Genomic DNA, 49,916 nt, shown 5'->3' on the forward strand with positions numbered 1-49,916 from the left:
TGGAAAGCTACTCTTTCTGATTTTAATAAAAATTTCGTGACTGTAAAAGGAAAACTTGCTGTTGATCATAGAATTGATAAAAAAGGAAAATTTGTATTTGCAAACTCCAGCAATGTCATGTGGATCAATAATAATAATTTTGAATTTTATCAGGCGGCAACTATTGGTGGCAATAATGGTATGAGGGCTTTCAGAAACGAAAGGTTCTCCGGAAGATCATACTTTATCAATAACTCGGAAATTCGCTGGGATTTCGGAAGGGTAAGAAATAATATTGCTCCGGCTAATATGGGAATCCTTATTGGGTATGATGTCGGCCGTGTATGGAATGACGGTGAAAATTCCAGAAAATGGCATCAATCTGCAGGTGCTGGGGTTTGGCTGAGTATCGTAGAAATGGTGTCTGCAAGGCTTAATTATTTCTATGGTTCAGATGGCGGAAGGGTGTCTGCAGGGGTAGGAATGAAATTTTAAATCCTACCGGGAAAGAAAAAATAAGTCTAATTTCCTCAGATCAAAATACCATTTAAAAACAATCACAAAATACTGATAAGCACAACATTAAATCAACAAAAATTGTATATCTAAAAAAATATCAATTTAAATTAAATTTAATAATTCCAATTTTCAGCTCACATTTCTCATCAATAAAACAAATATGGCCTTTATCTAAAGGCCATATTTTCAGCTATATAGTCAAAACCTACAAATAGCACAATATGTTTGTTAATTCCCTAAAAAACAGACATTTTAAAAACATTTTATATTTGTCCCAACTAAACAAAAAACCAACAATTGAATGAAAAACAAGCTATTATATATGGTGTTATTAGTCATGTCCATAGGCCTGAATGCACAGATAGGGATAAAGACATCCACACCACAGAATACTTTACATGTCAACGGTTCCCTTCAGGTAGTAAAAGACCTGAATGTGGGTGGAGATGATAGGACAAGGGGGAATTCAGGAAACAAAGGAGAGTTTTTAATGTCAAACGGAACAGGAAATACCCCAGTCTGGAAAACTATTGAATCTGAAAACTTCTTAAAGGTCGTTTATGTTGGAAATAAAACGGATATCAATCCAACAAGTGGCAGTTACACAGGAACTCACTCTACTCCCGTCAACACTCATGAAAGTTATTCACAAACCTATATCTTTAATGTAAGCAATAAAATTGACACTGCTTATTTGACTTATAACTCAACAACAGGTCTTTTTACGGTAGTAAAACCCGGGTTTTATAATATTGTTCCCTATGCGACCTATGACCTTAATCTGAATCCTTCAGGACAAACAGCAGGAACAGCTAATTCTTACATTCAGAAAGTTTCTCCGACCGTCACAACGCTAGCCGGAATCTCTACAGGACATGGAGAACGCACTACAGGATTGAATCATAATCTATCATCCATCAATTTCTTCAGTACAGGGGAGACATTCAGAATACGCTGCCGTTATACCCAGGATTTCCGATTATCCAGCGGCAATATTCACATATCATATCTTACGCCGTAATCAACATTTCAATCACTTCAATTACATTCATATATTTAAAAAATCCACAGATTTACTCTGTGGATTTTGTATTTAGTATAATATTATCTGCCCGTTTGTATCATATTTATAAGTCCATTTCTTTGTCCCTGTTTTTGGAGGAAGACCAGAATTTATAGTTACAGTACTCGATTCTCTTTTCCTGAAATTATTAGCAGATAAGCTTTTCTCAAAAAAAGTATCATTGATCAAATAAAGTTTTTTAAATGGATTTGCAGCATTATCAAAATCAGAATAGGTAACAGTACTAAATTTAGTATCTACTCCACTTACTTTTTCTAAAACTTCACACTTAGTAAGGTTATTATTGTTATCATAATAATATGTTGCAAAGTATTCATAGATTCCAGGACCGTCAAATTTCCAATAAGAATTTTTTAATTTATTCTGTTCATAGGTATACGTTTTGGTCTCAGTTACCGCATTAGGACCAGTTACATTATTTACATAATAATGCTCTTGTTTTACAGGCCTGTTATTATCCATTGTATAACGATATTCATGGTATCCTGAAGCAGCTCCTGGTTCCAATTCACTTACTGTTACAGTATTACCACTATAAGCTAATTTAGTAATTCGATCAGTAAAAAACATGTTAAACATTTGCATAAATACGGGATAAAACCTTCCTTTAACGTTTGTCAAGCTCCCGTTTTCGTAAGTAAATTCATAATACTCTTTAGAAGAAGGCCCTGTTCCTACTCCATCCGTACAATATGCATAAGCTTTTTCCGTCTGCACAATTGGAGACGGAGTATCTTCATCTTGTGTACTATCATCATTACTGGTGCATGAGAACAGACTCAGCACAAGTGAAATGTAAAATATTTTTTTCATGGTTAATTAGTTTCCATAAAAATATAAATTTTTACTTTAAAAAGAAAATGTATACACATTTCCACCCTCTTCTTTCCCTTTCTCATCAGCGATCATTAATGTTTTATCATCAAGAAAAACAATGGCTTCCTTCTGAGAATTATGGTGTAAAGGAATTTTCTGAATTTTTGCAGCACTGAAATTATCGGCAGTAAATCCGGTAAGAACATGTACATTTTTGTGCGTCAGTAAAACAATTTTATCTTTCGTACTATTGATGGTAGCTGATGTAATCGCTGCATCATTATAGCCGCCTTCAAGTTTTAAGGTTCCTATTAACTTTGCTTCAAAATTTCCTTCTTTATTGGGCACCTGGAATACCAGAAAAGTACCGTCAAAACCTTTGCTTCTGTTTTTGGTGAATAAGTAAAAGTTTCCATTCATTTCTACAAAAGCTTCACAGTCATACAACAGGTTTGATTTTTTAGGTGGAAACTCCGTCTGTCCCTGATAATGGAATTTTGTAGTCTGAACAACTTTTGTAACTGTTTGTTTACTATCTTTCAAATCTGTTTTTAAAATAGCAAGGTCCTGTCTGTCGTTATCATTATTCCCGAAATCTCCGATATAAACATTTCCTTCAGAATCAGATATAATATCTTCCCAATCTGTATTTTCAGCATTTTCTACCGGTATTTTTGCCAGCATCTCTCCTTTATCGTTCAGTCCGTATATTGCATTTTTATTCCCCCTATCTTCTATCATCCAAATAGTCTTCTTATCTTTTGACAAAGTAATTCCGGAAACTTCCTTCAACTTTTTGGGTAAGGAAAACTGTATTTTTAGTTCGTCTCCATTAGTAGGGGAATTCTGAGCTTTTGGATTGCAGCTCAATAAAAACAAAGCAGGTAGAATAAGCAAACGTAACATATTTTTTATTTTTTTTAACTGAACATATGAAGCATTAATTGTTCCAATCAGGAATTACGAAAGTTTCTTTGCCTTTTCCCAAAGGACATCCATTTCTTCCAAAGACATATCTGCAAGCTTTAAATCCTGCTCCTCAGCAAGTCCTTCCATCTTTTGAAATCTTGAAATAAACTTTAGATTGGTTCTCTCCAAGGCAGAATCCGGATTGATTCCTGAAATTCTTGCATAATTGATCAGCGAGAAAAACACATCACCCAATTCCTGCTCTTTCTTATCAAGATCGGTCTCCGCATGAAACTCCTGAATTTCTTCATCTACTTTTTTCCAGGCATCCTCCGCATCGTGAAATTCAAAACCGATACCTTTCACTTTATCCTGAATTCTATAGGCTTTCACCAGACTCGGTAAACTTTTGGGAACTCCTCCTAAGATAGATTTATTACCTTCTTTTAATTTTAATTTCTCCCAGTTCTGTTTCACCTCTTCTTCATCTTTCACGACAGTATCTCCGTAGATATGAGGGTGGCGGAAGATCAACTTTTCATTAAGAGAATTGATCACATCTGCTATGTCAAAACTTTCTTTTTCTGAACCGATTTTAGCATAAAAAACCAAATGAAGCAGCACATCACCCAGCTCTTTCTTTATTTCATGTAAATCATCCTGCAAAATAGCATCTGAAAGCTCATAGGTTTCTTCAAGGGTAAGATGGCGCAGTGACTGAAGCGTCTGTTTCTGATCCCATGGGCATTTTTCACGCAAATCATCCATGATGTCCAATAATCTGCTAAAAGCTTCTAGTTTCTCTTGTTTCGTATTCATAAGTAATGGAAAATTCAATCTTATACAAATGTAAGGGATATTTTGGCTCTGTGGTAGAGGTTGAGAGTGAAAGTTGGGAGTTTCGGAGTGTGGGATGCGAGATACGGGATACGGGGTTGATGAGATACGAAGTGCGAGGTTTAATATTTAATGATACAAACGAAAATTGAACTTAGCAGAAAATTCCCTAATCCCTGCAACCTAGTATTTGCCATCTAATCTCTGCTACCTTCTACCTAATAGAAAAACAAAAAGCCTTGTCCGGAACTTCCAGACAAGGCTTTATATTTTTAATTCAAATTGAATGAATTATCCTTGTTTTCTGTGTGTACTTTTAGGAGCTGATTTTGCAGCTGAAGTAGCTTTTACTTTCGGAGCAGCTGGTTTGTCTGCTTTTGGAGCAGCTTTCTTAGCTTCTTTTTCAATGCTTACTTCTTCAGCAGGTTCTCCATCCAAAGTTTCAGGTTCTGCTTTTACAAAGCTATCAGGAGTGATATATCCAGCTTTGTGAAGGATATTGTACCACTGAGCCAGTTTCTTAATATCAGAAGAGTATACTCTTTCTGTATCATAGTTTGGAAGGGATACCAACATAAAGTCTTTCAACTCTGCATCAGAAGATTTGTGAGAGATTGTTTCCTTATAATCGTTGTTTTTAGCAATATTTTCAAATACTTCAAACAAAGGAACTTCTTTCTCAAATGTAAACATGGCAATATTGTCCAATAAACTTACCTGGCTTGAGTTTCCAATGCTTACTTTTTTCTTGTTGGTAACATCTTCAATGATGAATCCGTTTCTTAATTGAGAAACTAATTTGAAAAGTCCTGGTTTTCCAGAAATTGAAATTATTTTTTCTAACAGCATAATTTTATTTTTTGTAAATTCTGCAATCAGCACTAGCTTTTTGCTTTATATTATTTTTTAATCCTTGTTTAAATTATTTTGGAAATCTCATTTTGTAACCGATGCTTACTTCACCTTGAGAGATTTTTGTCAGCTTACCTTTTACCAGTTTTTTCTTCAGAGCACTCAGGTGGTCGGTAAACAGAACGCCTTCAATATGGTCATATTCATGTTGAATTACGCGGGCTCTAATATCGGAAAAAGTTTCTGTATGTTTCACAAAATTTTCGTCATAATATTCGATAACGATTGTCCCTTTTCTTTTCACATCTTCTCTTACATCCGGAATAGAAAGACAACCTTCATTGAACTTCCATTCTTCACCTGATTCTTCAAGAATCTGTGCATTGATGAATACTTTTCTGAAGTCTGCCAACTCATCTTTAATATCTTCATAATCCTCATCATCTGCAAGAGGCGTCACATCTATTACAAACAGACGGAGATCCAAACCGATCTGAGGCGCTGCAAGACCTATGCCATTTGCGCTGTACATCGTTTCGAACATGTTATCTATCAATTCCTGTAATTCGGGATAATCTTTGTCTATATCTTTTCCCACTTTTCTCAAAACAGGATCCCCAAAAGCTCTTATCGGTAAAATCATCTTAATCTTTGTTCTAAAAAATTCTGCAATATGATCGTTGCACTTACTTTATCTATTAATCCTTTTTCCTGCCTCTTTTTTTTGCTTTTTCCACTTTGGGAAATAAAAAACGAAGCCATTTTGGATGTAAATCTTTCATCAAAACGGTGAACCGCAATATCCGAAAATTCTTTTTTAAATTCTTCTATGAATTTTAAAATATCAGTTTCTACTTCTGAAACATTTCCTTTCAAATCTATGGGAAGCCCAACCACTACTCCATCTACCTTGTTTTCATTGAAATATTTTTTCAAAAATTCCATTAAAGAACGGTTCTCTACAGTCTCCAGCCCACTGGCTATAATCTGCATATCATCTGTTGCAGCGATGCCACAACGAGCCTTTCCGTAATCTATTGCAAGGATTTGTCCCATAAGTCTGCAAATTTAGTAAAATTTACTGATTTTATTCATAACGCAGTTTTTTTATATAAATCATGTTTTATTCCATTATTTTTTTTATAATTTTAATCTTCCAAAAAACAATTATATGAAGAAACTCATCCTCGTAAGACATGCAAAAAGCGACTGGCCGGAGGAAACAGAGGACTTTGACAGACCTTTAGCAGACAAAGGTTTGGAGGATGCTATGCACATGTCCAGATTCCTGAAAAGCAATAGTATTTCCATTGATCATTTTGTGTCCAGCCCCGCGGTACGTGCACTGAATACCTGTAAAATTTTTAATCAAGCCTATCAGCTGAACTGTTCTACTGATGAAAAATTGTATAATCCTTCGGAAAGAAGCTTTGAATCTGTAATTTATGATCTGGATGACAACCTGAATTCGGTTGCTTTCTTCTCTCACAACAATGGAATTTCCAATTTTGCCAATTCCATCTCTGAAGATATTTTCCATTTTCCCACCTGTGGAGTGGCCGGTTTTGAAGTAGACTGTGAATCATGGTCCGAATTTGATGGCGCCAAAAAGAAACTGCTGTTCTTTTATGAGCCTGGGAAAATATAATTTTACTTCCTTATTTTTTTATATCACAATTATTATCCTTCTTTTCTCATGTCAGAAACAGAAGAAGACTTACTATGAGTCTATTGCACTGAATGACATAAAACTTCCTTCTATCAAACCTGGAAGCTGGCGGTACAATCATGATGAACATTTCCAGACGTTTGAAGATTTTCAGAAATTAAAAAAAATAAAACCCGAGCCTGGAAAAAATATCATTTATCTTCAGCCCATTGGAACATTTGACGAAATTCAGAAAAAAGAAATAGCACTCACAAAAGAATATTTAAAAACATATTTCCAGCTGGAAACAAAAATATTACCAGCTCTACCCAATACTATCTTTCCTGAAAAAGTGAAAAGAATTTCAAAAGAAGGACAGGAACAGATTCTTGCAGGATATGTACTGGACAGTATTCTGATCAAAAGAAAACCCAAAGATGCTATAGTACTGATGGGAATTACAGAGAAAGATCTTTTTCCAAGACCGGAATGGAATTATATTTTCGGACTGGCTTCTTATGAAGATGGTGTGGGAGTAACATCAATGTACAGGTTTGCAAATGGTCATTTAACAGATTCTAATTTCAATGAAAGCCTTTTAAGATTAATAAAAATAAGTTCACACGAAATTGGGCATATGTTTGGGATCAGCCATTGCCTGAATGCCAACTGCGTAATGAACGGAACCAATTCACTACCTGAAACAGATTATCACCTGGCCAGGGCCTGCTCATTGTGCCAAAGAAAACTAAATTCAAGCATTTATTTTGACAATAAAAAAAGACTTCTTGAACTAAAAAATTTCTTTGAAAAACAACACCTTAATACTGAGCTTACTTTAGCAAATCAGGATCTCAATCTTTTACAGTAAACCCTCATTTCTTTTACATACTTCACATTCCCCTCCTCTGGAGGGGTGGCAAAAAATATATTTTTTGACGGGGTGATTAAGTTTCGCCTAAAGCCATTACCTCTGTAAACATGAAAAAACAGGCGAAAGCCCGTTCCTATTGAATTATATCAGTTCTAATTTTCAATCATTATTAAAATTAGTGGTATTTGAATAAATTAGTGGCATTCGTGCTTAACAAACAAAAAAGAACGGACCAAAGCCCGCTCTTTTGAATATTTTTTTACAATTTTATCTTTTATTTTCTCTTCAAATCCAGATCATCAAAATCAAAACTGAAATCTGTCACATCAGAAATCGCTTTCAGCTTTGCAGATTCTGCTTTTCCGTTTTCATCATAGCTGAAAATAATGTAGGCATCTGCATCATAGCTTCTGTCGTCCCATTTGATAATGAAAGAATTGTTGGAATATGGAAGCAATTCTCCTTTTAATCTTGGAGAGTTTTTACATGAAATTCTATATGTATTTCCCTGTTGTGCAATTTCTACATCTCCAAACCAAACATCATTATATGTTCCTGTAAACTGTTCTGCCTTTGGCTGAAGAGATTTTTCTTTTTTAAATGCTTCAGATTTTGCAAAAGCATCTTTTTTCTGTTTGTCAAACTCAGTCTCCATTTTAGACATTCTGTCACCATATGTTTTCAGCCAGTTTCTGTCTGCTACTCCAAGGTAAGAATCTTTCACAGTATTGGTAATGGTATTGAAAGCCGCTCCAGACTGTTGGTTCGTCAATACAACAATTCCCAGTTTCATATCCGGAATTAAAGTAAACTGTGTAACCGTTCCGATCAATCCCCCTGTATGCTGTACCTGCTTGTGCCCTTTAACATCGCTTAGGAACCATCCTAAACCATATCCATAAAAACTTGTATCATATGGATTTTTCGCAGCTACCCTATCTGGAATCTGCAGGCTCCAAAGCTGTTGAACATTCTTATCTGAAACCAGCTTTTTACCATCTTTTGTGGTAAAATTATTTAAAAGACATTCTGCCCAGGTCGTCATATCTTTAATGTTACTCATAATTCCACCTGCAGCATTGGCTGTTTCGTTCCAATCGTGGGGAACAGCAATTGCTTTTCCATCTACAGGAGCATGTGCATCAATTTTGTTGGCTGTTGCTTTTGCTCTGTTGTAGCTTCCAAAGCTTGAAGTCATTCCTACCGGTTTCATAATTCTCTGCTCAATAAATTCTGCCCAGCTTAATCCTGAAACTCTGTGAATCACTTCTCCGGCAACAATAAACATAACATTGTTATAATCTAATTTTGTTCTGAACGGGTTTTCCGGTTTTAGGTATCGTACATTACGAACAATATCATTAACCGTTAAGTTTCCTCCTTCCGGAAAAAACATAAGATCTCCCTGTCCAAGGCCCAATCCAGCTCTGTGTGTGATAAGATCTTTTATCGTTACATTTTGGGAAACGTACGGATCGTACATTTGAAACTCAGGAATATATTTTGAAACCTTATCATCCCAGTTCAATTTTCCTTCATCTGCTAAGATTGCTAATGCCGTACATGTAAAACCTTTAGAATTGGAAGCAATCCCCACCAGCGTATTGTCATCCATAGGCTGTCTGGAGGTAAGGGAACGTACCCCAAAGCCTTTAGAATAGATCATTTTACCATCTTTTACAATTCCTACGGACATTCCTGGTACATCAAAGGTTTTCAGGGTATTTTGGATCAGTTCATCCAGCTTTTTTTCTTCAACCTGCGCATTGGCCAATCCTACGGTCAAGAGAAAAATGAAAAAAGAAAGTTTCTGTTTCATTGTTTATTTTAATTTTCTCAAATTTACTAAATATTAAGCGATGCTCATTTTTGCAGTGCTAAAACTTTACTTATTTTACCGATAAACCAGTTGTATTCATGAAAAAGCCTATTTGTATCTGTATTTTCTCTCTTTTCGCGTTCAGTGGTATCAAAGCCCAGGACAAAACTTCCAATCCTTTGCTTCTACAAACCTGGAATCTCAGTAAAATGGACACTTATATCTATACCTATGAAAAACAGGATGGTTTTGAAGCAAGAAGAGAAGGGATCAGGTTTCAGAAAAATGGAAAAATCGCAGGAAATCTGATTAAATCTACCTTAAGATATGATACTTTGGAGGAGCCTGTTAGCAAAAAAAATGAAAAACCAGACCGTTACATCGGGAACTGGAAAAAAGCTTCAGATTCTACTGTGACTTTAGTATTTCCTTCCAATACCAATATGACCGGTACTTTTGTGATTTCAAAGCTTACAGAAAATCAACTGAAATTAAAAAAGGTTTTCAGTGCAGCTATAGAAAAGAAACTGGACTCTATCAGGAAGACAAAAAATATTACTGACTAAGATCCCGACTCAGTTTATGAAAGCTTGTTTATATTTGCAGTCTTAAAAAAATAGTAAAAATGGCAGTAAACAGATTATTGGCTTTCTTCTTATTGATGATAAGCTGTAATTTATATTTTTCTCAGGACGTTACCATCAAAGACGATAAGGTTTTACTGGATGGAAAACAGATCCTGAAAGCTGAAAAGATCAATGTAGCCCAATATTCATTTTTCTCCATGAAAGATGACGAGGAAGTTCTTCTTTACCGATATATGGACAATGAAACGCCAAGGTATGTAAATGATGATTATTTTATTCTGAACTTTCTCACTGAAAAAACAAAAGTAGAATCTACTGATATAGCCAAAATTTCCAATTTTATGAATTCCAAAAAAGGAATGGAAAAACTGATAAAATGGTTATTGAAAGAAAGAGTGATCAATCATAACGGAGAAATTAATCCTGACCGTGTAGCGGTATTCAAAGACAAGTACCACGAAAATATTACTGAAAGAACTCTTAGATAATGACAAAAATTCTTCTCCTTTCCGATTCCCATTCTTATATTGATGACCGAATCTTAGAATATGCTTCTCAGGCTGATGAAGTCTGGCATTGTGGAGATTTCGGAAGTCTAGAGGTGATTGAACAGCTGGAAAAGATAAAGCCTCTGAAGGGAGTTTATGGAAACATCGATAATGCTCAAATTCAGGCTGAATTTCCGGAAGTGAACCGTTTCTTTTGTGAAAAACTGGAAGTATTGATGATTCATATCGGAGGCTATCCCGGAAAATACACTCCACTCACCAAGAAAGAAATAGCAGAGAAAGCTCCGAAATTATTTATTTCAGGGCATTCACACATTTTGAAAGCAATGTATGATCAGAAGAACAGTCTGCTGCACCTTAACCCCGGGGCTTGTGGAAAACAGGGCTGGCATAAGGTAAGAACCATGATGCGCTTTGTGGTGGACGGTGAAGAGATCAAAGATCTTGAAATTATAGAACTTGGACCGAGAGTGTGATGAGTGAGAGCGTACGAGGGTTTGTGAGCTTGAGGATTTGAGGATAAAGGAGTTTGTTTTCAATACATTTTACTTTTTACCTTTGCACAATAATAGATTCAGACAAGTCATAAAAAATTATGAAGATTGGCGATAAGGTTTCGGTGGTAGATGAAGATCTAAGCGGAGTTGTAACTTCCGTGAGGGGAAATATTGTGGTTTTTAAAGACGAATATGGCTTCACCCATCAGTATGCAAAAGAAAAGCTAGTTCCGAAAGATGCTGATCTTTATGAAAATATCAGAGTGGTGAAAAAACCTGAGCCCAAAAAGGTTATTTCTAAAAAACATCAGAAAAATCATTTGGTTTTAGACCTGCATTTTCATAATTTGGTAAAGAATCCAAATGACTATGACAGCTTTGAAAGACTGTTTATTCAAAAGGAAAAACTGATTGAAGTAATTCAGTTTTGCAGGAAAAATAATCTGAAGAGACTGGAAATTGTTCACGGCATAGGTGATGGGACTTTGCAGAGGATGGTTCGCGATGTATTGGAAAGCCAGGTCAATATTGATTTTTATAATAAGGAAATACTTCACCATCAATCGGGTGCGGTAATGGTAGAATTTCACTAAATTTGCAGGAATTGAAATATGAACGTACTTAATTTACTTTTTACCAAAGACGGATTGATCTGCCAGATTGTTAAAAACAAAAACATTCTGGAGGAAAAGTCTTATTTCGTTACTGAAGAGACACCAGCCAATCTTATTGAGCAAAAGCTGGACGAAGTTCTTATTAAGCAGCGCTATGACGAAATCCACATCATTTCGGCATTTAATCATTTTACGTTGATGCCGGAAGGTTTTTCCGAGCATGATGCAGGATTTGATCTGATTGCCTTCAACGCTCCTACAGACAGGGAGAAAGAAGAACTGATGCTTTCTATCAACAAAAAATTCAACATTCAGTTTTATTATACTTTCCCGAAAAACTATTATAAGAAAATAAAGGAGTTGGCAATACCTGTCCATTTCAATTTCTCCGGAGAAAAGTTCCTAAGTTCGATCAATAATAAAACCAATAAGGAAATCCACATTAACCTTTATCATAACCAATGTGAGTTTTTTGCCATTGACAATAAAAAGATCATTCTTTATAATAATCTGGATGTGAACTCAGAAGTAGATTTTCTTTACTTCATCATGTTTACATTAAGTAAAATAGGCTTCGGGATCAATGAAACCAGCTTTTATGCTTATGGAGAAACTACGGAAAATGAAACATTCATTTCCGAACTTCAGAAATTTGTTAAGAACCTGAAAATCGTTTTTGACAATATTCCAAACAAGAATTTTATACTTAATTAGGTTGCAGACAGCAGGTAACAATGATTAGAATACAATCACCTGCCACCTATGATCTATTACCTAAAACCTAAACAACAATATGTTCAGAATAATATCAGGAAAATGGAAAGCTAAAAAAATTGCAGCTCCTAAAAACTTTGACGTTAGGCCTACAACTGATTTTGCTAAAGAAGCTTTATTCAGTATCCTGGAAAATAAATATGACATGCAGTCTATTGCTGTCCTTGATCTTTTTGCAGGAATTGGCTCTATTACCTTCGAATTCGGTTCCAGAGGCTGCCAGAGTGTAACTTCCGTGGAAATGAATCCGAAACACACCTCTTTTATCAATTCTACTGCTTCTGAACTTGGTATGTCACTTCAGATCAATGTACAAAGAGATGATGTGTTTGACTGGCTTAAAAAATTCAGAAATAAAAAATCATTTGAGATTGTCTTCTCCGATGCTCCTTTTGAAATGGAAGAGAAAAAGTACTATGAGCTGATTTCTCTTGTTTTAAACAATAAATATTTAAAAGAAAACGGGGTTCTTATTGTAGAACATCAAAGCCGTATGAAAATGGAACATCCCAATTTAGTAGATACCCGAAAATACGGAAACGTGAGTTTCAGTTTTTTTGAACCTAATAAAGAAAATAATCAGGAACTTTAATTCCTGATTATTTTTTTTGAGATAACGGGAGCTTCTATGCCCCATTTCGTAATTGCTTCCAAAACAGGAAGTAGTGTTTTTCCAAAATCTGTCAATTCATATTCAACAACCAAAGGAGGTTTTTCTGTAAAAACCTTCCTGTCTACAATTCCATCTTCTTCCAACTGTTTTAGTTGTAAGCTTAACGTTCTTTCCGTAATGGTAGGAATAGACTTCCTTATTTCATTGTATCTTTTTGCGCCATCAATTAAATGGTGCAAAATTACCGCTTTCCACTTACCGCCTATGAACCTCATGGTAACACTGGTACAGCAAGGATAGGATTTATTATCTACTGTATACATTTATACTATCATTTTTTACCGTTATTGCAAAGTTAGTAAACTTAAATTACTTTTGTAACTATAAAAATGATAGTACAAAATTATGAATTTTTTAACCAAAATGAAAAACAGGTATACTGTAAAAAAGTATAACCCACAGGGAAAAGTAAGTGAGGAACAAATAGCAGCTTTGAAAGAGATTTTAAACCTCAGTCCTTCATCTATTAACAGCCAGCCATGGAACTTTATTTTTGTGAATGATCCGGAACTAAAGAAGCAGCTGGCAGACAAATCTTACTTTAATAAAGAAAAAATTCTGGACAGCAGTCACTTAATTGTTTTCCAGGCTCTTAAAAATCCGGAAGATTTTGAAAAACAGATTGAAGGAGTACTTCCTGAAGGATCTGTGGCCTATTACAAAAATTTTGTGAAGCCTAAAGGAGAAACCGAAATAAAATCCTGGCTAAAACATCAGGTATACTTATCATTGGGAGTCCTACTTTCTGCTTGTGCTGATATGGAAATAGATTCAACTCCGATGGAAGGAATTCAACCTGAAGAATATGACACTATTCTGAATAATGAAAAGTATGAAACTCTTTTTGCGGTAACTATTGGTGAAAGAGATGAAGCAGATTCCAATCAGCCAAAGTTCAATCCAAAGACAAGATTGAAAGCTGAAAAAGTGATTCTAGAAGCATAATTATTAATCTGCGAGAAACTATAGTTAAAAACACAAAAAAAGCTGTTTCAGATGAAACAGCTTTTTTATTTATAATACTTTCAATTCTAAATCGATTGTTTTTCCGAAAAACTTCTTGGAGATCTTTTCAAAGTTCTTGGTAAGATCTGAAAGGTAGAAATGATAATTCGGTTTGGGATTATTATCATTTAAAAGATGGTATTTATCCAGGATAATATTCAGATGATTGGCTACAATATTCGGGGAATCAATCACACGGACTCTATTTCCGTAATACTGTTTGATCTCATCGATCAAAAGAGGATAATGGGTACAGCCCAGAATGAGCGTTTCAATATTTTTTAATTTACTATTACTTAAATAATTATAAATAATAGCATGGGTAATCGGATGGTTCTTAAATCCTTCTTCAATAGCAGGAACAAGCAGTGGCGTAGCCAGCTCATCCACTTTGATCCATTTATTATGCTTTCGGATACTCTTTTTATACAGTCCGGAATTCACAGTAGCTTTGGTCGCAATAACCCCTACATTATTGTGGATTTCGTAAGATACCTTTTCAGCAACAGGATTGATAACATCTATCACAGGAACTTTCCCTGCAACGGACTGCATCACTTCATTCAAAGCATTAGCAGTCGCCGTATTACAGGCGATTACAATAGCTTTACAGTTCTGCGCCAGCAGAAAATTGGTGATTTTTGTAGAATATTCAATAATAGCTTCCTTGGATTTTTCTCCGTAAGGAAGGTGTTTTGTATCTCCAAAATAGATCAGATCTTCGTTAGGAAGAAGCCTTTTGATTTCTTTGGCAACGGTAAGACCTCCCACCCCGCTATCGAAAATACCGATAGGCTGGCTTGGTGAAAGATGTGAATAATCTTGTTTTTTAGTTTTCAAATGACCTGAAATTTTATACAAAAATAGTGAATTTTATGGCATATTGTACACCTGCAAGCATTATACAATAAACAAATCAGAAGCAATTCCGTCAGCCATAAACCAATGCTTTTCAGGAATTTTTAAATGGTCATTTTCAATGATTAAAATACCTTCTTCTATTTTCGGTTTCATTTCTCTCTGAAAATGCTCCAGCATCCTCTCTGAAAACTTGTTTTTTAAACTGATAAGATCAACTCCCCAGATGGTGCGCAGACCAATCATAATCATTTCATTGAACTGATCTTCCTGGGAAAGAAATTCTTCTTCTTTGGCCAGCAGTTTATCATTAAGCTTTTTAATATATTGCTGATTATTGGCTACATTCCAGCTTCTGACATCAAATCCGTTATAAGAGTGTGCCGAAGGCCCTATCCCCAAATATTCCTGATATTTCCAATAAGAAGAATTGTGACGGGAATAAAATCCTGGTTTTGCAAAATTAGATACTTCGTAATGTTCAAAACCGTTATCTTTTAAAAAGTCTGATAAGTAATAAAATTCTCTGTTTTGCTCTTCTTCTTTGGGGCTTTTTACTTTTCCTTTTGAAATCCAGTTTTCCAAAGCTGTTTTGGGCTCAACTGTCAAAGCATATGAAGAAATATGCGGAACTTCCAGCGCTATTGTTTTATGTAAGTTTTCTTTCCAGATCTCAAGGTTTGAAGTAGGCGAACCGTAGATCAGATCAATACTCAGATTTTCAAATCCAAAGTCCTGAGCACGTTTGATAGAACTCTCCGCCTCTGAAGCATTGTGAGCTCTATTCATTAATTTTAAATCCTCTTCAAAAAAACTTTGGGTACCAATAGAAAGTCTGTTCACAGGGGTTCCGGCTAATTGTTTTAAAAAACTTTTATCCAGATCATCCGGATTGGCTTCCAGCGTGATTTCTATATCTTTCTCAAAACTGAAATGCCGTAAGACTTCATCTATTAAAGAACTGATCTCGTCTACTGAAAGAATAGACGGAGTTCCCCCTCCAAAATACAGGGATTTCAGGTTTCTGTTCTGCAACTCATCTTTTCTCAGCAATATTTCAGTTTTCATCGCACGAAGCATCTCATCCTTGAAATTCAGGGATGTTGAAAAATGAAAATTACAATAGCTACATTTTTGTTTACAGAACGGAATGTGAATATATATCATAAAAAAAGCTCTGAAATTTTTCAGAGCTCAAATTTATTTAAATTAAATTGATTAGTATCTAAATCCTCTAACATTAATAAAGTTGTCAAAGTTATAACCCAGACCAATCATGAAACTGTTTCCACCATAGCTCTGGATATCAGATAATCCAAGGTTATAAGTAGCTCCAATCATGAATTTGTTGAATCTCACTTTTACAATGGGAGAGATACTCAGGTTCTGATTATCAAATCTGTTCTGAACCGTTCTGTAGCTTACCCCGAAAGAGAATGCGTTGATCTCGTTAGAGAACGTCGCCATAAGGTTCCAGTCGATCATTCTCGTTGAGTTTGTATTAAGGTTGATCAATGCTGACGGTGCTAGTGTAATGTTATCAGCAATGTTCCAGTTATATCCTAAGTTTAAGAAGAATTTAATTGGAGAAGGCTCGTAGTTGTTTACGATAGAAGCATCATTACTCAATGCAATATCATTTACGGAAACACCCCCGAATAGACCTCTATAGGTAGCAGCCAAACCAAAGTTGGCATACACCATAAAGATATTACTTTCTTCACCTCTCAATAATGGGTCACCTCCTTCTTCAGTATTGATTTTTGAATAATCAAAATTCATGTTATAGAAGTTAACACTTGTACCGAAAGAGAACTGGTCTTTTCTGTCTCCCTCGCTGCTCAGCGGAATAAAATATGAAGCACCAGCCGTGATACCACCAGCAGAAATAGGCCCGTTACTGTCTCTAAACACGGAAATACCAGCACCTACTCTATCAAAGATATTCGCATTAATCCCAATAGACTGAACATTCGGAGAATTACTAAATTTTGAAAATTGTTGTTGATAATTGGCGTTGAGCTGTACGTAATCTGTTTTTCCGTATTGAGCTGGGTTGAACAGGAACTCACCATCCAGAAGATATTGCTGATAGTATGGTAGTGATTCTTGTGCTTTGTATGCATTTGACAAAAGAGCTAAACATACGATAGCATATAGTTTTCTCATAACAAATCTTGATTTCAATTCAACAAATATAAAAAAATTCTCAATATATTTTTAGTTTTCCAAATAATTTCTCCATTTTTTTACAGCATCCGCCATATCTTTGGGCATTGGGCTCTCAAAATATAATTCCTTTTTAGTCGTTGGGTGTATAAATCCGAGGGTATGGGCATGAAGGGCATGTCTTGGCAAAATCTCAAAAACATTTTTAATAAATTGCTTGTATTTGGGAAGATTGACTCCTCTCAAAGGGGTATGACCTTCATATCTTTCATCATTAAACAAAGTATGACCTACATGTCTGAAATGCGCCCTGATCTGATGGGTTCTTCCCGTCTCAAGTTTACATTCCACCCAAGTCATATACTTGAACCTTTCCAGGACCTTATAGTGGGTTACTGCGTGTTTTCCATGACTGCCATCTTCATAGACAGACATCTGCATCCTGTTTTTAGGATGTCTTCCGATATGTCCTTTGATGGTGCCTTCCTCATCCTGAAGATTGCCCCACACAAAAGCCCAATACAATCTTTTCGTGGTTCTGTTAAAGAATTGTTTCGCCAGAAAGCTTAATGCATACTCATTTTTGGCGATTACCAGCAGTCCTGAGGTATCCTTATCAATTCTGTGAACAAGCCCTACTCTGTCCAGATCAGACTTTTGACCATTTTTTTCAAAGTGATATGCAAGCGCATTCACCAGCGTTCCGTCCCAGTTTCCGAATCCCGGGTGTACCACCATTCCCGGCTCCTTATCCACTACAACAAGATCATCATCTTCATAGATGATATTCACTGGGATATCCTGCGGAGTAATGACATTCTCCCTTGGAGGATGGGTAAGCAGTACCGAGATCTGATCTCCCGGCTTCACACGGTAATTCTGTTTTACCGGAGCACCGTTTACAATGACATTTCCGGCTCTGCAGGTTTGTGAAATTTTATTCCTTGAAGAATTCTGTCTGTGTATTAAAAGGAACTTATCAATTCTTAATGGCTCCTGTTTGTTGTCAACAGTGATATTAAGATGTTCATACAATCCTTTATTTTCCTCGTCAATATCGATGTTTTCAATACTGTTGGAATCTAATAATTCTTCATCTAAAAAATCTTCGTTATCTTCTGACATTGTTTTATATTTTTTACAGAAAAGGCTTCAACATTTTATAGTTGAAGCCTGTATTTTTGATATTAATCTGATCTTATTCTACGACTACCTTCTTAGCTTTCGGCTTTTGAGCAGGCTGTTGTGTAGTTGTTGAAGCAGCTGGTTTGGCTGTACTTCCTGCAGTATGAGTAACGTTTCCCACCGCCGTTTTAGGCTTTTCAGTTGCAGAAACAACAGGTTTAGAAGTTGTCGTCTGAGTCTTAGGAGTCTCAGTTTTCGGAGCTTCCGGTTTTGGAGTTTCTTTTTTAGGTGCCGGAGGAGGTACTACGGGAGCTTCATAGCTTGATTCGTTATGAACTTCTTCATATCGTACCGGAGGCAGTGATGTATCTACTTTCATACGATAGATAGAATTCAGCTGCTCTACTTTTGCTCTTAGCTCTGCCGGAGTTTTCTTACTTGCCCAAAGGTCAATCTGCATTCCCTGGTCACGAACATCTCCTGAAGCAGGATCCTGATAATAAATAATATCAGATTCGTCTTTGCTGCCATCTTCATGCTCTACCAATCCAACTTCAAACATACTTTTTGCGATAACTACTCTTGCTTCTTTTACAGAAAGTCCTACCACATTAGGAATAGAAATATTTCTCATAGGACCAGAGCCTACCACTACATCGATTACAGAGAATCTAGGTAAGCGTGCTCCCGGATTTACAGCATTTCCTTTATATAAAATACGTAAAAGAGCATCTTTCTGGATACTTGGTTCATAAATGGTATCTCCAATCTTAAGACCTACCTGATCTAACCTCTGGAATGCCAGCCCTGAATATTTATTGATAACATCCGGAACAGCAATCTGAGCCCAAGTTCTAGGATTCACTCTAAGACGTACCGTTCTTCCATCCTTTACACGGGAACCCGGTGCAGGATAGATCTGAAGAACCTGAAATGGCCTGTATTTAGGATCATACTTGGCACTATCTACGTCATACTCCAATCCTGTATCATCCAATATTTTAACAGCATCATGAATAGATTTATTAACAACATTGGGAACAGGTATTTCCTGACCGTGATTAGTATGGTATTCCAACCAGCGAAATGTGAGCCATATCAACCCTACAAAAATGCCGATGGCTATTACTAAATTCAGTAAAACTTTCCAATTGAAAAGTGATTTAAGCATACTTAAAAATACTTTAATTATAACCGCAAATATAGCTAATAATTTTAGAATGGACTTTTTATTTAACACAATTCATTTTTGATGGTAAAATTTGCCAATTTCCCATATTGCATTACAGAAAATGATTAAATTTGCCTTAATTGATACTATATGGTTATGAACAAAAAAAGTGTTGCCGTAGTAATGGGGGGCTATTCTGATGAATATGTCGTTTCTTTAAAAAGCGGACAATTGATTTATGATTCTTTAGACAGAAATCTCTATGACGTATATAAAGTAGTAGTCCTTAAAGATGAATGGTATTTTTTAGGAGAAAATGATAAGAAATACGAGATCAACAGAGGTGATTTTTCTGTAACTTTAGATAATGGTGAAACCTTAAAATTTGATGCCTGCTTCAATATTATCCATGGAACTCCTGGTGAGAACGGGATTCTTCAGGCATACTGGGATGCGATTGGTCAAAAATATACAGGTTGTGATTTTTACCAGAGCGCTCTTACTTTCAATAAAAAAGATACGCTTGCCGTATTATCAAAGTACGGAATTCCTTCCGCGAAAAGCATCTATTTAAGAAAAGGCGAAGACATCAATGTGGATAAGATCGTATCAGAATTAAATCTCCCCGTATTTGTAAAACCCAACCAGTCCGGATCTTCTCTGGGAATTTCTAAAGTAAAAGAAAAATCTGAACTGATTGCCGCTACTGAAATTGCATTCAAGGAAGATGATGAAATCCTGATTGAAAGTTTCCTGGACGGCATGGAAGTTTCCGTAGGAGTTATCGATTTTAAAGGAGAAACTATCGTTCTGGGAATTACAGAAATTGTTCCTACCAATGAGTTTTTCGATTATGAAGCAAAATACGAAGGGGCTTCTGAAGAAATTACCCCAGCAAGAATTGACGAAGAAACCACAAAAAGAGTAGAAGAAATTTCTAAAAGAGCCTACAACTCACTAGGAATGAGCGGTTTTTCAAGAAGTGAATTCATTCTGATGGACGGAATTCCTTATATGCTTGAAATGAATACCAATCCGGGATTCTCTCCGGCAAGTATTCTTCCACAACAGGCAAGACATTATGGAATTTCCATTATGGATCTTTGTGGAAATGAAGTTGAAAAAGCTTTAAATAAAAGAAAATAGATAACTGAAGTAAGAAATTATAACTCGTACAACATGAAAATTGCTGTTTTCCCTGGGTCATTTGACCCTATTACACTAGGACATTACGACATTATAGAAAGAGCGGCACCGCTATTTGATAAATTAATCATCGCCATTGGACAGAATTCTCAGAAGAAATATATGTTTCCTCTTGAAAAAAGAATGGAATTTATCCAGAATTCCGTAGCAGAATTCCCCAATGTGGAAGTAGATTCATTCGAAGGCTTAACGGTAGATTACTGTTTTGAAAAAAATGCTCAATACATTATCAGAGGATTGAGAAACCCTGCCGATTTTGAATTTGAAAAAGCGATTGCTCATACCAACAGAACTTTAGCCCACAAAAAACTGGAAACGGTATTCTTACTGACCTCTTCAGGAAAATCTTTTATCAGCAGCAGCATCGTAAGGGAAATCATCACCCACGGCGGCGAGTATGAACTGATGGTTCCGGACTCCGTGAGGGTGGAGAAATAAATATAAGTAATGAGCAATAAGTAATGAATAATTTTGATGGGGTAAATTTTAACCAAATTTTCAGGGAAAGGACCAAAATCTTTTCTATTGCTATCATTAGAACACTTTCTTCATTACCTTATTCAGATGATATTTCAATAATAAGAAAACAAATTATCAGATCTGCAACTTCTGTGGCAGCCAATTACCGGGCAGTATCCAGAGCAAGATCTGAAAAAGAAAAATTTGCTAAAATGTGCATAGTAGTCGAAGAAATTGATGAAACTCAACTTTGGCTTGAAATTATTGAAGAATTAGAATATTTAAATCCGGAAAAAATTCTACATTTAAGAACAGAATGTGAAGAACTTGTAAAGGTTATGACTACCTACAAGTTTAGACTTTCTCAAATTTAAATGGCATAATTTTTATTACTCATTGCTCATTACTTATTATTCATAATATATGCACGAACAGTTCAATTTTGCTATAGAAGTCCTGGGGACCATTGCCTTTTCCATGTCGGGAAGTTTTGCAGCCATGCAAAAACGGCTTGATCCGTTTGGGGTACTTATTATTGCATTTGTAACTTCCGTAGGAGGAGGAACTGTAAGAGATCTATTGCTTGATATTCCGGTATTCTGGATGCATGATCTTCTGATGTGTGCCCTGATCCTGGTGACCAGCATTTTTTCAATGGTATTCAAATCTCTTGAAAAGAATTTTAAAGTAACCTTATTTATCTTCGACAGCTTCGGTCTTGGATTATTCACCATTATCGGAGTTCAGAAAGGATTAAATGCAGGAATCCATCCTATGATCTGTATTGCATTGGGTACCATTACAGGTTGTTTCGGAGGTATTATCCGGGATATATTACTCAACAGAATTCCATTGATTTTCAGAAAGGAAATTTATGCTACAGCATGTATATTAGGAGGTTCAGCATTTTTATTGATGACCAGATATACTACACTTTCCTATACTTTTATACAAATATTCACTATTATACTGATTGTGGCGATTCGAACATTTGCTGTAAAATACCATTGGCAGATGCCTAAGTTTTATGGTTATGATCAGAATTCGGAAATGTAGCTTTGTGAAAAAAACACTTTTTATCATTTTTTCATTTTCTTTATTCTCCTGCAAGCATGAGAGTAAATTTGATTTGAATAAAGACCTTTATCATTTTTCAGAAAAGATGGAAAACGGAGATACGGTCAAAATAATGACTGATCTTTCAGCCTGTATGTTCTTTGCATTTGAAACATATACTTTTACCAAAAAGAATGACACTCTATTCCTTGAGAAATATTCTGAAGCAGCATCTCATGATAAAATAACTCAAATATTACCTAAAAGAATCTACAAAGTAAAATCAAGCGATCCTCTGTCTTTTGAAAATTATCTTAAATTCCTGAATAAAGAAGATAAACCGCATGAGAAAGGAGATTTCCCTTTGGTTACTGTAACCTATAAAAAGCAAAGTCGTAAATTTTATGATGATGGACTCCGGGATAAATTTATGAAGCATGATAGTTTGTTTCTCGTAAAGGAAAACATTTACCCAAAAGATACTTTTTTTAAACAGGAAGCACCTCCTCCTCCAACAATAAAAAACAAAAAGTCCTGAAAAATTCAGGACTTTTATTTTTATATAGATATCGGAGATTCCTTAGAATCTTCCTCTCTGTCTCATATTAGGATTATGCATGTGCTTCTGCATAGTCGGCATTTTCAACTGATCTTTCATCATTTTGATCTGATCGGTCATCATTCCTGCGCTGTCTAATCTTTTTGCTTCTTCCAGTAACTTCTGCCCTTCCTGTTTTCTTCCTTTGGAAATAGCTGCTGCTGCAAGATTTAAAGTAGCCATTGCTCTGTCATGCTTCATATTCAAACCATATTCCAATGCTTTTTTCATAAAAGGTTCTACTTTTGCAGGGTGATCCTGAGCTTGAGTCAGTCCTAATAAATAGTGAAAATATCCGTATTGAGTCTTGTGAAGTTGTCCTTTATAATCTGTTATTTTGGTTAGCCATTCACCCGCTTTTTCCATATTTTGTTTTCTCAATTGCCAGAATGCCAAAAGAATATATTCATTTTTAAAGAATAATAAGATCGGCAATGCAGCCAAAAGAAAAACAACAATACCCCATCCCATACTTCTTGTGAAAAATATCAAATAAAGTCCCGCCAGGATAAGAAGTGCTGCTATTACAATTTTTATGTATTTATTCATTATTAAATTTTAGAAGTGCAAAGATAAAAAATTTACAGGTTAGAAGCTAGAGGTTAGAGGTGAGAATTCTGTAATTACTCGCTCTTGATTTTTTCAAAGGTCTGGAAACAGAAATCATAAGCATTTTTCTCATCCTTCTCATGGCAGATCTCTGCAGTTTTTTTCCAGATCTTCTCATCAATTTTAGGGAAGAATGTATCTGCTTTAAGATCTGCTTTCACTAAAGTTACTTCAAGCCTGTCTACCAAATCCATTGTCTGCTCATAAATGTTTCCACCCCCAATAACGAAGACTTCCTCATCAATTTTTTTGGCAAATTTCAATGCTTCTTTGATGCTTCCCACGATAAGGATTCCTTCTTCAAACCAGTTCTTCTTTCTTGACACAACAATATTGGTACGGTTCGGAAGGGGCTTTCCAATACTTTCGTATGTTTTTCTTCCCATAATGATGGGATGTCCTGAAGTTATATCTTTAAAATGTTTTAGATCTTTAGGAAGATGCCAAAGCAACTGGTTTTCAAAACCAATTTCATTTTTCTCTCCCATTGCCACCACTATTGTTGTCATTCAAATAATTTTTTACAAAATTAGCACATAATTTGTATATTTGGTTAGCACAAAAAATTTAAAAAAAATAAACTATGAAAAATAAAGGATGTTTGGGTGCCGGAACTATCGGTATTGCCCTCCTTATTATTGTTGCTGTTCTATTCTTCTGGGGAAAAAGCGGATATAACAGCTTTGTCGACAAAGAACAGAGTGTCAACGCAAAATGGTCTAATGTAGAGACTGTATATCAAAAAAGAGCAAACCTTATTCCTAACCTGGAAAGAACGGTAAAATCGTATTCAAAATTTGAACAGGAAACGTTAACGCAAGTTGTGGAAGCACGTTCCAAAGCTACTTCTATCAACATTGATCCTAGTAATATGACTGAAGCTGACCTTGCTAAATTCCAGGCTGCACAGGGAGAATTATCAGGAGCATTGAGCCGATTAATGGCTGTAGTGGAGGCTTATCCTAACTTAAAAGCAGATCAGCAGTATATCAACTTCCAAAGAGAATACACTGCTATTGAAAACAGTATCAGAACTGAAACTGTTTATTATAATGATGCTGCAAAGGATTACAACACTTCCATCAAGACTTTCCCGAATAATATTTTGGCGAATTTCACCAACTTTAAAGAAAAACCTTATTTCAAAGCTGAAGCAGGTGCTCAAAAAGCCCCTGAAGTATTCAAATAATAATGGGTAATTTCCTAACAAATCAACAGATCGCTTCCCTTGTGGAAGCGATTCAGTCTGCGGAAGATCATTCTACGGGAGAGATCAGGGTGCATATTGATTCCAATACAGAAAACCGTGATGCCAAGACGGCATTTGACGTTTTCAAAAAACTCGATATGGATAAAACTGCTGACAGGAATGCTGTTCTTTTTCATGTCAATTTTGAAAAAAAATATCTGACCATCATCGGAGATATCGGAATCCATGAAAAAGTAAGACAGTCTTACTGGGATCACCTGCACGACTATATCACTGCAGAATTTGCCAAAGGAAATTATCACAAGGCGCTGAAAAGTGCCATCCTGGAAACAGGACTTGAACTCAAAAAACATTTTCCTGTAGAAGGAGAAAATCCAAACCAACTGTCAAATGAAATTACGTTCTCTTAAAATAGTATTTTCATTTGTATTGCTATGCTTTTACACTTTTGTATCAGCACAATACACCATTCCCGAAAAACCTGCAGTTCTTTACCCTGTCTTTGATGAAGCCGGTTTGCTTTCTCAACAGGAAAAAGATGCCCTTAATAATAAGCTGATCAAATTTGCAGATTCTACCTCAACAGAAATTGAAGTAGTGATCATCCGCTCCACCAAAGGAGAAGATGTCAACTTTCTGGCAACCATGTTCGGTGAGAAATGGAAGATCGGAAAAAAAGGAGTGGATAACGGAGTGGTTTTCCTTGTTGCCACAGAAGACAGAACGATGTCTATCCAGCAGGGACGTGCCGTAGAACAATATCTTACCGCTTCAGTAGCAGGACAGATCTTAGATTATATTGTTACCCCAAACTTCAAGAAAGGACTTTGGTATGACGGCATCAATGGCGGAACCTCAGCCATTATGGAGGCTGTTGAAGGGAAATTCAAACCCGTTGCAACAACAGCTCCTTCCGGCAACGGAAGCGCTTTTAAAGTCCTGATCATTGCTTTTGTTATTTTCATCATTATTGCCATACTTTTTGGTAACAGAGGCGGTGGCCGTGGTGGAAATAATGACGACGACGACGATGTCATTATCACCAGAAAAGGACGCAGAAACTATCCTGGTGGCTTCTTCCCATTCCCTGGCAGCTTCGGAGGAGGTGGCTTTGGCGGCGGAAGCTCCGGAGGCGGAGGCGGCGGATTTGGAGGTTTCGGTGGTGGAGGAAGCTTTGGAGGCGGTGGTGCTTCCGGAGGCTGGTAAATCAGTAAATCACTTTCAGAATATATAAACAGATCAGGTCATCACGGCCTGATTTTTTATTTAAAAACCTAAAATAGTTTGTTTTTTTTAACTTTTCTTAATGGTAAATTGATTTTTATGTATTAAAAAATTAATAAAACCTCATAAAAACCACCTTTTATTCAATGTTTTTTTATTATATTTACTGAAAACAGGATTATGAAGAAGACGTTGGTAGTATTTGCACACCCTTATCTGGAGCACTCAAATTCGAATGTAGAGCTCATCAATTTCTACGTTCGCCACCAGCATTATACCTTAAGAGATCTTTATGAAGAATATCCTGATTTTCATATTGCTGCTTTCAGAGAAAGAAAACGTCTTAAAAACTATGACCGCTTTGTTTTTCAGTTTCCCTTGATATGGTTCGGAATGCCTCCTCTTCTCAGATTATGGATCGATGAAGTTTTCGACAGAGACTGGCTGAAAGAGGGTGAGCATAATCCTTTGGAAGGAAAAGAGGTTTATATCCTCGTCACCACCGGTGGAAAAGAAAGATCTTTCACAAAAACCGGCACCTATCAATATACAATCGATGAACTGATCAGCGGACTGATTGTTTCTCTAAAGGTTTTCAAAGCGGATATCAAGTTCATCAAAATCGTATACGAAGCCAATAAACTGTCTAAAAAAGAAATTATTTTACATAAAAAGGAATTTACAGAACTACTCAATCAATAGCCTATGGAATCCAGCTTAGCAATGAACACATTAATTTTTCTGGGGGTAGCCATTATTATGGTTCCATTGGCCAGAAAATTAGGGTTGAGTTCTGTGATCGGTTATATTTTAGGAGGAATCATCATAGGACCTTATGTACTTCGGCTTACAGGAAATAATGTAAATGATATTATGCATGCCAGTGAGTTTGGGGTCATTATGCTTTTATTTCTGGTAGGTCTGGAACTGGAACCCCGGAAATTCTGGGAAATGCGAAAGAAAATAATGGGTCTGGGACTTTCTCAGATGGCACTCACTATTTTGTTACTTTTCTTAGTCTTCACAAGTGTAGGCTGGAGAGTAGATAAGGCAATTACTGTTGCCATGTGTTTTGCTTTATCTTCTACAGCAATAGTTCTGCAAACGTTACAGGAAAAGAATAACCTTAAAACAACAGCCGGGGAAGCTTCATTCTCTACGCTATTGTTTCAGGATATTTCGGTCATTCCTATTTTGGCAATACTCCCTATTGTGGCAAACTATAAAGCAAAACATCACGATAATGAAATTCAGATTCTGATCCAAAAACTTCCGGAGTGGCTTCAGGCCGGAACAGTAATTTTAGGGGTAGTCCTGCTTATTTTATTGGGTAGATATGTCTTTGTTCCTTTCTTGCGATATGTTTCAAAATCGGGAATGACAGAGCTATTGACGGCTTCTTCCCTATTTCTGGTTATTGGTGTTTCTGAGCTGATGATTGTTATTGGCCTTTCTCCGGCATTAGGAGCCTTCCTTGCAGGAGTAATGCTTGCCAACAGTGAATTCCGTCATGAATTGGAAGCACAAATTGATCCTTTCAAAGGGCTTTTATTAGCTGTGTTTTTCGTTAGTGTAGGATCAACGATCAATTTTAATATTATTCAGAAAGATCCACTATTTATTTTCAGTACTGTTTTTGCGGTGCTGGCAGTAAAATTTATGGTTTTATATACCATCGGAAAGTTTTTCAGGATAGAGACTCCTCAAAGTCTTTTTTATGCATTTGCTCTTTCTCAGGTAGGAGAATTTGCATTCGTACTGCTTAACTATGCATCGGATCTTTATCTGCTGGGACCTGAAATGAATGCACAGATGATGGCTGTTACAGCAATTACCATGTGTATCACTCCCATTCTTCTTATTATCAATGATAAGTTTATTACGCCGAAATTCATCAAAGAAATTCCTGAAGAAGAGAATGATTTTAATATTCTTGACAATGATATTATTCAAAAAAAGATCATCATTGTGGGTTTCGGGCACTTTGGAAGTACCGTGGGACGTCTTTTAAAAGCCAGTAAAATATCGGCTACTGTCCTGGATCGCGACTCTGATCGTGTAAAACTGCTCAGAAGCTATGGTTTTAAAGTATATTATGGTGATGCCACAAGAATTCCTATTTTAAGGGCTGCAGGAATTGAAGATGCTGAGATCTTGGTTTTATGTCTGGATGATCCGGATGATAATAAATTCATTGCAGAACTTGTTCGTGAGCATTATCCTGAAGTGAAAATTTTTGTACGGGCTAAAAATAGGATTGATGCCTATGAGTATCTTAACAGCGGAGTCAATCATATTTACCGTGAAACCTTAGGAACTGCTGTTGATATGGCTGTTGACGTGCTTCATGAAACAGGAATGAGAAAATATGCAGCAAGACGTCTCGGACAAAGATTTATGGCTATTGATAAAGCATCGATCAGGAAGCTGGCAAAAATGAAGGAAAATAATGATGATATTACCCTATTTACCACAAAAGAAATCCTCCAGCGAGAGGAGGACTTATTAGCGTATGATAATCTTAATTTTGATAATAAAAATTGGGAAGGCTCCTCATCCACCGATGGAGAAGATGAGGATGAATCCCAGGATTGATTTATTGGATGTTTACACTTCCACCACTGCTTTCTTCTTTGCTCACATTCTTAAGCTCTCCTTTTTTAGAGATATCCACACTTCCACCAGATGAAGCACCAGCCTTCACGCTGGAAACAGCACTTATCTGAACACTTGCCCCACTGGAAGCATCTGCTTCTACATTATCAGCGATAACACCTTTGGCTGAAACACTACTGCCTGAAGAGGCACTGATGTCCACCTTTTTCGCTTTCCCGGAAATGTCAAGAGTAGATCCTGATGAAGATTCAATATCAAGGTTTACAGCCCAGATTTTACCGTTGAAACTGCTGCTGCTGCTTATGTTGATATCCATATCATTAGCTTCCAGATCTCCGGAAATACTCCCTGCACTTGATACTTCAAGATCTGTTTTCTCCTGAGTAAATTTATCTTTAATAATAATTCTTGCTGCTGAATCGGCAAGAAGTTTATTAAAGTCTTTTGTGTAAATTTTGGCCGTTACTTTACTAATATTCATCACTCTGATTCCAGGTTTATAATGAATATGCAGTCTTCCGCCATCATTGTCTACAAGAATTTCATTGATGATACTCTGAGGGGCAGAAATCACCACTTTTTCTGTTTCAGATTTTATAATTTCTGCTTCTATCGCTTGAGAAATCTGAATTTCATCAAAATCTCCGTTAAATTCTTTATGCTGTATCGGGCCGCTTTCTTTGCTTACGACTTTCTCTACCCAATTACTCCTGTCTCCATCTCTATCTCTGTTTCTGTTCTCATGCTTGTCATTACATGAGGCTAATGCCGCTAAGGCTGAAAAAATAAATAAAGTCCTTGTTTTCATGCTTATTTCTTTTGTTAATTATTTTTGTTGATTTCTTTACTTAAATAACAACTAATTTATAAAAAATATTACATTACAATTAAAAATACTGAAATACTATGCTATACAGATTTTCAAAATGGTAGTATATGTTCCACAACATTCTCTTATTCATCTAAAAGCACTTACTGAACGCGTTTAATAAATACATTTTCCAAAATAGATTCTATGATACAAGTTTTTAATATCTTTATGCTTTAATAACAACTATATTTATGAAGAATATTTCATCGGTATTATTAATTTCTGCCTTGGCGTTCAATCAATCTTGTACTACAATGAAACAGACCGATATTCAACAGGAGCTTCCTGCACCTGATTCCTCTTTATCTTCAAATCCTTTTATGAAGAAAAGCAAGCTTCAGTACGAAGCTCCAGAATTTGATAAAATCAAAAATGAGCACTTTAAACCTGCATTTAACTATGGTTTAAAGCTGCACGAAGCTGAGATTATAAAAATTGCCAACAATCCGGCTGCCCCAACTTTTGAAAATACAATCGTTGCATTGGAAAAAAGTGGTGAAGTATTGAGAAGAGCACAAATTGTATTCTCAAACCTTACAAGCGCAAATACCAATCCTACTTTACAGGCTTTGGACGAAGAATATGCCCCTATTTTTGCTGCACATTCCGATAAATTGTACCTGAATGAAAATCTTTATAAAAGAATACAATCCATCAAAGAAGACGGTCTTGATCCTGAAAGCAAAAGACTGGTACAATATTATAAACAAAACTTTGAAATTGCAGGGGCTAATCTTTCTGCAGCTGACAAAGAAAAATTAAAACAGCTCAACCAGGAACTGGCTTCTCTTTCTACTCAATATTCTAATAAATTATTGGAAGCAAGAAAGCAAGGCGGAGTATTTTTCTCCGATGCAAAAGAACTGGACGGACTTTCCGCTGATGAAATTGCAGCCGCTGCGGCTGATGCCAAAACAGCAGGACAGCCTGGAAAATATCTTCTGGCTTTACAGAATACTACACAACAACCACTTTTGCAAAACTTAAAAAACAGAGCTACCAGAGAAAAGCTATTCAAAGCTTCATGGACAAGAGCTGAAAAAGGCGATGCTAACGATACTAGATCAACGATCGAAAAACTGGCTAAGCTGAGACTGAGTAAAGCTCAGATTTTAGGAAAGAAAAACTTCGCAGAATGGAAACTTCAGGATCAGATGGCAAAAACACCTGAAGCAGCTACCAATCTGATGAATCAAATTGCTACTCCGGCCGTGGAAACAGCCAGACGTGAGGCAAAAGATATCCAGGATCTTATTGATCAGCAAAAAGGAGGATTCAAAGTAGAACCTTGGGACTGGAATTTCTATGCTGAACAGGTAAGAAAAGCTAAGTTTGATCTTGACGAAAGTGAAATAAAGCCTTATTTTGAAATTACAACAGTTCTTGAAAAAGGAGTTTTCTTCGCTGCTGAAAAATTCTACGGACTGACATTCAAAAAGAGAACAGATCTTCCTGTTTACCATCCTGATGTAGTAACGTATGAAGTTTTCGATCACGATGGAAAATCTATCGCGATCTATTACCTGGATTTCTATACAAGAGATTCTAAAAACGGTGGTGCATGGATGAGTAATTTCGTTGAGCAGTCTTATTTATTAGGAACAAAACCTGTCATTGTTAACTGCTACAATTATCAGAAACCTGCTCCTGGAAAACCTTCATTAATCAGTTATGATGATGTTTCAACAATCTTCCATGAGTTTGGACACTCTATTCACGGAATGTTTGCGAGCCAGAAATACCCTTCTCTTTCAGGTACAAATGTACCAAGAGACTTTGTAGAATTCCCGTCTCAGATCAATGAGCACTGGGCTTTAGATCCTGTTGTTCTGAAGAACTACGCGGTTCATTATGAAACAAAACAGCCTATTCCACAGACATTAGTAGAAAAAATTAAAAAAGCTTCTACTTTCAATCAGGGATATATGACTACAGAATTGGTTTCTGCTGCTGAATTGGATATGGATTGGCATACCGTAAGCAACGACAGCCAGTTTATTCCTGTCTTAGACTTTGAAAAGCAGTCTTTAGCCAGCCATGGATTCAATCTGGCAACAGTTCCACCAAGATACCACACTCCTTATTTTGCACACATCTGGGGAGGTGGATATTCAGCAGGATATTATGCTTATTTATGGTCTGAAACATTGGATAATGATGCATGGGAATGGATCAGTAAGAATGGTGGATTAACCAGAGAAAATGGTGACCGTTTCAGAAAATATATTCTTTCCGTAGGAAACTCTGTAGACTTGAACCAGGCATTCAGAGACTTTACAGGACACGATCCGGATATCAAACCTTTATTAAGAAACAGAGGTTTTATTAAATAAATCAATAGGAAGCATTCTTTTAAGAGTGCTTCTTTTTTATGTTTTGGCTAAAGCCGATGGATTTTTCTTTGTTTATTTTTTAACCGGCTAAAGCCCGTTCCTATTGAATTTCATTATTTTTGCAGTTCACATTTTAAAATATAATATATGGACTGTCCCTGCTGTTCAGGAAAATCCTACGAAGACTGCTGCAAACCTTATCATACCGGAAAAAAGCATGCTCCCACCGCTGAAGCTTTGATGCGCTCAAGGTTTTCTGCTTTTGCTATTCCGAATGGTGAATATCTGATGGAGACTACCCTTCCGGGAAAAAGAAAATACCACAATAAAAAAGATCTTCAGGAATGGGGAGAAATCAACCAATGGACAAAACTGGAAATCATCCGGACTCCTACTTTAAATCATGTAGAGTTTAAAGCTTATTATACAGACCAGGATGGTCATCCGCAGCTCCATCATGAATTTTCACTTTTCCAAAAAATGCATGAACGCTGGTATTATGTTTCAGGGGAATTTTTAGATTAGAACCATCCCGTCAAAAATTCTTTAAATTATAACTATTGTAACTTTATAAATAAGAATACCCACAGAATTGATCTGTGGGTATTCTTTATCTTTTACCTAAAAAATGTCCGAAAAATCGGACATTTTTTATTTTTTAGTGAGCTTCATTTCCGTCAACTCCATGAGCATGTCCATGTGACAATTCCTCTTCAGTTGCTGGACGAGTATTTAAAATTTCTACCTGGAAATCTAAAACTTTCCCTGCCATTGGATGGTTAAGGTCTGCTACTACAACTTCAGGAGTAACTTCTACTACAAATGCCTGGAAATTGTTCCCTTCATTATCAGATAAAGGTAAAATAGCTCCAATAGGTGGAGTTCCAGATTCTTTAAACATATCAATTGGCAATTGTGCGATAGCATCAGGCTGTCTGTCACCATAGGCTTCTTCAGGCTGAATTGTAAAATCTGCTTTATCACCAGCTTGTAAGCCCAGGATATTTTCTTCAAATTTTGGAATCATCATTCCCATACCGTACAAAAATGTAAGCGGATTTTCTGTTGTTGTCTCTTCTACAAGAATCTTACTTCCATCTGGTTCGATAGTGTGAAGTATGTACTTTACAGCTACAACATGATTTTTTTCAATTGTCATATTTCTTATTTTTTTCGTGCGCTTTTTTCACGATTAATTTTACAAATATACTATTTTTGAAATGATTGTTCGGAGGAGAAAATCAAATGAAAAATCTAAAAGTGAAATCCTGCTTTCTATTTTCTGCCCTTGGTTTCGTCACGCTTTTTCTGTCTCAGCACAAAGAGATAAAGACTTTCTACTTTTGTTCTGGCCCAAGGGGTTTTCCGTAAAAATTTCAGGGAGGAAGTGATGCTCGGGTTATCTGTAAAACATTTGATATTGATCTGTTCGCCTAGCCCTTCGAAGCCTTTATAGTATTCTACAAGTTCTTCAAGGATAGCATCCAGCCTTTTTCCATGTAAAGGATCTTTGGACTGTTGTTCCATTATTTATCTTTATTTATTTGAATCTTGAGTATCTTTATTTTCTGTCTTCTTATTTTTTTCCAATTGATAATTGGCTATCTTCTTAAAGTTTTCCGTTTTCATTACAAATGCCTTATTCGATTTATGATTCCATATACTTGCATATTTTTTAGAAACTGTGGTATAGGTTTCCCATCCTGTAAGATTTTGATACAGCATAAGGGTACAAATATCCGTGGGAGTAATCTGCTGCCAGTTATCCAAAACATGAGAATGAACTCCACTTGCGCCAGTACCTTTATTTGTACTATTTATATCGTGAACAATTATTCCTTTATGTAATTTTTCAACATTTTTTATTTCATCATTATTATTAAAAGTCAGCAAATAGTCATTTCCGAAAACAACTACATTATCTACAGAAGCCCCGGTTAAAACATATACTTTCTTAGAATCCTTTTTAATGATTGGTATCAGATTAAAATTTGTGTTATTATAATGCTTAAAAATGGTATCATTGTTTATTCTCGCAAGAGCTTTCTGTCTGATGGTAAAATAATCCTGTTCAACAGAAGTGAAATCCCTTTCAGACAAATCGATTTTTGCATTGGCAGGGTTATAATTAGTAGGAAAAGAAATTGTAGCCACTACTTTATTCTGCTTGGAGAAGAAAATACACTTAGGAACATCATCTAAATAGGAAAAATATCCTCCTATATTTTCCATATTTTTATAATTCTCTTTTACAATATCTGTTCCATACCAGCTGGCCATTTCGCTACGATATAAGGCAATACCTTCTTCTGTCACCTCCTCTGATATTTTTTCAAGATCCTGAGCATTAATACATACACCTAGTAAAGTCAATAAAATTGTTAAACAAAACTTCATGAATATTAATTTTCATCAAAAATACTAATAAAATAAATCTATCTGAAAAAGATTTGTATCTGGTTTAGATTTAATCATCAACCTATATTTTGAACTGTATGTTTGTATTTTGTTTCTTATTTTTGAAAAAGCTATTGCTTACTAATAAAAATTATTCGTTATAAACCAATATGAGCAAAAACAACGAAGCAAACAGGAAAAAAAATAAAAAGAAAATTGATCAGAAAAAACGGAAAATACAAGATGCGGAAACAGAAAGGAAAGCGCGTTTAAAACAAATTCTGGAAGATTTCAAAGTAAAAGAAACTGATAATCAAGAATGAAAATCGTTCATTACTCAATCTATTTACGTTAAACAATGATACACTTTTTATGAAAATTCTGCACACAGCCGACTGGCATTTGGGAAAACGACTGGACCGCTTTTCACGACTGGAAGAGCAAATTCTGGTAATGGAGGAGATTATAGGCATTGCTGATGAAGAGCATGCAGATCTTATCCTTGTTGCCGGTGATCTTTTTGACAATTTTAATCCGAGTGTAGAAGCCGTTGAGCTTTTTTATAAAACATTGAAACGTTTATCTTTGAATGGAAAACGTCCTGTAATTGCAATTTCAGGAAATCACGACTCCCCCAATCTGATCGATGCTCCGGATCCTCTTGCCCGGGAATGCGGGATTATTTTAATAGGTCATCCTAAAGCTGATGTTAAGCCCTTCAGTACAGAATATTTCAACATTTCAAATTCTAAAGAAGGTTTTATAGAACTGAAAATTGAAGGGATAGATTTCCCTGTAAGAATTCTTCACACTCCTTTCGCGAATGAGATCCGTTTAAAAGAATATTTTGGGGAAAATAAAGAGGAGGAAATCAACAAAGTCCTTTCACAAACATGGAAAGATCTTGCTGATCAGTTTTGTGATGCTTCCGGAGTGAATCTTCTGACCGCTCATTTGTATATGAATAAAAGAGGAGCGGAAGTTTTGGAAGAACCTGAAGGAGAAAAACCTATTAAGATCGGAAATGCAGACCTTATTTTTTCGGATACTATTCCTGAGCAGATTCAATATACGGCGTTGGGGCACCTCCATGGTTTTCAGAATATCGGAACAAAGGAAAAGCCTGTTATTTATTCATCTTCTCCCCTATGCTACAGTTTCAGTGAAGCCGGACAGACAAAATATGTGTCCATTATTGATGCAGAACCTGGAAAGCCAGTTAATTATGAAAAAAAGGCCTTAAAAAACGGGAGAGCCTTAGTCCGAAAAACATTTACTTCTATAGAAGATACCGTTCAGTGGCTGAGTGAAAATCCTTATACATTTATTGAACTTACGCTGGAAAGTGAGACTTTTCTAACAGCTGACGAAAGAAGATTAATCTATCAGTCTCATAACGGAATTGTTCACCTCATCCCAAAAGTCAAAAATAAAGAGCTGGCTGAAAATCTAAGCCAGGAAATCAATTTAAGTCAGGATATTGACATATTATTCAAGGATTATTTTAAATCTAAAAACGGCGGACAGGAAGCCAATGAAGAACTGATGAATTTGTTTAACGAAATTTTAAATGCATAAGCCATGATCCCTGTTCAATTAACTATAGAAGGACTTTACTCCTACCAGGAACGCCAAACGATTGATTTCAGAAACCTTACCGAAGCTGGATTGTTTGGTATTTTCGGAGCGGTGGGTTCTGGAAAATCATCGGTTCTTGAAGCGATTTCATTTGCTTTATATGGAGAAACGGAACGTCTGAACATGCGTGATAAAAGGGCTTACAACATGATGAATTTAAAATCAAACAGTTCTTATATAGAGTTTGATTTTGTGAATTATGAGAATAAGCTTTTCCGTGCTGCCCGTGATTTTAAAAGAAATCTGAAAAAATTCGAGGAAGTAAAACCTAATGCAGTTACTTTTTATGAGAATATCAACGGCAAATGGATTCCTTTGGATCACTCGAATGCGGAGACGATCATTGGTTTAAGCTATTCCAACTTCAAAAGAACTATCATTATTCCGCAGGGGCAGTTCAAAGAATTCCTTGAATTGGGTGCCGCAGAAAGAACGAATATGATGAAGGAGATTTTTAACCTTCAAAAATTCGATCTTCAGAACAATGTTTCTGCACTTAATGTAAAAAACAGATCTGAACTGGATCAACTTGAAGGCCAGCTAAAAGGTTTTGAAGAAATCAATGAGGAGAAAATCCAGACTCAGAAAGAACAGCTGACAGAGGAACAGAAAAGACTCTCTGAATCGAATGAAAAACTGGAAAAGGTTTCCCATACCTATCAACAGCTGAAAAACTTAAAAAGCGATTTTGAAAGTTTACAGCAGAATAGGGAAAAATTCAGCAAACTCTCTGAAGAAAAACCTCAGATGGATGCTCTGGAAGCACAGACTGAATTATACGACCGTACTTTCAGGCTTTTCAACCCGTTGATTATTGAGAAAAATAAGCTTTCGAAAGAAATTAGCGATAAACGGAACGAAAGAGAACAGCAGATCAAAGACTTGCAGGAGACTGAGAAGGCTTTCAATACGATCAAAGAACAACTCACAGCACTTGAACCGCAATTTAAAGCTTTAGAGCAATCCAGAATTCAGGAAAACGATTTGAGCTTCATCATTCAAATTCTGAAGTTTTCTGAAGAAATCAAAGTTCTGAATGAAAGAACTCAAAAGGGTTCTGAAAAAGTAAAAGAAGTAAACCTTCATAAAGAGAAGATTCAAAAGAAGATTGATGAACTTTCTGCACAGATCAAAATCTTAAAGGAGCAGAAACTGGATTCCGCTTTGCTTTCTGAAGTGGGAAATTGGTTTATTCAACAAAAAAACTTGAAAAAATCACAGCAGGAACAAGCTGAAAAGATTGAGAAACATCTAAAACAGATTGGAGAAATTGCAGAGGAATTAAAGCCTTTTGCCTATCAGGAAAATTATAAGGAAGATTTCAAAATCAGAAAAGAAACCCTAGAAACAAATAAAAAGGAGCTTTCCCAGAAACTGGATCATCTGAAAATTCAAAAAGAACTTTCCCGTTTCGCCAGTGGACTTCATGAGGGTGAAAACTGTCCTCTTTGTGGATCCAAGGAACATCCGCATATTGTGGAATTTCATGATGTGAATATTGAGCTGCAGGAGATTCAGGAGAAAATAGCCTCTGTGGAACAGGAAATTTCCGGTATTCAAAAGCAGGAAGCAGAAATTGACAAAATTCTGGACCGCAAGAAAATCTTTGAGGAGCAACTTCTTTCGGAGCAGAAAATTATTGTTCAGATTCAGAAAGAGATTGAAAATCATATCCTGAATTTTACATGGAAACAATTTGCTTCAGATCAGGAGGAAGAGTTTGAGAAAAAACGTACCAACTCATTTACTTTAGAAAAAAAGATTGAAGAAACGGAGCGAAGCATTGCTTTGGAAAGAGAAAATCTGGAAAAAGAAACCAAAACTCTGGAAAAGTATAAAAGTGCCCTGGAAGCTTTCCGTATAGAAGAGGTTGCTAAACAGGAACAGATCAATATCAGCCGTTCTGCTCTTAAGATTCTGGATTGGAATCTGTATGTTCAAAAAGCGATCATAGAAGTTGAAGAAACCTACCAAAAACTAGTATTCTCCAACAAGGAAACTGAAGAAAATTACCAAAAGGCTCTGCAGCAAGAAAAAATTTTATCTCCAAAACTGGCAGAACAAAAAGCGATTGTAAGCCAATCGGAGAAACAGATTACAGAACTTGAAAAAGAAATTTCCGGGAATGAAGAGGCGATCATCAAAGCCTTGGCAGATCAAAACTTCACGGAGTTTAAAGAGATTGAAAATATTTTACTTCAGGAAATTGATATTCAACTCGTGAGAACCAAAATTCAGAATTTCAAAGTTGATTTCGAAGCTTTAAAGAAATTCATCGGCGAGCTGGAATTAAAACTGAAAGGACTTTCATTTGACAGTGAACAGTTTTCTCAGTCTGAACAACGGTTCAATGAAGCGCAAAGTGAGCAGAAGCAAATCAGTGATTCTGTAGTCACGAAGACCGCAGAAATAGACCGATTGGAAAAAGAGTTTGTGAAAAAAGAAGGACTTCTGAAAGAATTGGCAAAGCTTCAGAAACGTTCTGAAAATTTAAAGATCATGATGAACCTGTTTAAGGGAGCAGGTTTTGTGCAATATGTTTCTTCTATTTATCTGAGACAGCTTTGTGATCATGCGAATGTTCGTTTCCACCGCATGACCAGAAACCAGCTGAGTCTGCAGCTTAATGAAAACAACGACTTCGAGATCATCGATTACCTCAACGAAGGGAAAAGCAGAAGTGTAAAGACGCTGTCGGGTGGACAAGCCTTCCAGGTTTCTTTAAGCCTTGCTCTGGCATTGGCAGAAAGTGTTCAGGCTAACGCAAAAGCCGATAAAAACTTCTTCTTTATTGATGAAGGTTTCGGAACTCAGGATACCGAATCGGTGAATATTGTATTTGAAACGCTCACCAATCTGATGAAAGAAAACAGGATTGTAGGAATTATTTCGCATGTTGAAGAACTGAAAGAGAAAATCCCTACAGCTCTCAACATTATTAAGGACGAGGAAAGAGGAAGTCTGATTGAGATTGTATAATTAATCTCAGAACCTCAAAAGAGATTAAAGGCTGGCTTGAAATCTTACGCATGAAGAATCAATACAGCCTTCACAGATTTGTTCAGGATCTCATCTACAGTGCTTCCGGAAAACAATCGGTAAATAATATTGTGATTGTGTTTTACCAGACATAAAATATCTGTTTTATTGGTTTCTATGAAATCAACAATTCCGCTTGATGGTTTATCATCCTCAACGTAGTGAAAGGTGATCTCCACAGAAGAAAGCTGATCTTTTAATTTCTTTTCCCCATTTTCTATGGCTCTTGCAGCTGTATCTTTATCCGAAATATGGAGTACTTCCAGCTTCTTCGGATCGGAAACTTTAAGGAGCTGGTTCAATGCTTTTATATCCCTTACGGATAGTTTTGTGGTTTTGTAATCAGCAGCCAGCGTGATAACAGGTGTTGGATGAAGTATGCTTTCTGCAGGAACGATTAATGTAGGAATCCGCATTTTGCTAATGGCTAAACTGGCATTGCTTCCTATAATTCCTTTAATGCCCGTAGCTCCCGTCATTCCCATTACTAAAAACGACACATCATTATATTCTATGTATTTCGTAATGACATTTCTCAAAAAGCCAACATCACAAACGGTTTTTACCGGAATGTCTTTATACTCGTCATTATTACAGAAGGTTTCAGCCCATTCTTTCAGAGCGGATCTTTTTCTTGCATAGTAATCTTCAATAAAAATGGCGTTGTATGTACTATTGTTGATGCCTTCGGTAGGATGAATGGCATTCAGTACCGTTACTTTCATCTTTAGAGTTTTGGCGAGGGACAGAGCATACAACAGCGCATTACCTGCGTTGTTGGAAAAGTCTGAGGCAACTAATATTTGTTTCATTTTTTTCGGTTTTAATAATAATCACTGAATTAAAAATCTGCCACTAAATAAACAGATGGAAACATATAAATAACAGTAAAGATAATACAATAGAAACCGGTAAAGTAAGTACCCAGGCAAGACCGATACTCTTTAATGTAGCCGGATTAAGGTTACTTTTACCACCGGAAGCGACCATAGAACCTGCTATACCACTTGACAAGACGTGCGTGGTACTTACCGGCAATCCCAGAAATGTACTGATACCGATAGTAGATGCGGCGACAATTTCGCTGGATGCACCCTGGGCATAGTTCAAATGTTCATTTCCTATCTTTTCACCAATGGTTACTGCTATTCTCTTCCAGCCTATCATAGTTCCCAGCCCCAGAGAGACGGAAATGATGATAATGACCCATAGAGGAGCAAATTCGGTTAACTTTTTAAGTTCAGAAATCTGGCTGGTAAGTATTGCCCTGTTGGATTCGTCAATAGCTATGGCTTTATTTTCGTTCAGTTTTTTTAAAGAATCAATAAGGTTATCTACCTCTTTTCTGAATTTGTAAGTAGCTGCTTTGTCCTTTTCATTCTTATGTATCAGGTTTTCTTTTACATTTTCAATAGCAAGATTCAAGGTCTTAAATTCAGCTGTATTTTGAATATTTTGGGCAGCTGCTGCTTGTAATGTATGCTCCGTTGTATTCAGGATAGAAACAATCTTATCGTTAGGAATATCATGATTAATTGCAAATTGGGCAGGCATAAAAGCGATCAGGATCAACATAAAAAGCCCTACTCCCTTTTGTCCGTCATTACTGCCGTGAAAAAAACTTACTAACGTACAGGTTGTTATTAAAATAGCTCTGATCACAAAAGGAGGTTTATCATTGGCACCCGTCGGAATATGAAAAAGTGCTTTATAGCGGATTACATATTTAAAAAACCACATCAGCAGAACAGCTAAACAAAATCCTACGATAGGGGATAAAATGAGTGACATCCCAATTTCTTCCGCTTTATGCCAGTTCACCCCGCCTCCATAATACCAGGTAAATCCTAAGCCGGCACCAATTAAAGCACCAATCAGGGTATGAGAGCTGGAGCACGGTATTCCAAAGTACCAGGTTCCCAGATTCCAGATGATTGATGCCAGTAGAACAGCAAGAACCAAAGAGGCTCCCACAGCAACCGGCAGCGTTACAAGGGTATCCATGGGTACCAGTTTTAAGATTCCCATTGCAACAGCAATTCCTCCTGTAAAAACTCCCAGAAAATTCCAGAAGCCTGACCATGGAATTGCAATAACAGGTTTAAGAGCTTTGGTATAAATTACGGTAGCCACAGCATTGGCTGTGTCATGAAAACCGTTTACAAACTCAAAAGCCACAACAGCTATCAGACACAGGATGAAAATAATGACAAGCCCTGTACTGAGATCCGGATCCACTGAAAAAAATAGAATATTATTTAAAAGCATGGTTTTTTGTTTAGATTTTCGAATGACTGGATGAACAGAACATCCAGAATGTTGAGAAATGAAACCATCGAAAAGGTATAATGAGGAAGATATCCTGAGTAGTAATAGACCTTGGAACATCCAAACGACCTGCTTAGTGAAATAGAAGTAGGGGGAAACTGTTCGTTACCAGTATAATACAGATTTTGTATCATGTGGATCATAGACAGGTCAATCATTAATAGCTATCGCTTTGTTTCATCACTGTAAAGAAATGAAGTTTAAAAGATTACGATGTTAATAAATGATTAACTGTTTATTATATTTAAAAAATAGGATTCTCTGCAATATAAAACAGAATAAAAAAAGGAGACCTTTTCCGGTCTCCTTATCATATCTATAAACGACTGTTACAGTCCTTTTATAATGGGTTTTACTTCTTTCCCAAATAATTCAATAGATTTCATCATCACTTCATGAGCAGGATCTCCCACATCCATATGCCCGATAAATCTGGTGATTCCGAAAATCTCTTTCATGTAAGCAATTTTATCTGCTACTTCTGCCGGACTGCCAATAAATAATGCTCCATCTTTATTTCTTCCTCCGTCATACTGCATTTTGGTATATGGAGCCCATCCTCTGGAGGCCCCTATCCTATCCATCTGGGATTTATAATTATGGAAATATCCATCTACTACTTTTTGATCATCACTCACAAAAGTATGTGAATGAACCGCAATCTGCATTTTTGAAACATCATGCCCTGCTTTTTGATATTCCTGTTTATAGAATTCAATCAGGTTTCTAAACTGAATCGGCATTCCTCCAATAATCGCTACCACCAAAGGCATTCCAAGCTGTGCTGCACTTAAAACAGACTGTGGAGTTCCTCCAACGGCTCTCCAGATTGAAAGCTTTCCATCATTTTTTGCTCTTGGGTAAACGGTTTGATTTTCCATCGGAGCACGAAGTTTTCCTGACCAGCTTACATTTTCTTCAGAATTGATTTTCAGTAATAATTCTAATTTTTCGTCAAATAACTGCTCATAATCGTTCAATGAATATCCATACAATGGAAACGATTCAATGAAGCTTCCGCGTCCCACGAAGATTTCTGCTCTTCCGTCTGAAATCAGATCCAGTGTTGAGAAGTCTTCATATACTTTTACCGGCTCCGAAGAACTCAAAACAGTCACGCCACTGGCCAGTTTTATATTTTTTGTAATACTTGCCGCCGCTGCCAATACGATTTCCGGAGAAGAAACAGCATAATCCGGACGGTGATGCTCTCCCATAGCGAAAACATCAATTCCTACCTCATCCATCAATTTTACCTGATCCAATATCTCACGAATCTTAATTCCGGCATCTCTATATTTCCCGGTTGACTGGTCAAAAGCCAAATCACCGAACATTCCTATTCCTAATTCCATATTGTTGTTTTTAGTGATACAAAATTACCACTATGAAAGTTCAAAAACATTGATGTTTGTTAAGATCGGAAGTACTGTTGGGGACAAACGGTTCTTTTTGTTGGAAAACGCGAAGGCGCAAGGATTTTATCTTCATTCTGCTTTAAGGCGCAAGAAAATCGAAGATTTTCAGCAAAGGCATATTATATTGGCTTAAATTTTCTTACAGATTAAAAAGATTATACAGTATAAAATTTTATCGCAGATAAAATCTTTGCACCTTACAACATAAACCATATCAAAAACTTGCGCCTTTGCGTTTTCCAACATTCTTACTTCTTATTCAACAGAAGCAAAAAATCCAGCCGTTCCGGCTGGATTTTATTATTATTTCTTAAGATACAAATCAAAATAATCTGTGATTTTCTGCATCAGATGAACTCTGTCTTTTCCTATTACATTATGCGGATGTCCCGGATACGTAAAGTAATCTAACTGAACTCCGTTATCAACAGCAGACTTGATGAATTTTATAGAATGCTGCCACACTACTACATCGTCCTGTGCTCCATGGATCATCAATAGTTTTCCTTTCAGGTTCTGAACTTTATCCAAAAGATTAGCCGTTGCATATCCCTGTGGATTTTCCTGTGGAGTGTCCATATATCTTTCTCCATACATGATCTCATACATACTCCAGTCGATTACCGGTCCTCCTGCTACTCCTACTTTGAATACATCTGGCTTACGAAGCATAAAACTTGTTGTCATAAATCCTCCGAAGCTCCATCCATGGATTCCCATTTTTTCTCCATTTACATAAGGAAGAGACTTTAAGTACTCTACCCCTTTCATCTGGTCATTCATTTCTGTAGTTCCCAGGTTTCTGAATACAGCCTGCTCGAACTTCAATCCACGGTTAGATGAACCTCTTCCATCCATGGTGAAAATGATGTACCCATTCTGAGCCATATATTCATACCAAAGGTTTCCTGAAGCCGGGAAAGTATTGGTAATTAGCTGCAAGTGCGGCCCGTTATACAAATAAACAATTGTTGGATATTTTTTATTCGGATCAAAGTTTGTTGGAAGAATAATTTTTCCATACAAAGGAGTTCCGTCATCTGCTTTTAATTCTACATTTTTAATTTCCGGTCTCTGATAATTTTTTAATGGATTTTCAGAAGTAAGGATATTCGTAGATTTTAAATTGGCAGTATTGATAATGTCGGCAACTCTCGGTGAATTGGCATTGCTGTAAGCATCGTACAGGTAATTTCCGTCGCTGCTCAATGTGCCGATGTGCATTCCTTCTGCACTATCCAATCTCTGCATTTTGAAGTTGGCCCAATTGATTCTGTATAAATGTCTCTCTAAAGGCGTTTCTTTCGTAGAAGTAAAGTAGATCTCCTTTTTCTTTTCATTGAATCCTAAAATATCTGTTACCAGCCAGTCTCCTTTTGTAATCTGTGCTACCAATCCCTTTTCAAGACTGTAGTGGAACAAATGATTGTATCCTGTTCTCTGGCTCTGCCAGATGAAGTCTGTGTTAGAATTCGGGAAGAAAGTAAGCGGATGCTGTGGCTCTACATATTTGCTGTCTGTTTCTTCAAATAATGTTTTCACCAATTCTCCGGTAGCAGCATCATATTGATTCATTTTCATATGATTCTGACCTCTGTTCAGAACGCCTACGAAGATATACTTTGAATCCGGGCTCCATGTAACGGCCGTCAGATATTGATCTTTTTCACCCTCCACTTTTAAGAAAGTAGTAGCTTGGGTTTTAATATTGAAAACCCCTAATGTTACCTGATGAGAAGTCTGACCAGCCATTGGGTATTTGATATTGTGATTTACAGCAGGTGTTACGGACCAATCGATAATCGGGTAATCTGCTACCATGCTCTGATCCATTTTATAGAAAGCTACACTCTCAGAGTTCGGTGCGGGGAAAATTCCGGTATCAATTCCGAATTCATTTCTGTGAACAGCCTGTCCGCTGATGATATTTTCATTGGTTTCGTTGGTTACAGCAATGGTTTTTCCGTTTCTGCTTACAAATAAATTATTCTTCGCTGTGAAGGCAAACGTCTGGCCATCACCAAATATTTTTACGTTCGCAGCATCCTGATCCATTGCAGCTGTACTTTTTACTTTCCAATCGTTTCCTGATTTTTCAATCCACGACATTTTACCACCTGTAGTAAAATACCCATTGGAATTTCCTGTAAATTTAATTGGCGGAACAGCTTTCAGCTTATCATTGTAAAGGTTTCTATTCAGTTGGCTCAAAGAGATCAGGGTATCCTGTTTGTTGGTTTTCAGATCTGTAATCAGATAACCTCCTTTCACTGCCTGGATATAAGATTTTCCGTCTGCAGCCCAAGAAAATTGGGAAATATTTTTCACGGCAAGGTTGGTTCTCATTCCATTTACAGCCTCCGCCATGGTAAACTTCTGGGTCTGGGCAAATGCTGAACTGCCTAAAACCAGCATCAATAAAGAAAATTTATGTAATTTCATTGTATAAAATTGAATCCATCAAAAATAAGAAATAAAAATCATTCGTTAAGAAATGTTAAATTAAAACATTCATAAAATGGAATTCATGCACTAAAAGAAATTATTCCTTAACTTAATAGTAGAATTTTTAAAGGTGAACATTAAATGAGTCGATCGTGAATTCTCAATCCGCTTTGCTTGTCAATTTTTTATATTCCAAAAGACATTGATCATTTACTTGCGAAGCAAAATTGACAATTGATATTGATAAAATTGATTCAATATTTAAAAATAAAAAATCCATGATTTTAAGTGTAAACTGCATTTCTTATCCTATATCAATGACTTGTATATATTTTCTGTCCTAAATTTGCCTCATTAATAACAAACAAAAAATACAAAATACAATGGCTACAAAATGGATCTTAGACCCAACGCATAGTGAAATTACTTTCAAAGTAAAACACATGATGATCTCTAACGTAAAAGGAAGCTTCAGAACTTTCACTGCTGAAATTGATTCTGAAGATGAATTCTTTGCCAATGCAAAAACTACCGCTACTATCCAGACGGATTCTGTATTCACAAACAATACAGACAGAGATAACCACTTGAAGTCTGCTGAGTTCTTCAATGCTGAAGTACATCCTACGATTACTTTTGAATCTCAGGCATTAAATAATTCTATTGTTGGAAATCTTACCATCAACGGAATTACAAAACCTGTAGATCTTGACGTAGACTTCGGAGGAATCAATGTAGACCCATGGGGAAACACAAAAGCAGGTTTCTCTTTTGAAGGAAAAATCAGCAGAAAAGATTTTGGATTAAACTGGAATGCTGCTCTTGAAGCAGGAGGTGTAATGGTAAGTGATGATGTAAAAGTAGCTGGTGAATTACAGTTTGTAAAACAAGCATAGTTAATAACATATATTATAAAAGGTTCAGGGATTTGTCTAAAAGCCTTGAACCTTTTATTTTTTTATAATCTTCAATATTTATGAACCTCAACGATCTTCAAAACATAAGCGACAGTTTTAAAAACACTCAGAGAATGCCTGTTTTATTTCTTGGACATGGTTCGCCGATGAATGCCATTGAAGAGAATCAATTTGTACAGGGTTTCCGAAAAGCTGCCTCAGAAATTCCCAAACCTAATGCAATTCTTTGTATTTCTGCTCATTGGTATACAGACGGAACTTTTGTAACAGCTATGGATATGCCGAAAACCATCCATGATTTTTATGGTTTCCCAAAAGCATTATTTGATGTCCAGTATCCCGTTCCGGGAAGCCCAGAACTCGCCAAAGAAACTGCGGAATTACTTCTACCTATAGATGTGGAAGAAGACCACAGCTGGGGACTGGATCATGGGGCATGGTCAGTCATCAGACATATGTATCCGGATGCTGATATTCCGGTGATTCAGCTGAGTATTGACCATACAAAACCACCTCAGTATCATTATGAGCTTGCCAAAAGACTGAATAAGCTTCGTGAAAAGGGCATTCTGATCATCGGAAGCGGAAATATTGTACACAATCTTAGACTTATCGACTGGAAAAACATAAATACAGTGGGAGCCGGATGGGATTGGGCAGTTGAAGCCCGGGAGAAAACCAACAACTGGCTTCTTGACGGTAATTTTCAGAATATTATTGATTACCAGAAGCAGGGAACTTTCTTACAGTATGCCGTTCCTACACCTGATCATTACCTTCCTTTGCTCTATACTTTAGGGCTGAAAGATCAGTCTGAAGAACTCACTTTATTCAATGATGAACTCATCGGTGGATCATTGAGTATGACCAGTGTAAGGATTGGATAAATTCTTCTTTCATTATCACTAAAAGTTTAGTAATATTGTTTGCCATGAAAACAATATTACTATTTTTTTTGCTTGCCTCTTCTGTTTTTTCCGGTCAGGTGATAAAGGGGAGTGTAGTAGATGATACCGGTCGCAGAATAGACAATGTCAACATTTATCTTGATGGAACGAAAACAGGAACTGTTTCAAAAGAAGACGGAAGTTTTACATTAAATCTTTCTACCCAAAAATATGGAAATCTTGTTTTCCAGAAAGAAGATTACGAAACCTTTACCATCGGATTACCCGATGTTATTAATAAGACTTTAAAAGTAGTATTGACTAAAACCAATGCTATTGAAGAAATAAGACTGGTTCCTTACACTCCTGAAGCTTACCAGAATTATATCAATTATTTCCTGGATACTTTTATAGGTAACAATCGTGAAGATGTGAAAATAAAGAATCAAAGGTCTTTAAAGTTTTCCTATGATAAAAAGAATAAACTTCTGAAAGTAAAGGCTCCCAACACTTTAATCATTGAGAATAAAAATCTTGGCTATGAAATCAGTTACAATCTGATCAGCTTTTCTGCCGACTTCAACTCTAAAATGGTCAATTATACCGGAACAAGTTTTTTTAAAGAATCAAAAAATACAGATAAGGTGAAACTTAACCGTATGAACGCCTATGAAGGCAGTCTTCTTCACTTTTTCAGAAGTATCTATGATCATAAAATTGTTGAAGCGGGATTTATTGTTAATCAGGTGGTAAGAATTCCCAACCCACAATATCCTTCTGAAGAGGAACTGAATACTTTAAAAAATTACCTGGAAATTGTAAACAAACCTGACCTCAATACTATTCCTGAAAATATCAGAGAAATTGCCCGCAGAAAAAATGCTCAGAGCCAATACATGCTGGCTATTGTAAAAACAAAGATCCCTGACTTGGATTATGTTAAAAGATCAGACGGACAGGTTTTTCTTGAATTCAAAGATATTCTTCAGGTCAATTATCCTAAGTTTTATTATGAGCTTAAAGGAAAAGAATTTGTGAAAAGAGCGAACCGGAATATATTATCTTCATTTTTACATTCTGATGGAGAATCGTTCGAAATTTCAAAAGAAGGAAACATCACAACTCCGGATCAGCTCATCAATGAAGGTGATTTCTCCAAAAATAAAATTGAAAACATGCTTCCTCTTGATTATCAATTAGGAGATTAATATTTTAGAATAAAAAAGGAAATACCTCAGAAGAGATATTTCCTTTTTCTTTTTATAATCGTCTGTTATTATTTATTGCACCGCTTTTAATACATTGATGTTTCCGTAGCCGTAGCTTGAATTTACATTGGGATAGTAAGTGGCAGACTGTCTCATTTTATTAAGCACCTGCTCTCTCGTCCATGATGGATTTTTAGCCCAAACCAAAGCTGCAATTCCTGCTGTAGCTGCCGTGGCCACTGAAGAACCTCCTACATAATCTGCCTGACCATTGTAATAGCTCAAAACAGGAACGGTATTTCCTGAAGGTCTTTCCATCTGGAAGGTAAAGTCGATCTGGCTTCCAGAGTGGCAAACATCACATTTCTGATTGGATGTATTCTCTTTCACCCCTGTTATCGCCTGAGTTTCTGACATTGATGCAGGGAAAATTACCCCAACAAAATTAGTGAAGCTGGTAGAAGTTCCTCCAGCACAGAAAATCAGTTTTCCTTTAGAATAAGCATATTTAACCCCATCTTCGATTTTCCCGACAGAGAAGATATGTCCCATTGACATTGAGATGATCTTTACATTTGTATTGTTACCCAATTCTGTGAAAGCCGTTTTTACAGCAGTCTGCTCACTGGAAGTTTCCAGGACAACGTTTTCTGCGGCTCTGTAGGCAATCAGGTTAGCATTATAAGCAACTCCTACAGGTAATCCTGCATTATTTCTTGGAGCGGTCATTACAGAAGCCATTTTAGTTCCGTGCCCACACTGATCTCCGGATCCGTCTGAATTATACACTCCGAGTTTACTGATTGTTCTTCCTGAAGAAGCCCCATTGTTAAAGCTTCCTCCCAATAAAGTCTGCTCAGGGGAAACTCCTGTGTCAATAAGCCCGATGGTAACACCTGCTCCTGTACTGTAGCTCCAGGCATCAGGAATATTGTGCTTGGCAAAAGCCCATGGAATTTTTGCACTTGGCGTTGTAGAAGTGTAATCTGCTGTATTTAATGTTGATGATGAAAAACCACATCCTGATGAACCGCTGCCAGAAGATTTTGCAGCTGATTGAGCCTCGAATTCAAAATAATGATAGTCTGCAGGCTCCACGTATCGGATGTTTTTCATTTGTCGAAGAGCAGTAATGGTTTCTTCATTTTCAATCACCACATCCATCTGATTAAGATACTGGTCTGAAAGAAGGAGAAAATTTCTTTCATCTTTTCCTTCATACTTTTTGATGACAGAAAGGACTTCTTTTTCCATATCACTGCTATTTGGAGATTTACTTCTGTCAAAATCATCTTTAGAAGCTCCAAAACCGATAGATACCATTTTGTTTCCACGGAAAATAGCGCTCCATACGAAATGATCGGATTCATTCTTCCAGTTGAAAGCACCGTCTGTTTTAATAGCCTGATTGATCCTTTCGTTGATCTGTTTTGCAGTCAGCGGATCTTTCTGAGACATTTCTGTTTTTACATTTTCGTTCTGAAGTTCTTCTCTGGAACACGAGTTTAAAGCAAAAAATATTGCCAGGAGGAATACAGTTTTTTTCATATGTTATTATTTTGGTTGGAGCCACAATATAACACTTTCATGGGAATTAAAAACTTAAAAAAAATGAATTTACCATTACATGAATATTAAATTAAAATACTTTTTCATAACAGACACTTTGCTCAACGCCAATGTATTGCCCATAATTGGGAATCCTGTAAAATCCACTTTTTTCATATATTGAGATGGCGCTTTTTAGGTCCTGGGAAGTTTCCAATACTGCTTTTTTAAAATTCAATTCCGCTGCCCAGTTTTCCAGTTCTTTTACAATCGCTGAGCCCAGTCCATTTTTTCTGAATTCAGGATCGGTAAACATTCTTTTTATTTCTATCGTATCTTCTGAAAATGGTTTGAATGCTCCACAAGCTGCCGGGATATCATCTATATAAGCCACAACACAATTTTTGATGGCATCAATTGTATTGAACTGAGCAAAAAAATCATCATTCTCTCCATTATGTTCGGATAAAGTAGCATCAAGGGATTTTACGAGATTTTGAAAATCTGTATTGGTGGAATCTGTTCTGAGGAGGTGCATGTTTATTTAATTTAAAGATTTAAAAAATTAAAAGCTCCATAAAAATACAAAG

General features: G+C 36.3%; 54 protein-coding genes (1 of these 54 only partly in view). 28 read left to right on the forward strand and 26 right to left on the reverse strand.

Features of this window, described 5'->3' with window-relative positions; translation table 11 throughout:
- Window positions 1–474, forward strand: partial view of a metallophosphoesterase gene (locus DBR39_RS03640; RefSeq protein ID WP_124530882.1) — the 3' portion only. 3,243 nt of this gene lie to the left of the window's left edge; only the last 474 of its 3,717 coding nucleotides appear in the window; the start codon falls outside the window, past its left edge; its stop codon occupies window positions 472–474.
- Between the two features lie 325 nt (window positions 475–799).
- On the forward strand, window positions 800–1,519 hold the full coding sequence (locus DBR39_RS03645; protein ID WP_124530883.1) for a hypothetical protein: 720 nt from the start codon (window positions 800–802) through the stop codon (window positions 1,517–1,519).
- A gap of 72 nt (window positions 1,520–1,591) precedes the next feature.
- On the opposite strand, the gene DBR39_RS03650 is transcribed toward DBR39_RS03645, so the two are convergent.
- The 6 genes from DBR39_RS03650 to ruvX form a co-directional block, all read right to left on the reverse strand.
- A complete protein-coding gene (locus tag DBR39_RS03650) occupies window positions 1,592–2,395 on the reverse strand; it encodes a hypothetical protein (RefSeq protein WP_124530884.1) in 804 nt (267 codons plus the stop codon).
- Between the two features lie 36 nt (window positions 2,396–2,431).
- Complete coding sequence (locus DBR39_RS03655) at window positions 2,432–3,304, reverse strand: SdiA-regulated domain-containing protein (protein WP_124530885.1); 873 nt, start codon at window positions 3,302–3,304, stop codon at window positions 2,432–2,434.
- Window positions 3,305–3,358: 54 nt separating this feature from the next.
- Window positions 3,359–4,126 carry a nucleoside triphosphate pyrophosphohydrolase gene (gene mazG / locus DBR39_RS03660; protein WP_124530886.1) on the reverse strand — a complete coding sequence of 256 codons (768 nt, stop codon included), beginning with the start codon at window positions 4,124–4,126 and terminating at the stop codon, window positions 3,359–3,361.
- A 309-nt stretch (window positions 4,127–4,435) separates the two neighbouring features.
- Window positions 4,436–4,993, reverse strand: coding sequence for a DUF5606 domain-containing protein (locus DBR39_RS03665; RefSeq protein WP_109738752.1), 558 nt, complete (start codon window positions 4,991–4,993; stop codon window positions 4,436–4,438).
- A 73-nt stretch (window positions 4,994–5,066) separates the two neighbouring features.
- On the reverse strand, window positions 5,067–5,639 hold the full coding sequence (def, locus tag DBR39_RS03670; RefSeq protein WP_103234335.1) for a peptide deformylase: 573 nt from the start codon (window positions 5,637–5,639) through the stop codon (window positions 5,067–5,069).
- Complete coding sequence (gene ruvX / locus DBR39_RS03675; protein ID WP_124530887.1) at window positions 5,636–6,052, reverse strand: Holliday junction resolvase RuvX; 417 nt, start codon at window positions 6,050–6,052, stop codon at window positions 5,636–5,638. The genes def and ruvX overlap by 4 nt, the downstream gene beginning before the upstream one ends.
- 115 nt (window positions 6,053–6,167) lie before the next feature.
- On the opposite strand from ruvX, the gene DBR39_RS03680 reads away from it, so the two are divergent.
- Both DBR39_RS03680 and DBR39_RS03685 read left to right on the forward strand, forming a co-directional pair.
- Complete coding sequence (locus tag DBR39_RS03680; protein WP_124530888.1) at window positions 6,168–6,644, forward strand: SixA phosphatase family protein; 477 nt, start codon at window positions 6,168–6,170, stop codon at window positions 6,642–6,644.
- Window positions 6,625–7,515 carry an archaemetzincin gene (locus tag DBR39_RS03685; RefSeq protein ID WP_124530889.1) on the forward strand — a complete coding sequence of 297 codons (891 nt, stop codon included), beginning with the start codon at window positions 6,625–6,627 and terminating at the stop codon, window positions 7,513–7,515. The genes DBR39_RS03680 and DBR39_RS03685 overlap by 20 nt, the downstream gene beginning before the upstream one ends.
- Before the next feature lie 277 nt (window positions 7,516–7,792).
- On the opposite strand, the gene DBR39_RS03690 is transcribed toward DBR39_RS03685, so the two are convergent.
- Window positions 7,793–9,337: a serine hydrolase gene (locus DBR39_RS03690; RefSeq protein WP_124530890.1), complete on the reverse strand. Its 1,545-nt coding sequence runs from the start codon at window positions 9,335–9,337 to the stop codon at window positions 7,793–7,795.
- Between the two features lie 98 nt (window positions 9,338–9,435).
- Between DBR39_RS03690 and DBR39_RS03695 the strand changes: the two genes are divergently transcribed.
- From DBR39_RS03695 to rsmD, 6 genes are all read left to right on the forward strand, one after another.
- Window positions 9,436–9,903: a hypothetical protein gene (locus DBR39_RS03695; RefSeq protein WP_124530891.1), complete on the forward strand. Its 468-nt coding sequence runs from the start codon at window positions 9,436–9,438 to the stop codon at window positions 9,901–9,903.
- Between the two features lie 59 nt (window positions 9,904–9,962).
- Window positions 9,963–10,412, forward strand: a complete 450-nt coding sequence (locus tag DBR39_RS03700) for a hypothetical protein (RefSeq protein ID WP_124530892.1) — start codon at window positions 9,963–9,965, stop codon at window positions 10,410–10,412.
- Complete coding sequence (locus DBR39_RS03705) at window positions 10,412–10,909, forward strand: metallophosphoesterase family protein (RefSeq protein ID WP_124530893.1); 498 nt, start codon at window positions 10,412–10,414, stop codon at window positions 10,907–10,909. The genes DBR39_RS03700 and DBR39_RS03705 overlap by 1 nt, the downstream gene beginning before the upstream one ends.
- 119 nt (window positions 10,910–11,028) lie before the next feature.
- Window positions 11,029–11,523: a Smr/MutS family protein gene (locus DBR39_RS03710; protein ID WP_124530894.1), complete on the forward strand. Its 495-nt coding sequence runs from the start codon at window positions 11,029–11,031 to the stop codon at window positions 11,521–11,523.
- 18 nt (window positions 11,524–11,541) lie between these two features.
- Complete coding sequence (locus DBR39_RS03715; RefSeq protein ID WP_124530895.1) at window positions 11,542–12,258, forward strand: DUF3822 family protein; 717 nt, start codon at window positions 11,542–11,544, stop codon at window positions 12,256–12,258.
- Between the two features lie 79 nt (window positions 12,259–12,337).
- The gene (gene rsmD / locus DBR39_RS03720; protein ID WP_103234326.1) at window positions 12,338–12,910 is read left to right on the forward strand and encodes a 16S rRNA (guanine(966)-N(2))-methyltransferase RsmD; all 573 of its coding nucleotides are present in this window, start codon (window positions 12,338–12,340) and stop codon (window positions 12,908–12,910) included.
- Here the strand turns inward: rsmD and DBR39_RS03725 are convergent.
- Window positions 12,907–13,254 carry a winged helix-turn-helix transcriptional regulator gene (locus DBR39_RS03725; RefSeq protein ID WP_124530896.1) on the reverse strand — a complete coding sequence of 116 codons (348 nt, stop codon included), beginning with the start codon at window positions 13,252–13,254 and terminating at the stop codon, window positions 12,907–12,909. The two genes, rsmD and DBR39_RS03725, sit on opposite strands and share 4 nt — an antisense overlap.
- A gap of 82 nt (window positions 13,255–13,336) precedes the next feature.
- Here DBR39_RS03725 and DBR39_RS03730 point away from each other — a divergent pair, with 82 nt between their 5' ends.
- Window positions 13,337–13,936 (forward strand): NAD(P)H-dependent oxidoreductase, encoded by a 600-nt coding sequence (locus DBR39_RS03730; protein WP_124530897.1) that lies wholly within the window; start codon window positions 13,337–13,339, stop codon window positions 13,934–13,936.
- Between the two features lie 69 nt (window positions 13,937–14,005).
- Here DBR39_RS03730 and murI read toward each other — a convergent pair whose 3' ends face one another.
- The 5 genes from murI to DBR39_RS03755 form a co-directional block, all read right to left on the reverse strand.
- Window positions 14,006–14,836 carry a glutamate racemase gene (murI, locus tag DBR39_RS03735; RefSeq protein WP_103234324.1) on the reverse strand — a complete coding sequence of 277 codons (831 nt, stop codon included), beginning with the start codon at window positions 14,834–14,836 and terminating at the stop codon, window positions 14,006–14,008.
- A 60-nt stretch (window positions 14,837–14,896) separates the two neighbouring features.
- Window positions 14,897–16,021 (reverse strand): radical SAM family heme chaperone HemW, encoded by a 1,125-nt coding sequence (hemW, locus tag DBR39_RS03740; protein ID WP_124530898.1) that lies wholly within the window; start codon window positions 16,019–16,021, stop codon window positions 14,897–14,899.
- A 51-nt stretch (window positions 16,022–16,072) separates the two neighbouring features.
- A complete protein-coding gene (locus tag DBR39_RS03745) occupies window positions 16,073–17,023 on the reverse strand; it encodes a PorP/SprF family type IX secretion system membrane protein (RefSeq protein ID WP_103233007.1) in 951 nt (316 codons plus the stop codon).
- A 51-nt stretch (window positions 17,024–17,074) separates the two neighbouring features.
- Entirely contained in the window at window positions 17,075–18,148 is a 1,074-nt protein-coding gene (locus DBR39_RS03750) for an RluA family pseudouridine synthase (RefSeq protein ID WP_185145141.1), read from the reverse strand.
- A 73-nt stretch (window positions 18,149–18,221) separates the two neighbouring features.
- A complete protein-coding gene (locus DBR39_RS03755; RefSeq protein WP_124530899.1) occupies window positions 18,222–19,319 on the reverse strand; it encodes a PASTA domain-containing protein in 1,098 nt (365 codons plus the stop codon).
- 156 nt (window positions 19,320–19,475) lie between these two features.
- Between DBR39_RS03755 and DBR39_RS03760 the strand changes: the two genes are divergently transcribed.
- Genes DBR39_RS03760 through DBR39_RS03780 form a run of 5 tightly spaced genes read left to right on the forward strand, consistent with a single transcriptional unit; the run spans window position 19,476 to window position 22,578 of the window.
- A complete protein-coding gene (locus tag DBR39_RS03760; RefSeq protein WP_124530900.1) occupies window positions 19,476–20,465 on the forward strand; it encodes a D-alanine--D-alanine ligase in 990 nt (329 codons plus the stop codon).
- A 33-nt stretch (window positions 20,466–20,498) separates the two neighbouring features.
- A complete protein-coding gene (gene coaD, locus DBR39_RS03765; RefSeq protein ID WP_076356137.1) occupies window positions 20,499–20,963 on the forward strand; it encodes a pantetheine-phosphate adenylyltransferase in 465 nt (154 codons plus the stop codon).
- Window positions 20,964–20,986: 23 nt separating this feature from the next.
- On the forward strand, window positions 20,987–21,358 hold the full coding sequence (locus DBR39_RS03770; RefSeq protein ID WP_124530901.1) for a four helix bundle protein: 372 nt from the start codon (window positions 20,987–20,989) through the stop codon (window positions 21,356–21,358).
- Window positions 21,359–21,407: 49 nt separating this feature from the next.
- The gene (locus DBR39_RS03775) at window positions 21,408–22,040 is read left to right on the forward strand and encodes a trimeric intracellular cation channel family protein (RefSeq protein WP_103233004.1); all 633 of its coding nucleotides are present in this window, start codon (window positions 21,408–21,410) and stop codon (window positions 22,038–22,040) included.
- Window positions 22,041–22,044: 4 nt separating this feature from the next.
- Window positions 22,045–22,578: a hypothetical protein gene (locus DBR39_RS03780; RefSeq protein WP_124530902.1), complete on the forward strand. Its 534-nt coding sequence runs from the start codon at window positions 22,045–22,047 to the stop codon at window positions 22,576–22,578.
- A gap of 42 nt (window positions 22,579–22,620) precedes the next feature.
- On the opposite strand, the gene DBR39_RS03785 is transcribed toward DBR39_RS03780, so the two are convergent.
- Entirely contained in the window at window positions 22,621–23,187 is a 567-nt protein-coding gene (locus DBR39_RS03785; protein ID WP_124530903.1) for a DUF2892 domain-containing protein, read from the reverse strand.
- 74 nt (window positions 23,188–23,261) lie between these two features.
- Window positions 23,262–23,756 carry a dihydrofolate reductase gene (locus DBR39_RS03790; protein ID WP_124530904.1) on the reverse strand — a complete coding sequence of 165 codons (495 nt, stop codon included), beginning with the start codon at window positions 23,754–23,756 and terminating at the stop codon, window positions 23,262–23,264.
- 74 nt (window positions 23,757–23,830) lie between these two features.
- Between DBR39_RS03790 and DBR39_RS03795 the strand changes: the two genes are divergently transcribed.
- The 5 genes from DBR39_RS03795 to DBR39_RS03815 all read left to right on the forward strand — a co-directional run bounded on the left by DBR39_RS03795 (window position 23,831) and on the right by DBR39_RS03815 (window position 28,276).
- Window positions 23,831–24,436: a LemA family protein gene (locus DBR39_RS03795; RefSeq protein ID WP_103233000.1), complete on the forward strand. Its 606-nt coding sequence runs from the start codon at window positions 23,831–23,833 to the stop codon at window positions 24,434–24,436.
- A gap of 2 nt (window positions 24,437–24,438) precedes the next feature.
- Complete coding sequence (locus DBR39_RS03800; RefSeq protein WP_185147131.1) at window positions 24,439–24,867, forward strand: TPM domain-containing protein; 429 nt, start codon at window positions 24,439–24,441, stop codon at window positions 24,865–24,867.
- Window positions 24,848–25,663 carry a TPM domain-containing protein gene (locus DBR39_RS03805; RefSeq protein ID WP_124530906.1) on the forward strand — a complete coding sequence of 272 codons (816 nt, stop codon included), beginning with the start codon at window positions 24,848–24,850 and terminating at the stop codon, window positions 25,661–25,663. The genes DBR39_RS03800 and DBR39_RS03805 overlap by 20 nt, the downstream gene beginning before the upstream one ends.
- 198 nt (window positions 25,664–25,861) lie before the next feature.
- Entirely contained in the window at window positions 25,862–26,383 is a 522-nt protein-coding gene (locus DBR39_RS03810; RefSeq protein WP_124530907.1) for an NAD(P)H-dependent oxidoreductase, read from the forward strand.
- A 3-nt stretch (window positions 26,384–26,386) separates the two neighbouring features.
- Window positions 26,387–28,276 (forward strand): monovalent cation:proton antiporter-2 (CPA2) family protein, encoded by a 1,890-nt coding sequence (locus DBR39_RS03815; RefSeq protein ID WP_124530908.1) that lies wholly within the window; start codon window positions 26,387–26,389, stop codon window positions 28,274–28,276.
- 1 nt (window position 28,277) lies between these two features.
- On the opposite strand, the gene DBR39_RS03820 is transcribed toward DBR39_RS03815, so the two are convergent.
- Window positions 28,278–29,105, reverse strand: coding sequence for a GIN domain-containing protein (locus DBR39_RS03820; protein WP_124530909.1), 828 nt, complete (start codon window positions 29,103–29,105; stop codon window positions 28,278–28,280).
- 254 nt (window positions 29,106–29,359) lie between these two features.
- Between DBR39_RS03820 and DBR39_RS03825 the strand changes: the two genes are divergently transcribed.
- Both DBR39_RS03825 and DBR39_RS03830 read left to right on the forward strand, forming a co-directional pair.
- A complete protein-coding gene (locus DBR39_RS03825) occupies window positions 29,360–31,501 on the forward strand; it encodes a M3 family metallopeptidase (protein WP_124530910.1) in 2,142 nt (713 codons plus the stop codon).
- Between the two features lie 147 nt (window positions 31,502–31,648).
- Window positions 31,649–32,026: a YchJ family protein gene (locus tag DBR39_RS03830; protein ID WP_124530911.1), complete on the forward strand. Its 378-nt coding sequence runs from the start codon at window positions 31,649–31,651 to the stop codon at window positions 32,024–32,026.
- 133 nt (window positions 32,027–32,159) lie between these two features.
- Here the strand turns inward: DBR39_RS03830 and DBR39_RS03835 are convergent, their stop codons facing one another.
- From DBR39_RS03835 to DBR39_RS03845, 3 genes are all read right to left on the reverse strand, one after another.
- Window positions 32,160–32,660, reverse strand: coding sequence for a peptidylprolyl isomerase (locus tag DBR39_RS03835; RefSeq protein WP_124530912.1), 501 nt, complete (start codon window positions 32,658–32,660; stop codon window positions 32,160–32,162).
- Window positions 32,661–32,776: 116 nt separating this feature from the next.
- Window positions 32,777–33,028, reverse strand: coding sequence for a VF530 family DNA-binding protein (locus DBR39_RS03840; RefSeq protein WP_124530913.1), 252 nt, complete (start codon window positions 33,026–33,028; stop codon window positions 32,777–32,779).
- A 9-nt stretch (window positions 33,029–33,037) separates the two neighbouring features.
- Window positions 33,038–33,898, reverse strand: a complete 861-nt coding sequence (locus DBR39_RS03845; protein ID WP_185147132.1) for a hypothetical protein — start codon at window positions 33,896–33,898, stop codon at window positions 33,038–33,040.
- 372 nt (window positions 33,899–34,270) lie between these two features.
- Between DBR39_RS03845 and DBR39_RS03850 the strand changes: the two genes are divergently transcribed.
- Both DBR39_RS03850 and DBR39_RS03855 read left to right on the forward strand, forming a co-directional pair.
- Window positions 34,271–35,476, forward strand: a complete 1,206-nt coding sequence (locus DBR39_RS03850) for an exonuclease SbcCD subunit D (RefSeq protein WP_124530914.1) — start codon at window positions 34,271–34,273, stop codon at window positions 35,474–35,476.
- Between the two features lie 3 nt (window positions 35,477–35,479).
- Window positions 35,480–38,515, forward strand: a complete 3,036-nt coding sequence (locus tag DBR39_RS03855; protein ID WP_124530915.1) for an AAA family ATPase — start codon at window positions 35,480–35,482, stop codon at window positions 38,513–38,515.
- Between the two features lie 44 nt (window positions 38,516–38,559).
- Here DBR39_RS03855 and DBR39_RS03860 read toward each other — a convergent pair whose 3' ends face one another.
- The 5 genes from DBR39_RS03860 to DBR39_RS03880 form a co-directional block, all read right to left on the reverse strand.
- Entirely contained in the window at window positions 38,560–39,387 is an 828-nt protein-coding gene (locus tag DBR39_RS03860; RefSeq protein ID WP_124530916.1) for a universal stress protein, read from the reverse strand.
- 43 nt (window positions 39,388–39,430) lie between these two features.
- Entirely contained in the window at window positions 39,431–40,843 is a 1,413-nt protein-coding gene (locus DBR39_RS03865) for an inorganic phosphate transporter (RefSeq protein ID WP_124530917.1), read from the reverse strand.
- Complete coding sequence (locus DBR39_RS03870; RefSeq protein ID WP_124530918.1) at window positions 40,834–41,061, reverse strand: hypothetical protein; 228 nt, start codon at window positions 41,059–41,061, stop codon at window positions 40,834–40,836. Before DBR39_RS03870 ends, DBR39_RS03865 begins: the two co-directional genes overlap by 10 nt.
- A 171-nt stretch (window positions 41,062–41,232) precedes the next feature.
- Window positions 41,233–42,258, reverse strand: a complete 1,026-nt coding sequence (locus tag DBR39_RS03875; RefSeq protein WP_124530919.1) for an LLM class flavin-dependent oxidoreductase — start codon at window positions 42,256–42,258, stop codon at window positions 41,233–41,235.
- 366 nt (window positions 42,259–42,624) lie between these two features.
- Window positions 42,625–44,763, reverse strand: a complete 2,139-nt coding sequence (locus DBR39_RS03880) for a S9 family peptidase (RefSeq protein WP_124530920.1) — start codon at window positions 44,761–44,763, stop codon at window positions 42,625–42,627.
- Between the two features lie 386 nt (window positions 44,764–45,149).
- On the opposite strand from DBR39_RS03880, the gene DBR39_RS03885 reads away from it, so the two are divergent.
- The 3 genes from DBR39_RS03885 to DBR39_RS03895 all read left to right on the forward strand — a co-directional run bounded on the left by DBR39_RS03885 (window position 45,150) and on the right by DBR39_RS03895 (window position 47,778).
- The gene (locus DBR39_RS03885) at window positions 45,150–45,662 is read left to right on the forward strand and encodes a YceI family protein (protein ID WP_124530921.1); all 513 of its coding nucleotides are present in this window, start codon (window positions 45,150–45,152) and stop codon (window positions 45,660–45,662) included.
- Window positions 45,663–45,742: 80 nt separating this feature from the next.
- The gene (ygiD, locus tag DBR39_RS03890; RefSeq protein WP_124530922.1) at window positions 45,743–46,570 is read left to right on the forward strand and encodes a 4,5-DOPA dioxygenase extradiol; all 828 of its coding nucleotides are present in this window, start codon (window positions 45,743–45,745) and stop codon (window positions 46,568–46,570) included.
- A 44-nt stretch (window positions 46,571–46,614) separates the two neighbouring features.
- Entirely contained in the window at window positions 46,615–47,778 is a 1,164-nt protein-coding gene (locus tag DBR39_RS03895) for a carboxypeptidase-like regulatory domain-containing protein (protein ID WP_124530923.1), read from the forward strand.
- Window positions 47,779–47,850: 72 nt separating this feature from the next.
- Here DBR39_RS03895 and DBR39_RS03900 read toward each other — a convergent pair whose 3' ends face one another.
- Window positions 47,851–49,326 (reverse strand): S8 family peptidase, encoded by a 1,476-nt coding sequence (locus tag DBR39_RS03900; RefSeq protein WP_124530924.1) that lies wholly within the window; start codon window positions 49,324–49,326, stop codon window positions 47,851–47,853.
- Window positions 49,327–49,417: 91 nt separating this feature from the next.
- Entirely contained in the window at window positions 49,418–49,864 is a 447-nt protein-coding gene (locus tag DBR39_RS03905) for a GNAT family N-acetyltransferase (protein ID WP_124530925.1), read from the reverse strand.
- Window positions 49,865–49,916 lie beyond the last annotated feature (52 nt).

Source organism: Chryseobacterium sp. KBW03, from assembly GCF_003852415.1.
Classification (GTDB): domain Bacteria; phylum Bacteroidota; class Bacteroidia; order Flavobacteriales; family Weeksellaceae; genus Chryseobacterium; species Chryseobacterium viscerum.

Bases quoted from the DNA above. Each gene is read 5' to 3' on its own strand.
- DBR39_RS03645 (WP_124530883.1), top strand. From the start codon at position 800: ATGAAAAACAAGCTATTATATATGGTGTTATTAGTCATGTCCATAGGC.
- DBR39_RS03650 (WP_124530884.1), bottom strand. From the start codon at position 2,395: ATGAAAAAAATATTTTACATTTCACTTGTGCTGAGTCTGTTCTCATGC.
- DBR39_RS03655 (WP_124530885.1), bottom strand. From the start codon at position 3,304: ATGTTACGTTTGCTTATTCTACCTGCTTTGTTTTTATTGAGCTGCAAT.
- mazG (WP_124530886.1), bottom strand. From the start codon at position 4,126: ATGAATACGAAACAAGAGAAACTAGAAGCTTTTAGCAGATTATTGGAC.
- DBR39_RS03665 (WP_109738752.1), bottom strand. From the start codon at position 4,993: ATGCTGTTAGAAAAAATAATTTCAATTTCTGGAAAACCAGGACTTTTC.
- def (WP_103234335.1), bottom strand. From the start codon at position 5,639: ATGATTTTACCGATAAGAGCTTTTGGGGATCCTGTTTTGAGAAAAGTG.
- ruvX (WP_124530887.1), bottom strand. From the start codon at position 6,052: ATGGGACAAATCCTTGCAATAGATTACGGAAAGGCTCGTTGTGGCATC.
- DBR39_RS03680 (WP_124530888.1), top strand. From the start codon at position 6,168: ATGAAGAAACTCATCCTCGTAAGACATGCAAAAAGCGACTGGCCGGAG.
- DBR39_RS03685 (WP_124530889.1), top strand. From the start codon at position 6,625: ATGAGCCTGGGAAAATATAATTTTACTTCCTTATTTTTTTATATCACA.
- DBR39_RS03690 (WP_124530890.1), bottom strand. From the start codon at position 9,337: ATGAAACAGAAACTTTCTTTTTTCATTTTTCTCTTGACCGTAGGATTG.
- DBR39_RS03695 (WP_124530891.1), top strand. From the start codon at position 9,436: ATGAAAAAGCCTATTTGTATCTGTATTTTCTCTCTTTTCGCGTTCAGT.
- DBR39_RS03700 (WP_124530892.1), top strand. From the start codon at position 9,963: ATGGCAGTAAACAGATTATTGGCTTTCTTCTTATTGATGATAAGCTGT.
- DBR39_RS03705 (WP_124530893.1), top strand. From the start codon at position 10,412: ATGACAAAAATTCTTCTCCTTTCCGATTCCCATTCTTATATTGATGAC.
- DBR39_RS03710 (WP_124530894.1), top strand. From the start codon at position 11,029: ATGAAGATTGGCGATAAGGTTTCGGTGGTAGATGAAGATCTAAGCGGA.
- DBR39_RS03715 (WP_124530895.1), top strand. From the start codon at position 11,542: ATGAACGTACTTAATTTACTTTTTACCAAAGACGGATTGATCTGCCAG.
- rsmD (WP_103234326.1), top strand. From the start codon at position 12,338: ATGTTCAGAATAATATCAGGAAAATGGAAAGCTAAAAAAATTGCAGCT.
- DBR39_RS03725 (WP_124530896.1), bottom strand. From the start codon at position 13,254: ATGTATACAGTAGATAATAAATCCTATCCTTGCTGTACCAGTGTTACC.
- DBR39_RS03730 (WP_124530897.1), top strand. From the start codon at position 13,337: ATGAATTTTTTAACCAAAATGAAAAACAGGTATACTGTAAAAAAGTAT.
- hemW (WP_124530898.1), bottom strand. From the start codon at position 16,021: ATGATATATATTCACATTCCGTTCTGTAAACAAAAATGTAGCTATTGT.
- DBR39_RS03745 (WP_103233007.1), bottom strand. From the start codon at position 17,023: ATGAGAAAACTATATGCTATCGTATGTTTAGCTCTTTTGTCAAATGCA.
- DBR39_RS03750 (WP_185145141.1), bottom strand. From the start codon at position 18,148: ATGTCAGAAGATAACGAAGATTTTTTAGATGAAGAATTATTAGATTCC.
- DBR39_RS03755 (WP_124530899.1), bottom strand. From the start codon at position 19,319: ATGCTTAAATCACTTTTCAATTGGAAAGTTTTACTGAATTTAGTAATA.
- DBR39_RS03760 (WP_124530900.1), top strand. From the start codon at position 19,476: ATGAACAAAAAAAGTGTTGCCGTAGTAATGGGGGGCTATTCTGATGAA.
- coaD (WP_076356137.1), top strand. From the start codon at position 20,499: ATGAAAATTGCTGTTTTCCCTGGGTCATTTGACCCTATTACACTAGGA.
- DBR39_RS03770 (WP_124530901.1), top strand. From the start codon at position 20,987: ATGAATAATTTTGATGGGGTAAATTTTAACCAAATTTTCAGGGAAAGG.
- DBR39_RS03775 (WP_103233004.1), top strand. From the start codon at position 21,408: ATGCACGAACAGTTCAATTTTGCTATAGAAGTCCTGGGGACCATTGCC.
- DBR39_RS03785 (WP_124530903.1), bottom strand. From the start codon at position 23,187: ATGAATAAATACATAAAAATTGTAATAGCAGCACTTCTTATCCTGGCG.
- DBR39_RS03790 (WP_124530904.1), bottom strand. From the start codon at position 23,756: ATGACAACAATAGTGGTGGCAATGGGAGAGAAAAATGAAATTGGTTTT.
- DBR39_RS03795 (WP_103233000.1), top strand. From the start codon at position 23,831: ATGAAAAATAAAGGATGTTTGGGTGCCGGAACTATCGGTATTGCCCTC.
- DBR39_RS03800 (WP_185147131.1), top strand. From the start codon at position 24,439: ATGGGTAATTTCCTAACAAATCAACAGATCGCTTCCCTTGTGGAAGCG.
- DBR39_RS03805 (WP_124530906.1), top strand. From the start codon at position 24,848: ATGAAATTACGTTCTCTTAAAATAGTATTTTCATTTGTATTGCTATGC.
- DBR39_RS03810 (WP_124530907.1), top strand. From the start codon at position 25,862: ATGAAGAAGACGTTGGTAGTATTTGCACACCCTTATCTGGAGCACTCA.
- DBR39_RS03815 (WP_124530908.1), top strand. From the start codon at position 26,387: ATGGAATCCAGCTTAGCAATGAACACATTAATTTTTCTGGGGGTAGCC.
- DBR39_RS03820 (WP_124530909.1), bottom strand. From the start codon at position 29,105: ATGAAAACAAGGACTTTATTTATTTTTTCAGCCTTAGCGGCATTAGCC.
- DBR39_RS03825 (WP_124530910.1), top strand. From the start codon at position 29,360: ATGAAGAATATTTCATCGGTATTATTAATTTCTGCCTTGGCGTTCAAT.
- DBR39_RS03830 (WP_124530911.1), top strand. From the start codon at position 31,649: ATGGACTGTCCCTGCTGTTCAGGAAAATCCTACGAAGACTGCTGCAAA.
- DBR39_RS03835 (WP_124530912.1), bottom strand. From the start codon at position 32,660: ATGACAATTGAAAAAAATCATGTTGTAGCTGTAAAGTACATACTTCAC.
- DBR39_RS03840 (WP_124530913.1), bottom strand. From the start codon at position 33,028: ATGGAACAACAGTCCAAAGATCCTTTACATGGAAAAAGGCTGGATGCT.
- DBR39_RS03845 (WP_185147132.1), bottom strand. From the start codon at position 33,898: ATGAAGTTTTGTTTAACAATTTTATTGACTTTACTAGGTGTATGTATT.
- DBR39_RS03850 (WP_124530914.1), top strand. From the start codon at position 34,271: ATGAAAATTCTGCACACAGCCGACTGGCATTTGGGAAAACGACTGGAC.
- DBR39_RS03855 (WP_124530915.1), top strand. From the start codon at position 35,480: ATGATCCCTGTTCAATTAACTATAGAAGGACTTTACTCCTACCAGGAA.
- DBR39_RS03860 (WP_124530916.1), bottom strand. From the start codon at position 39,387: ATGAAACAAATATTAGTTGCCTCAGACTTTTCCAACAACGCAGGTAAT.
- DBR39_RS03865 (WP_124530917.1), bottom strand. From the start codon at position 40,843: ATGCTTTTAAATAATATTCTATTTTTTTCAGTGGATCCGGATCTCAGT.
- DBR39_RS03870 (WP_124530918.1), bottom strand. From the start codon at position 41,061: ATGATTGACCTGTCTATGATCCACATGATACAAAATCTGTATTATACT.
- DBR39_RS03875 (WP_124530919.1), bottom strand. From the start codon at position 42,258: ATGGAATTAGGAATAGGAATGTTCGGTGATTTGGCTTTTGACCAGTCA.
- DBR39_RS03880 (WP_124530920.1), bottom strand. From the start codon at position 44,763: ATGAAATTACATAAATTTTCTTTATTGATGCTGGTTTTAGGCAGTTCA.
- DBR39_RS03885 (WP_124530921.1), top strand. From the start codon at position 45,150: ATGGCTACAAAATGGATCTTAGACCCAACGCATAGTGAAATTACTTTC.
- ygiD (WP_124530922.1), top strand. From the start codon at position 45,743: ATGAACCTCAACGATCTTCAAAACATAAGCGACAGTTTTAAAAACACT.
- DBR39_RS03895 (WP_124530923.1), top strand. From the start codon at position 46,615: ATGAAAACAATATTACTATTTTTTTTGCTTGCCTCTTCTGTTTTTTCC.
- DBR39_RS03900 (WP_124530924.1), bottom strand. From the start codon at position 49,326: ATGAAAAAAACTGTATTCCTCCTGGCAATATTTTTTGCTTTAAACTCG.
- DBR39_RS03905 (WP_124530925.1), bottom strand. From the start codon at position 49,864: ATGCACCTCCTCAGAACAGATTCCACCAATACAGATTTTCAAAATCTC.